Source organism: Xanthomonas sp., assembly GCF_017163755.1.
Lineage (GTDB): Bacteria > Pseudomonadota > Gammaproteobacteria > Xanthomonadales > Xanthomonadaceae > Xanthomonas_A.
Map to the genome: position 1 here is coordinate 1 of NZ_JAFIWC010000005.1, position 56365 is coordinate 56365.

The 56365-nt window shown below is 71.4% G+C and carries 49 protein-coding genes (1 of these 49 cut by a window edge); 29 read left to right on the plus strand and 20 right to left on the minus strand.

Going from position 1 to position 56365, the window contains the following annotated elements; genetic code table 11:
• The first annotated feature begins 20 nt into the window (after positions 1 to 20).
• A complete protein-coding gene (locus JR065_RS04625) occupies positions 21 to 3866 on the plus strand; it encodes a YhdP family protein (RefSeq protein ID WP_206232551.1) in 3846 nt (1281 codons plus the stop codon).
• 73 nt (positions 3867 to 3939) lie between these two features.
• Positions 3940 to 5382, plus strand: coding sequence for a metalloprotease TldD (tldD, locus tag JR065_RS04630; protein WP_206232553.1), 1443 nt, complete (start codon positions 3940 to 3942; stop codon positions 5380 to 5382).
• Between the two features lie 168 nt (positions 5383 to 5550).
• On the opposite strand, the gene yjgA is transcribed toward tldD, so the two are convergent.
• Positions 5551 to 6138: a ribosome biogenesis factor YjgA gene (yjgA, locus tag JR065_RS04635; RefSeq protein ID WP_206232555.1), complete on the minus strand. Its 588-nt coding sequence runs from the start codon at positions 6136 to 6138 to the stop codon at positions 5551 to 5553.
• A 195-nt stretch (positions 6139 to 6333) separates the two neighbouring features.
• Between yjgA and pmbA the strand changes: the two genes are divergently transcribed.
• Positions 6334 to 7698, plus strand: a complete 1365-nt coding sequence (gene pmbA / locus JR065_RS04640) for a metalloprotease PmbA (RefSeq protein WP_206232556.1) — start codon at positions 6334 to 6336, stop codon at positions 7696 to 7698.
• 326 nt (positions 7699 to 8024) lie between these two features.
• Complete coding sequence (locus JR065_RS04645; RefSeq protein WP_206232557.1) at positions 8025 to 8402, plus strand: DUF4870 domain-containing protein; 378 nt, start codon at positions 8025 to 8027, stop codon at positions 8400 to 8402.
• A gap of 245 nt (positions 8403 to 8647) precedes the next feature.
• On the opposite strand, the gene JR065_RS04650 is transcribed toward JR065_RS04645, so the two are convergent.
• Positions 8648 to 9739, minus strand: a complete 1092-nt coding sequence (locus JR065_RS04650; protein WP_206232559.1) for a M35 family metallo-endopeptidase — start codon at positions 9737 to 9739, stop codon at positions 8648 to 8650.
• Positions 9740 to 9993: 254 nt separating this feature from the next.
• Between JR065_RS04650 and JR065_RS04655 the strand changes: the two genes are divergently transcribed.
• Positions 9994 to 11547: a GH39 family glycosyl hydrolase gene (locus JR065_RS04655; RefSeq protein ID WP_206232560.1), complete on the plus strand. Its 1554-nt coding sequence runs from the start codon at positions 9994 to 9996 to the stop codon at positions 11545 to 11547.
• A gap of 330 nt (positions 11548 to 11877) precedes the next feature.
• Here JR065_RS04655 and JR065_RS04660 read toward each other — a convergent pair whose 3' ends face one another.
• From JR065_RS04660 to JR065_RS04680, 5 genes are all read right to left on the minus strand, one after another.
• Positions 11878 to 12756: a polyprenyl synthetase family protein gene (locus JR065_RS04660; RefSeq protein ID WP_206232563.1), complete on the minus strand. Its 879-nt coding sequence runs from the start codon at positions 12754 to 12756 to the stop codon at positions 11878 to 11880.
• Positions 12746 to 13006 (minus strand): exodeoxyribonuclease VII small subunit, encoded by a 261-nt coding sequence (locus tag JR065_RS04665; RefSeq protein ID WP_206232565.1) that lies wholly within the window; start codon positions 13004 to 13006, stop codon positions 12746 to 12748. Before JR065_RS04665 ends, JR065_RS04660 begins: the two co-directional genes overlap by 11 nt.
• A gap of 31 nt (positions 13007 to 13037) precedes the next feature.
• Positions 13038 to 14369 carry a tRNA lysidine(34) synthetase TilS gene (tilS, locus tag JR065_RS04670; protein WP_429001839.1) on the minus strand — a complete coding sequence of 444 codons (1332 nt, stop codon included), beginning with the start codon at positions 14367 to 14369 and terminating at the stop codon, positions 13038 to 13040.
• A gap of 344 nt (positions 14370 to 14713) precedes the next feature.
• A complete protein-coding gene (locus tag JR065_RS04675) occupies positions 14714 to 15274 on the minus strand; it encodes a WG repeat-containing protein (protein ID WP_241093387.1) in 561 nt (186 codons plus the stop codon).
• A complete protein-coding gene (locus JR065_RS04680; RefSeq protein ID WP_206232567.1) occupies positions 15271 to 16974 on the minus strand; it encodes an alkaline phosphatase in 1704 nt (567 codons plus the stop codon). The genes JR065_RS04675 and JR065_RS04680 overlap by 4 nt, the downstream gene beginning before the upstream one ends.
• Positions 16975 to 17126: 152 nt before the next feature.
• Here JR065_RS04680 and JR065_RS04685 point away from each other — a divergent pair, with 152 nt between their 5' ends.
• The 8 genes from JR065_RS04685 (at position 17127) to JR065_RS04720 (ending at position 24865) form a co-directional block, all read left to right on the plus strand.
• On the plus strand, positions 17127 to 18467 hold the full coding sequence (locus JR065_RS04685) for a dicarboxylate/amino acid:cation symporter (protein ID WP_206232568.1): 1341 nt from the start codon (positions 17127 to 17129) through the stop codon (positions 18465 to 18467).
• Positions 18464 to 18910, plus strand: coding sequence for a GNAT family N-acetyltransferase (locus JR065_RS04690; protein WP_206232570.1), 447 nt, complete (start codon positions 18464 to 18466; stop codon positions 18908 to 18910). The genes JR065_RS04685 and JR065_RS04690 overlap by 4 nt, the downstream gene beginning before the upstream one ends.
• 573 nt (positions 18911 to 19483) lie before the next feature.
• Positions 19484 to 20011, plus strand: a complete 528-nt coding sequence (locus tag JR065_RS04695; protein ID WP_206232571.1) for a hypothetical protein — start codon at positions 19484 to 19486, stop codon at positions 20009 to 20011.
• A gap of 1 nt (position 20012) precedes the next feature.
• Complete coding sequence (locus tag JR065_RS04700; RefSeq protein WP_206232573.1) at positions 20013 to 20645, plus strand: hypothetical protein; 633 nt, start codon at positions 20013 to 20015, stop codon at positions 20643 to 20645.
• A 78-nt stretch (positions 20646 to 20723) separates the two neighbouring features.
• Positions 20724 to 21917, plus strand: a complete 1194-nt coding sequence (locus JR065_RS04705; protein WP_429001841.1) for an adhesin — start codon at positions 20724 to 20726, stop codon at positions 21915 to 21917.
• Positions 21918 to 22048: 131 nt separating this feature from the next.
• Complete coding sequence (locus tag JR065_RS04710) at positions 22049 to 22741, plus strand: C39 family peptidase (protein ID WP_206232576.1); 693 nt, start codon at positions 22049 to 22051, stop codon at positions 22739 to 22741.
• A 13-nt stretch (positions 22742 to 22754) separates the two neighbouring features.
• On the plus strand, positions 22755 to 23546 hold the full coding sequence (locus tag JR065_RS04715) for a hypothetical protein (protein ID WP_206232577.1): 792 nt from the start codon (positions 22755 to 22757) through the stop codon (positions 23544 to 23546).
• A gap of 89 nt (positions 23547 to 23635) precedes the next feature.
• Positions 23636 to 24865 (plus strand): transporter, encoded by a 1230-nt coding sequence (locus tag JR065_RS04720; protein WP_206232794.1) that lies wholly within the window; start codon positions 23636 to 23638, stop codon positions 24863 to 24865.
• An 84-nt stretch (positions 24866 to 24949) separates the two neighbouring features.
• Here the strand turns inward: JR065_RS04720 and JR065_RS04725 are convergent, their stop codons facing one another.
• Positions 24950 to 26284 (minus strand): sigma-54 interaction domain-containing protein, encoded by a 1335-nt coding sequence (locus tag JR065_RS04725; protein WP_206232579.1) that lies wholly within the window; start codon positions 26282 to 26284, stop codon positions 24950 to 24952.
• Positions 26285 to 26537: 253 nt separating this feature from the next.
• Here JR065_RS04725 and JR065_RS04730 point away from each other — a divergent pair, with 253 nt between their 5' ends.
• On the plus strand, positions 26538 to 27017 hold the full coding sequence (locus JR065_RS04730) for an acyl-CoA thioesterase (RefSeq protein WP_206232581.1): 480 nt from the start codon (positions 26538 to 26540) through the stop codon (positions 27015 to 27017).
• A gap of 67 nt (positions 27018 to 27084) precedes the next feature.
• Here the strand turns inward: JR065_RS04730 and JR065_RS04735 are convergent, their stop codons facing one another.
• Complete coding sequence (locus JR065_RS04735; protein WP_206232583.1) at positions 27085 to 27894, minus strand: NlpC/P60 family protein; 810 nt, start codon at positions 27892 to 27894, stop codon at positions 27085 to 27087.
• A 107-nt stretch (positions 27895 to 28001) separates the two neighbouring features.
• On the minus strand, positions 28002 to 28538 hold the full coding sequence (locus JR065_RS04740) for a C40 family peptidase (RefSeq protein ID WP_206232585.1): 537 nt from the start codon (positions 28536 to 28538) through the stop codon (positions 28002 to 28004).
• Between the two features lie 109 nt (positions 28539 to 28647).
• Between JR065_RS04740 and JR065_RS04745 the strand changes: the two genes are divergently transcribed.
• From JR065_RS04745 to JR065_RS04770, 7 genes are all read left to right on the plus strand, one after another.
• Positions 28648 to 29127: an FKBP-type peptidyl-prolyl cis-trans isomerase gene (locus JR065_RS04745; RefSeq protein ID WP_206232587.1), complete on the plus strand. Its 480-nt coding sequence runs from the start codon at positions 28648 to 28650 to the stop codon at positions 29125 to 29127.
• Between the two features lie 403 nt (positions 29128 to 29530).
• Positions 29531 to 30778, plus strand: coding sequence for a DUF418 domain-containing protein (locus JR065_RS04750; protein WP_206232588.1), 1248 nt, complete (start codon positions 29531 to 29533; stop codon positions 30776 to 30778).
• Between the two features lie 9 nt (positions 30779 to 30787).
• The gene (locus JR065_RS21430) at positions 30788 to 32041 is read left to right on the plus strand and encodes an NAD(P)/FAD-dependent oxidoreductase (RefSeq protein ID WP_343237245.1); all 1254 of its coding nucleotides are present in this window, start codon (positions 30788 to 30790) and stop codon (positions 32039 to 32041) included.
• A complete protein-coding gene (gorA, locus tag JR065_RS04755) occupies positions 32038 to 33402 on the plus strand; it encodes a glutathione-disulfide reductase (protein ID WP_343237246.1) in 1365 nt (454 codons plus the stop codon). The genes JR065_RS21430 and gorA overlap by 4 nt, the downstream gene beginning before the upstream one ends.
• A gap of 238 nt (positions 33403 to 33640) precedes the next feature.
• Positions 33641 to 34585, plus strand: a complete 945-nt coding sequence (locus JR065_RS04760) for a DMT family transporter (RefSeq protein ID WP_206232592.1) — start codon at positions 33641 to 33643, stop codon at positions 34583 to 34585.
• Complete coding sequence (locus tag JR065_RS04765) at positions 34582 to 34947, plus strand: MGMT family protein (RefSeq protein WP_206232594.1); 366 nt, start codon at positions 34582 to 34584, stop codon at positions 34945 to 34947. Before JR065_RS04760 ends, JR065_RS04765 begins: the two co-directional genes overlap by 4 nt.
• 39 nt (positions 34948 to 34986) lie before the next feature.
• Positions 34987 to 35649, plus strand: coding sequence for a rhomboid family intramembrane serine protease (locus tag JR065_RS04770; RefSeq protein WP_206232596.1), 663 nt, complete (start codon positions 34987 to 34989; stop codon positions 35647 to 35649).
• 239 nt (positions 35650 to 35888) lie between these two features.
• Here the strand turns inward: JR065_RS04770 and JR065_RS04775 are convergent, their stop codons facing one another.
• Positions 35889 to 37901, minus strand: a complete 2013-nt coding sequence (locus JR065_RS04775; RefSeq protein WP_206232597.1) for a M13 family metallopeptidase — start codon at positions 37899 to 37901, stop codon at positions 35889 to 35891.
• Between the two features lie 325 nt (positions 37902 to 38226).
• On the minus strand, positions 38227 to 40320 hold the full coding sequence (locus tag JR065_RS04780; RefSeq protein WP_206232796.1) for a M13 family metallopeptidase: 2094 nt from the start codon (positions 40318 to 40320) through the stop codon (positions 38227 to 38229).
• 205 nt (positions 40321 to 40525) lie between these two features.
• On the opposite strand from JR065_RS04780, the gene JR065_RS04785 reads away from it, so the two are divergent.
• The 4 genes from JR065_RS04785 to JR065_RS04800 all read left to right on the plus strand — a co-directional run bounded on the left by JR065_RS04785 (position 40526) and on the right by JR065_RS04800 (position 44602).
• Complete coding sequence (locus JR065_RS04785; protein ID WP_206232598.1) at positions 40526 to 42118, plus strand: phytoene desaturase family protein; 1593 nt, start codon at positions 40526 to 40528, stop codon at positions 42116 to 42118.
• Between the two features lie 377 nt (positions 42119 to 42495).
• On the plus strand, positions 42496 to 43347 hold the full coding sequence (gene apbC, locus JR065_RS04790) for an iron-sulfur cluster carrier protein ApbC (protein WP_206232599.1): 852 nt from the start codon (positions 42496 to 42498) through the stop codon (positions 43345 to 43347).
• Positions 43348 to 43474: 127 nt separating this feature from the next.
• Positions 43475 to 44041 carry a dCTP deaminase gene (dcd, locus tag JR065_RS04795; RefSeq protein WP_206232601.1) on the plus strand — a complete coding sequence of 189 codons (567 nt, stop codon included), beginning with the start codon at positions 43475 to 43477 and terminating at the stop codon, positions 44039 to 44041.
• Positions 44042 to 44074: 33 nt separating this feature from the next.
• Positions 44075 to 44602 (plus strand): RDD family protein, encoded by a 528-nt coding sequence (locus JR065_RS04800; RefSeq protein ID WP_206232603.1) that lies wholly within the window; start codon positions 44075 to 44077, stop codon positions 44600 to 44602.
• A 36-nt stretch (positions 44603 to 44638) separates the two neighbouring features.
• On the opposite strand, the gene JR065_RS04805 is transcribed toward JR065_RS04800, so the two are convergent.
• The 4 genes from JR065_RS04805 to greB form a co-directional block, all read right to left on the minus strand.
• Positions 44639 to 44806, minus strand: a complete 168-nt coding sequence (locus JR065_RS04805) for a LiaI-LiaF-like domain-containing protein (protein ID WP_206232605.1) — start codon at positions 44804 to 44806, stop codon at positions 44639 to 44641.
• Between the two features lie 26 nt (positions 44807 to 44832).
• A complete protein-coding gene (locus JR065_RS04810; RefSeq protein ID WP_206232798.1) occupies positions 44833 to 45228 on the minus strand; it encodes an HIT family protein in 396 nt (131 codons plus the stop codon).
• A gap of 22 nt (positions 45229 to 45250) precedes the next feature.
• Complete coding sequence (locus tag JR065_RS04815) at positions 45251 to 45910, minus strand: dienelactone hydrolase family protein (protein WP_206232607.1); 660 nt, start codon at positions 45908 to 45910, stop codon at positions 45251 to 45253.
• A gap of 140 nt (positions 45911 to 46050) precedes the next feature.
• A complete protein-coding gene (gene greB, locus JR065_RS04820; RefSeq protein ID WP_206232609.1) occupies positions 46051 to 46557 on the minus strand; it encodes a transcription elongation factor GreB in 507 nt (168 codons plus the stop codon).
• A 148-nt stretch (positions 46558 to 46705) separates the two neighbouring features.
• Here greB and JR065_RS04825 point away from each other — a divergent pair, with 148 nt between their 5' ends.
• Complete coding sequence (locus tag JR065_RS04825; protein ID WP_206232611.1) at positions 46706 to 48163, plus strand: rhomboid family intramembrane serine protease; 1458 nt, start codon at positions 46706 to 46708, stop codon at positions 48161 to 48163.
• A 103-nt stretch (positions 48164 to 48266) separates the two neighbouring features.
• On the opposite strand, the gene JR065_RS04830 is transcribed toward JR065_RS04825, so the two are convergent.
• On the minus strand, positions 48267 to 49553 hold the full coding sequence (locus tag JR065_RS04830; RefSeq protein ID WP_206232613.1) for a tetratricopeptide repeat protein: 1287 nt from the start codon (positions 49551 to 49553) through the stop codon (positions 48267 to 48269).
• Between the two features lie 115 nt (positions 49554 to 49668).
• Entirely contained in the window at positions 49669 to 51174 is a 1506-nt protein-coding gene (locus tag JR065_RS04835; protein WP_206232614.1) for a helicase HerA-like domain-containing protein, read from the minus strand.
• A 207-nt stretch (positions 51175 to 51381) separates the two neighbouring features.
• Here JR065_RS04835 and JR065_RS04840 point away from each other — a divergent pair, with 207 nt between their 5' ends.
• On the plus strand, positions 51382 to 52971 hold the full coding sequence (locus JR065_RS04840; RefSeq protein ID WP_206232616.1) for a transglycosylase SLT domain-containing protein: 1590 nt from the start codon (positions 51382 to 51384) through the stop codon (positions 52969 to 52971).
• A 462-nt stretch (positions 52972 to 53433) separates the two neighbouring features.
• Here the strand turns inward: JR065_RS04840 and asd are convergent, their stop codons facing one another.
• Both asd and JR065_RS04850 read right to left on the minus strand, forming a co-directional pair.
• Positions 53434 to 54282 carry an archaetidylserine decarboxylase gene (asd, locus tag JR065_RS04845; RefSeq protein WP_206232618.1) on the minus strand — a complete coding sequence of 283 codons (849 nt, stop codon included), beginning with the start codon at positions 54280 to 54282 and terminating at the stop codon, positions 53434 to 53436.
• A complete protein-coding gene (locus JR065_RS04850) occupies positions 54279 to 54932 on the minus strand; it encodes an SCO family protein (RefSeq protein WP_206232619.1) in 654 nt (217 codons plus the stop codon). Before JR065_RS04850 ends, asd begins: the two co-directional genes overlap by 4 nt.
• 248 nt (positions 54933 to 55180) lie before the next feature.
• Here JR065_RS04850 and prmB point away from each other — a divergent pair, with 248 nt between their 5' ends.
• Positions 55181 to 56107, plus strand: coding sequence for a 50S ribosomal protein L3 N(5)-glutamine methyltransferase (gene prmB / locus JR065_RS04855; protein WP_206232621.1), 927 nt, complete (start codon positions 55181 to 55183; stop codon positions 56105 to 56107).
• Positions 56104 to 56365, plus strand: partial view of a chorismate synthase gene (gene aroC / locus JR065_RS04860; protein WP_206232623.1) — the 5' end (the start) only. Its footprint extends 842 nt past the window's final position; the window shows 262 of its 1104 coding nt (coding positions 1-262); its start codon is at positions 56104 to 56106; the stop codon falls past the right edge of the window. Before prmB ends, aroC begins: the two co-directional genes overlap by 4 nt.

Sequence of the window (56365 nt, forward strand, 5' to 3'; positions counted from 1 at the left end):
CGGTCCCCGGTCCCGACTGAATGCCCACCCCCCTGCGCCGCCGCCTGCGACTGGCCCGTCGTGCCGCGTTCTACGTGGTGGCGATCGGGCTGGTGTGCGTGGCGCTGCTGGTCGGTGCGCTGAGCCAGGCGTTGCCGCTGGTCGAGCGGCATCCGGACCGGGTCCAGGCCTGGCTCAGCGAACGCGCCGGGCGGCCGATCCATTTCGACCGGGTGCAGACCGCGTGGACCCGGCGCGGGCCGTTGCTGCGCCTGGACGGGCTGCGCGTCGGCGCCGGCGACGGCGTGCGCGTCGGCCAGGCCGAGGTGCTGGTGTCGATGTATGCCGGACTGTTGCCGGGGCGCTCGTTCACCGAGCTGCGCCTGCGCGGGCTGGCGCTGACCCTGCTGCGCAGCGCCGACGGCGTGTGGTCGGTGCGCGGACTGCCGGCGGCCGGGCACGGCGACCCGCTGGACGCGCTGCAGGGCCTGGGCGAGCTGCAGGTGATCGACGGCCGCCTGGCGATCCATGCGCCGGAGCTGGGCCTGGACGCGCGGTTGCCGAAGATCGACCTGCGCCTGCGCGTGGACGGCGAGCGCCTGCGGGTCGGCGCGCAGGGCTGGATCGATCCGCGGCAGCCGCCGCTGACCGCGGTGCTGGACATGGACCGCAAGCGTGGCGACGGCCAGGCCTACCTCGCCGCGCGCCCGGCCGAGCTGGCCGGATGGGGCGGGCTGCTGCAGGCCGCCGGGGTGCGCGTCGAGTCGGGCAAGGGCGAGGTGGAGGCCTGGGTGCGCCTGCACGCGCACCGGGTCGACAGCGTCACCGCCGAACTCGCGCTGCGCGAGCTGCGCCTGGCCGGGGCCGCGCTGGCCGACAGTCCGGCGCCGCCGCAGGTCCGCTTCACCACGCTGCAGGCCAAGGCGCGCTGGCGCGCGATCGACGGCGGCTGGCGGCTGGACGCGCCGCAGCTGCGGATCGGCCAGCCGGGCCTGGCGCCGCAGCGGCTGGACGGCCTGACCGTCGCCGGCGGCCGCCGCTACGCGCTGTTCGGCGAACACCTGGATGCCGCGCCGCTGATCGCAGTGGCCGCGCTCAGCGACCGGCTGTCGCCGCGCTTGCGCGCCTGGCTGTACCGCGCGCGCCCGCAGCTGCAGCTGACCGGGGTGGCGCTGACCGGCACCGCCGGCGGGCCGGTGTACGGCCGCGGCCGGCTGAGCGAGCTGGCGTTCGCGCCGGTCGGCCGCTCGCCGGGGGTCAGCGGCCTGCGCGGGCGCTTCGAAGGCGACGCGCAGGGCGGCGAATTGGTGCTGGATGCGGCCAGCGCGCTGCGCTTCGACTGGCCCACCGGCTTCGGCGTGGTCCACGAGGTGCACCTGGCCGGGCGCGTGGTCGGCTTCCGCGATGGCGACGACTGGCGCATCGCGACCCCGGCGCTGCGCGTGCAGGGCAGCGACTATGGCCTGGACGTGCGCGGCGGGCTGCGCTTCCAGGGCGACGGCTCGCGCCCGTGGATCGACCTGGCCGCGGACCTGCAGGACGCGCCGGTGGTGGCGGCGAAGAAGTTCTGGGTGCATTCGAAGATGAGCAAGGTGGCCACCGACTGGCTGGACGCGGCGCTGCAGGGCGGCCGGGTGCGCGGCGGCCGCGCGCTGGTGTCCGGCGACCTGGACCAGTGGCCGTTCGTCGACCGCAACGGCCGCTTCGAGGCCACCGCGCGGCTGGACCAGGCCAAGGTGCGCTTCCAGCGCGAATGGCCGATGGTGGAACGGGTGGACGCGGACGTGGCGTTCATCGGCAACGGCGTCGAGATCCGCGGCCGCGGCGAACTGGGCGGGGTGCCGGTCGAGCGGCTGTCGGCGACGCTGCCGGATTTCAAGCAGGGGCAGCTGAGCGTGCTGGCCGGCAGCCGCGCCGACACCGGCAAGCTGCTGGCGATGCTGCGGCAGAGCCCGCTGCGCAGCCGCTACGGCGACACCCTGGACGCGCTCAGCGCGTCCGGCCCGGCCGACGTCAGCTTCGATCTGCTGCAGCCGCTGCGCCGCGGCGTGGGCGTGCGCCACCTGCGCGGCAAGGTGGAGCTGCTCGGCGCGCACATCGCCGACAAGCGCTGGGACGTGGCCTTCGACGACATGCGCGGCAGCGCCGACTACCGCGATACCGGCTTCGACGCGCCGATGCTGTCGGTGCTGCACCTGGGCCAGCCCGGGGTGCTGGCGTTGCGCGTGGGCGACGGCGTCGGCGATCCGCGGCAGGCCTTCGAGGGCCAGCTGACCGCGTCGCTGGACGCCGACGCGCTGCTCGACCGCGCGCCGGAAATGACCTGGCTCAAACCCTACGTGCAGGGCCGCTCGCGCTGGACCATCGGCGTCGGCGTGCCCAAGACCGCCACCGGCGGCATCCAGCCGCCGACCCGGCTGCAGCTGCGTTCGGACCTGGTCGGCACCGCGCTGCAGCTGCCGGCGCCGTTGGACAAGGCGCCGGCGGTGCCGCTGGCGACCTCGGTCAACGCCGCGCTGCCGGTGGGCAGCGGCCGCATCGACGTGGCCTTCGGCAAGCTGCTGGCGCTGGTCGCGCGCAGCCAGAACGGCAAGACCGGGGTCAAGGTGGTGATGGGCACCGACCGGGTCGCCGAGGAGCCGCCGCCGCTCGGGCTGGAGGTGAGCGGGCGCGCCGCCTCGCTGGATGCGATCGACTGGATCGGCCTGGCCAAGGGCGCCACCGCCGACGATCCCGGCGATGCCGGCGGCGCCGATCTGCCCTTGAACCGGATCGACCTGATGGTGGACCGCCTGCTGCTGCTCGGCGGCGTCTTCGACCACACCCGGCTGCGCCTGCAGCCGCAGGCCGGCGCGGTGGCGGTGCACCTGGACGGCCCGGCGCTGTCCGGCGAGCTCAGCGTGCCGAGCAAGGACGGCGGCGTGCTCGGCGGCAAGCTGGCGCGGGTGCACTGGCGCTCGGCGGCGCCGAAGCCGGCCGAGCCGGTGGTGGCCGCGCCGGAGCCGGCGCGGCAGGCCACCGACGAGCTCGACCCGGCGGCGATTCCGGCGCTGGCGCTGGACATCGACGACCTGCGCTTCGGCGAGATGAACCTGGGCGCGGCGTCGCTGCGGACCCGCCCGCTGGGCGACGGCCTGCGCGTGGACCAGCTGCACCTGCGCTCGGACAGGCAGAAGATCGACATCAGCGGCGACTGGCGCGGCAAGGGCGCCACCGCGCGGACCCAGCTCGCGGCGAACGTGGACAGCCAGGACCTGGGCGCGCTGATGCACAACCTGGCCTTCGGCGGCCAGCTACGCGGCGGCCAGGGCGAGCTGCAGCTGAGCGCCGGCTGGCCCGGCAGCCCGGCGGCGTTCCAGCTGGCGACGCTGCAAGGCGAACTCACCGTGGCCGCGCGCAACGGCCAGCTGCTGGAGCTGGAGCCGGGCGCCGGCCGCGTGCTCGGGCTGCTCAGCGTGGCGCAGCTGCCGCGCCGGCTGATGTTCGACTTCCGCGACTTCTTCTCCAAGGGCTTCGCCTTCAACCGCATCGACGGCCAGGTGCAGTTCGGCGGCGGCGTGGCGCGCGCCGAGGCGATGGTGATCGACGGGCCGGCGGCGGAGATCAAGGTGCGCGGCCGCGCCGACCTGCGCGCGCAGGAGTTCGACCAGACCATCGACGTCAATCCCAAGGCCGGCAACCTGCTGACCGTGGTCGGCGCGGTCGCCGGCGGCCCGGTCGGCGCGGCGGTCGGCGCGGCGGCCAATGCGGTGCTCGGCAAGCCGCTGGGCAGCATCGGCGCGCGCACCTACCGCGTCACCGGGCCGTGGAAGGAGCCCAAGGTGGAGGTGATCGAGCGCGACGCCGCGCGTGCGCCCAGCCCGCCGGCGGCGTCCGGAAGTCATTGATCGCATTGCCTTCGTTCGCATGGCCGCCGCCGCCGCGCTTGCGATCCGCGTCCCCATCCCCCATGTTGGCCCCATGACCGAAAACGCCCTCAGCCTCGCCGAAACCCGCCTGTTGCTTCCCGCCGGCCTCGACGCCACCAGCCTGGAGCGCGCCTTCGGCACGCTGCTCGGTCCCGGCATCGACTTCGGCGACCTGTATTTCCAGCATTCGCGCCGCGAGAGCTGGAGCGTGGAGGACGGCATCGTCAAGGACGGCGCGCACTCCATCGAGCAGGGCGTGGGCGTGCGCGCGATCTCCGGCGAGAAGACCGGCTTCGCCTATTCCGACGACATCCACCGCGATGCGCTGCTGGCCGCGGCGCAGTCGGCGCGGGCGATTTCGCGCGACGGCGGCGAGCAGCCGGCGCAGTCGCTGCTGCGCGGCGGCGGCCGCGCGCTGTATCCGGCGCTGGACCCGGTCGACGGCATGGGCAACGACCTGAAGGTCGAACTGCTGCGGCGCCTGGACCAGTACCTGCGCGCCGCCGATCCGCGCGTGCAGCAGGTGATGGTCGGCCTGTCCGGCGGCGTGGACACGGTGCTGGTGGCGCGCAGCGACGGCGTGCTCGCCGCCGACGTGCGCCCGCTGGTGCGGCTGAACGTGCAGGTGATCGTGGAGCAGAACGGGCGCCGCGAATCCGGCTATGCCGGCGGCGGCGGCCGCTACGGCTACGAAGTGCTGTTCGCCGACGGCAGGCCCGAGGGCTTCGCCAAGGAGGCGCTGCGGCAGGCGCTGGTGAACCTGGAGGCGGTACCGGCGCCGGCCGGGGTGATGCCGGTGGTGCTGGGCGCGGGCTGGCCCGGCGTGCTGCTGCACGAGGCGGTCGGCCACGGCCTGGAAGGCGACTTCGCGCGCAAGGGCACCAGCGTCTACGCCGGCCGCGTCGGCCAGCGCGTGGCCTCGCCGGGGGTGACCATCGTCGACGACGGCACCCTGGCGGGGCGCCGCGGCTCGCTCAACGTCGACGACGAAGGCACGCCGAGCAACTGCACCACCTTGATCGAGGACGGCGTGCTGGTCGGCTACATGCAGGACTCGCTGAACGCGCGGCTGATGGGCGTGGCGCCCACCGGCAACGGCCGCCGCGAATCGTTCGCGCACCTGCCGATGCCGCGCATGACCAACACCTACATGCTGGCCGGCCAGCACGATCCGCAGGAGATGATCCGCTCGGTGAAGAAGGGCCTGTACGCGGTCAATTTCGGCGGCGGCCAGGTCGACATCACCAGCGGCAAGTACGTGTTCTCGGCCACCGAGGCCTACCTGATCGAGGACGGCCGGGTCACCGCGCCGGTCAAGGGCGCCACGCTGATCGGCAACGGCCCGGAGACCATGCAGAAGGTGCGCATGATCGGCCACGACCTGGCGCTGGACGAAGGCGTGGGCGTATGCGGCAAGGACGGGCAGAGCGTGCCGGTCGGCGTCGGCCAGCCGTCGCTGCTGATCGACGGGCTGACCGTGGGCGGGACGGCCTAGGAGCCGGGAGTGGGGAATCGGGATTCGGGATTCGGCAACGCCAGGCGCGCGCCATGCGCGCGCAGTGGCGATAGCGGCCTGGCGGGCAGGGTCCTGCGGCGGCGCACCCGACACCGAGGCGGCACCGCGTTAGTGGCGGCCAGGCGCAGCAGCGGCCGGCGGCGCGGTTCAGTCGCGCTCGTCGGCCTCGTCGCCGTCCGCGTCTTCGAGTCCCGAGTCCCGAGCCCCGGGTCCCGCTCCCTCCAGCACCAGCTCGCGCAACTCCCGGAACAATTCCCGATAGGCGTGCGGCGGCTTGTTCTTCAGCCGCTCCTCCTTGGCGTTGCGGATCAGCTGGCGCAGCCGCTGGCGGTCGACGTCGGGGTATTCGGCCAGCAGTTCGGACAGCGCCGCGTCGCCGTCGGCGAGCAGCCGTTCGCGCCAGCCCTCGACCCGGTGCATCGCTGCCACCTCGCGGCGCGCGCCGTCGCTGTTGACGTCCATCGCCTCGCGGATCGCGTCCAGGGTCTCGTCGTCCTCGCGCCGCATCTGCTTGGCCAGGAACGCCAGCTGCCGCTTGTGCGCGATGTGCGAGGTGATGCGCTTGGCTTCGGCGATATGCGGCACCAGCGACTCGGGCACCGGCAGCTTGGCCAGCTGCGCCGGCGTCAGCGCCACCAGCTTCTCGCCCAGGGTCAGGATCTCCAGCGCCTCGCGGCGCTGCTGGCTGCGGCTGTCGCCGCGGAATTCACCGGTGTCTTCGTCGCGTCCGCGCATGGTCGTACTACTCGATCAGTCTGAAACATCAAATTAGAAAGTCCGGCCATGGATGGCCGGGCTCCTGCGAAGGAATCGCACCATTCCAAGTCCGGCCATGGATGGCCGGGCTCTTGCGAAGGAATCGCACCATTCCAAGTCCGGCCATGGAGGGCCGGACTCCTGCGAAGGGACCCGCATAACAAGGATAAAGCATTGAACGCGATCACCTCCGACTTGCGCCGCGACGACAGCCTGGATCGCCTGGACCGGCTGTCCGAGATCTCCCAACGGCTGCTGGCGCGCGCGCGCGAGCTCGGCGCCAGCCAGGCCGAGGTCAGCTGCAGCGAAGAGCGCGGGCTGGACATCAACGTGCGCCTGGGCGCGGTGGAGACGGTCGAGTCGACCCGCGACCGCGGTATCGGCGTGACCGTCTATTTCGGCCAGCGCAAGGGCAGCGCCAGCACCGCCGACCTGCACGAATCCAGCCTGGAAGCGACCGTGGCCCAGGCCTGCGCGATCGCGCGCTACACCGAGGACGACGTGGCCTCCGGCCTGGCCGACGCGGCGCTGATGGCGCGGCAGATGCCGGAGCTGGACCGCTGGCATCCGTGGGCGCTGGACGCGGACGAGGCGATCGACCTGGCGCTGGCATGCGAGGCCGCCGGCCGCGACGCCGATCCGCGCGTGGCCAATTCCGACGGCGCGTCGGTGGGCAGCAGCGAGAGCCTGTCGGTCTACGCCAATTCGCACGGGTTCATCGGCCGCGAGCGCAGTACCCACCATTCGATTGGTTGCGCGCTGATCGCCGGCCACGGCGACGGCATGCAGCGCGACAGCTGGTACAGCAGCGCCCTGGCGCGCGAGGACCTGGAAGCGCCGGCGGCGATCGGCCGCCACGCCGCCGAGCGCACCGTGGCCCGGCTGCAGCCGCGGTCGCTGGCCACCGGCGAACTGCCGGTGCTGTTCGCGCCGGAAATGGCGCGCTCGCTGATCGGCCACCTGCTCGGCGCGGTATCCGGCGGCGCGCTGTACCGCCGCGCCAGCTTCCTGCTCGACAGCGTCGGCACCCAGCTGTTCCCGGACTGGTTCGCCATCGACGAGAAGCCGCACCTGCGCCGCGGCCTGCGCTCGGCCACCTTCGACGGCGAGGGCGTGGCCACCCGCGAGGCGCCGCTGGTCAGCGCCGGCGTGCTGCAGCGCTATGTGCTCGGCAGCTACTCGGCACGCAAGCTGGGCCTGCAGACCACCGCCAACGCCGGCGGCGTGCACAACCTACAGGTGGCCGCCAACGCCGACGACCTGGCGTCGATCGCCGCCGGCATCCGCCGCGGGCTGCTGGTCACCGAGTTGATGGGGCAGGGCGTCAACAACGTCACCGGCGACTATTCGCGCGGCGCGGCCGGGTTCTGGATCGAGAACGGCGCCATCGCCTATCCGGTGGACGAGGTCACCATCGCCGGCAACCTGCGCGACATGTACCAGCGCATCGAGGCGGTCGGCCGCGACATCGACGTGCGCTCGCACGTGCACATCGGCTCGGTGCTGATCGGCAAGATGACCGTGGCCGGCAACGACTGAGCGGACTGCGCTGCTGGCGCGGATAGCGATCCGTGCGAGCTGGAGCCTCGGCCTGCCGGCCGAGGCCATACGTCGGAAACACGGCGAGGCTGCCGGCGCCCTGGCCGGTGCAAACCGCCGCGTCGGCCCCGCCTGGCAAGGGCGCGCTCGGCATCTGCATGGGCAAGCGCGGGCGCCAGCGCGGCGGGCCGCCTGCGCCGCCCGGCCGCGAGCGAGCCCGGTAGCGGCGCGACCGGCGCATGCCTTCTCTTGACAGCGCGTCGCCTGGCGCCGAGAGTGGCGCGCCAGCGTCTTAACCATCTCACAACGAAGCAAGGGGAATACCGATGAGCGAATTCGACAACGTGTCCGCGCCACCGCCGCCGCCGGCCGCCGCCGGCCCGCAGGAAGACCGCACGGTCGCCCTGATCACCCACCTGTCGGGCATCATCGCCGGCTTCATCGTGCCGCTGATCATCTGGCTGGTGAACAAGGACAACCCGGCCAAGTCGTTCCTCAACGACCAGGCCAAGGAAGCGCTGAACTTCCAGATCACCGTCGCCATCGCCTACGTGATCTGCATCGTGCTCAGCGTCGTCATCATCGGCGGCTTCCTGATGCCGGTCGTGTGGGTGGTGAACCTGGTGTTCTGCATCCTGGCCGGGATCAAGGCCAACGAAGGCGTCGCCTACCGCTACCCGTTCGCGCTGCGCCTGATCAAGTAAGCGCGCAACGCCGGCAGGGGTTGGACGAGAAGGCCCGGCGTTCGCCGGGCCTTCTTTTTTGGAACGCCGTGGCCGACGCCGCCGGCACGTGTCCGAAGCCAGCCGTTTGGGGCGCGGCGGCGTCGAAATCCGGATCACGCCGGCCGTTTGCGGTCCGGCAGCCCACGATTCCACCGACTTCGCCGGTTCCCCCCGGCACCGCTTCGCGACCTGCGGCGGACGCCGAAAGGACGCGCGCCGGCCGCTCAGTTCTGCGCGGGGGTGTTCTCGGCGAAGTACTCGTGGCTGTCGGCGTTCTTCACCGCGCGCGCCGGGTTGCTGCTGGCCAGGTTCTTCGCCGCGCTCTGGCCGTAGGCGTAGTCCGACGTGCCGGCGACCACGGTGAAGTGGCTCATCTCGTGGATCAGGGTGCCGGCCTTGGAGTCGGTGCCGGTCAACGGCGCGCTCCAGAACGCGTTGCACACGTAGATCTGGTACGGCTGGTTGGCGTAGACGTAGGCATAGGCGCTGTCGCTGCAGCCGCAATTGATGGTGACCTGCCCGTTGTTCTGGTCGATCGCCGCGTCGATGCTGACGAAGTTGGAGGTGGCGGTGCTGTAGCGGCTGGCGTTGTAGGCGCCGAACCAGGTGGTGTAGCGCGCGCCGGTGCTGCCGCCGTTGAGATAGGTCTTGGCGTTTTGCGAGTAGGTGCGCGCCGAGTTGACCGCGTTGCCGATGGTGCTGATCTGGCTGCTGCTGCACGAGGCGTAGTTGATGCCGTTGACCACCGCCTGCGGCCCGGCCATCAGATCGTTGCGCGTCGCGCGGCCGCGGCCGTCCAACCACAGCGTCAACGGGGCGCTGGTGACCGTCTGCGGCTGGCCGTCGGCGCGCAGCATCCTGTTGCCGTCGGAGAACGAGGCGTACTGCAGCGATGCGTTGAGGTTGATCGTGTAGTTGCCGCTGCGCGACAGGTCGTAGGCGCTGCCCAGGTCGATCTGCGCATGCCGCGCTTCGCCCGGCTGCAGGATCACGAAGTCTTCCGCGCGCGGCGCGGCGCGCTTGACCAGGCGTCCGACGTAGTCGACCACGCTGCCGTCGCGCTGGATCTCGAACAGGCTGGCGTCCAGCTCGCCCAGCGGCAGTTCCCACCTGGGCACGCGCGCGATGCGCTCGCCGGTGTTGCGCACGGTGACCGCTACCAGGCCGCGGTGCTGGCCATCGGCGTCGGCGATCGCGGTCAGTTCGACCTGCAGCGGGGTGGCCGGGCGCGTCAGTTGCGATTGCGCGGTGGCCGCCGAGATGCTGCCGACCAGGCTGAAGCCGATTGCCGCCGAGATCAGGGATGCGTGTTTCATGCAGGCTCTCTCCATTCGAAAAGTGAGTGCCCATGCGAGGGCGTATGCAAACTAGCCCGGCGATCCGCGGGCATCCGGCGTTCGCGCGTTTGTCTGCGATTCCGTCCAGCGAAACGGGCGTTCGATCCCACAAACGGCAGCGCCGATTCGCCGCGGCGGACGCGCGAATGGCGCGTTCGCAGGTGAGCTCCCGGTTTGCTGGTGCGCATGCCGGTGTTAGAGTCGAACGTTCGCGCCTTGGGAGAGGGGATGTCATGGGAGTGCTACGCCTGTTGCTGGTCGCTGTACTGGGTTCGCTGGCGGCGGTTGCCGCGGCGCAGCCCGCGGCGCGCGAGATCGCGCTCGACGTGCAGGGGCCGACCTCGCCGCGCGACCGCTTCTACGACCTGTCGGTGGGCGCGGACTATCCGGGCACGCTGAGCCGCGAAGACAGCCTGGCGCAGTTGCGCACGGCCCGCGACGAGCTGGGCTTCCGCTACCTGCGCTTCCACGCGATCTTCCACGACGTGCTCGGCACCTATCGCGAGGTCGACGGGCGCCCGGTCTACGACTGGAGCGGGATCGACCGGCTGTACGACCGCATGCTCGGCATGGGCATCCGCCCGTTCGTCGAACTCGGCTTCACCCCGGAGGCGATGAAGACCTCCGACCAGCGACTCTTCTACTGGAAGGGCAACACCTCGCATCCGCAGCTGGACAAGTGGACCGCGCTGGTGGACGCGTTCGTGCGCCACGTGCGCCAGCGCTATGGCGAGGAGGAGGTGCGCCGCTGGTACTTCGAGGTGTGGAACGAACCGAACCTGGCCGGTTTCTGGGAAGGCGCCGACCAGCCGGCGTATTTCGCGTTGTACGCCGCCACGGCGAAGGCGATCAAGCGCATCGACCCGCAGCTGCGGGTCGGCGGCCCGGCGACCGCGGGCGCGGCGTGGGTGCCGGAGTTCATCGCCCATGCGCATGCCAACGGGACGCCGCTGGATTTCATCACCACCCACACCTATGGCGTGGACGGCGGCTTCCTGGACGAGAAGGGCGAGAGCGACACCAAGCTGTCGCCGGCGCCCGATGCGATCAGCGGCGACGTGCGCCGCGTGCGCCAGCAGATCCAGGCTTCGCCGATGCCGGGGCTGCCGCTGTACTTCACCGAGTGGAGCAGCAGCTACACGCCGCGCGATCCGGTGCACGACGCCTACCTGAGCGCGGCCTACATCCTGAGCAAGCTCAAGGCGGTCGAAGGGCTGGTGCAGGGCATGAGCTACTGGACCTACAGCGACCTGTTCGAGGAACCGGGTCCGCCGACCGCGCCGTTCCAGGGCGGTTTCGGCCTGCTCAATCCGCAGGGCGTCCGCAAGCCGGCGTACTTCGCCTACAAGTACCTCAACGCGCTGGGCCAGCGCCAGCTACGCAACGCCGATCCGCAGAGCTACGCCACCTACGACGGCGGCGTGCTGAAACTGCTGGCCTGGGAATTCGTCGCGCCGAACCAGGACAAGAGCAACCGCCCGTACTTCACCCAGGTGCTGCCGGCGGCGCCGGCCGCGCCGCTGCGCCTGCGCCTGCGCGGACTGGCGCCGGGCGCCTACACGCTGGCGATCCGCCGCACCGGTTTCGACGCCAACGACGCGTACAGCGCCTACCTGCGCATGGGCGCGCCGCCGGCGCTGACCGCCGAACAGCTGCGCCAGTTGCAGCACAGGACCGCCGATGCGCCGGAACTGCGTCAAGTGCGCGTCGGCAAGGACGGCAGCGCGCAGCTGGAGGTTGCGATGCGTGCCAACGACGTGGTGCTGGTCGAGCTGAGCCCGCGCTAGCGGGCGTTACGCCCGCCTGTTTGCGGGCGATCGCACCCGTGGAAAGGACCCTGGTTGTCCGCGCCGTCAGCCGCGACCGGCCTGGATCGCATGGTCACGGCTGATGCCGTGGCCGGCAATGCGGCGCCCGCTTCGATGTCCGTATTCAAGAAGCGCTAGTGGCTCGCTGCCGCGTCTGCGCCGCACGCCGGTCCGGCATCGACTGAACGTGCGCGAGGCGATCGCATGGCCTGTGCCGCACGGTCAGCGCATTCGGCAAGCCACGCCGTGGACGATGTCCCGCGTGCGCAAGCCGACGTTGCGCGATTGCCTTCAGCAAGACGCCGAGGCTCAGTGCGAGCGATCGACCGCCATGCGCGCCAGCGCGGCCAGCGCATCGGCGCGGGTGCCGTAGGCGTCCAGGCTGTCGCGCATCTGCACCGCCAGCTCGGACAGCTTGGCCTTGGCGCCGTCCATGCCGAGCAGCGCCGGATAGGTGGACTTGGCCTGCGCCGCGTCCTTGCCGGCGGTCTTGCCGAGCTGCTCGGAACTGGCCTCGATGTCGAGGATGTCGTCGCGCACCTGGAACGCCAGGCCCAGCGCGGTGGCGAAGCGGTCCAGTTGCGCCAGCGCGCTGGGTTCCGCGCCGCCGCCGAGCGCGCCCAGGCGCACGCTGGCGCGGATCAGCGCGCCGGTCTTCAGCGCATGCATGTGCTGCAGCTCGGCCAGCGCCTGCACCGTGCCGGTGGCATCGATGTCCAGCGCCTGGCCGCCGCACATGCCGGTGGCGCCCGACGCCTGGGCCAGCGTCTGCAGCCAGCGCACGCGCAGCGCGGCGTCGGCGTCGGCGTTGGCCAGCAGTTCGAAGGCCAGCGTCTGCAGCGCGTCGCCGGCGAGGATCGCGGTGGCTTCGTCGAAGGCGATGTGCACCGTCGGTTGGCCGCGGCGCAGCGCGTCGTCGTCCATCGCCGGCAGGTCGTCGTGGACCAGCGAATAGGCGTGGATCAGTTCCACCGCCAGCGCCGGCGCATCCAGCAGCGACTCCTCGGCGGCGAACAGCGCGCCGCTGGCGTAGACCAGCAGCGGGCGCATGCGCTTGCCGCCGCCGAGCGCGGCGTGGCGCATCGCGCCGTGCAGGCGCTGCGGCGCGAGCGCCGGATCGGGCAGTGCGTGCTGCAGGCCGGCTTCCACGCGCGCCTGCCAGCGCGCCAACGCCGCCTCAGCCACCATGGAGCGGCGGATCGAAGGGCTCGGCGCTGTCGGGCTGTTCCGGGTCGGTGAGCAGGCGCACGCGCAGTTCGGCCTGTTCCAGCGCCTGCTGGCATTGCCGGTACAGGCCGATGCCGCGCTCGTAGGCGGTCAGCGACTGTTCCAGGCTCAGCTCGCCGGTTTCCATCTTCTCCACCAGCACTTCCAGCTCCTCGAGCGATTGCTCGAAGACGGCCACCGGGGAAACGTCGTTCGTGGGCTTCTTGGGCATCGCGGAAGTGTGCGCGGCGCGGACGGCAGGGTCAATGCGAGGCAGGTGAAGGCGCGCAGCGCAGCTGCGCGGCATGGCGCTGCAGCCAGGCATGCAGCGGCGCGGACAGCAGGCGGTCGCCGGCGGCGAGCAGTTCGTCGCCGCGCGACAGCAACGGCAGGCGGTCGCGCTGCCAAGGCGGCACCGCGGCCTGCTGCAGCGCGTGCTTGAGCAGGTGCGAGTGCTGGCGCCCGGGCAGCACGATGCGCTCGCCGCCACGGCGCAGGTGCACGCGCAGCGGCGCGTCGAAGGCCAGCGGCGCGGCGGCGAGCAGTTGCAGTTGCCGGCCGTCGGGCAGGCGCAGCGGCGCGCGCCCGTCCCAGGTGGCTTCCCATGCCGCGGGCAGCGGCGCGGGATCGACGTGCGCGTACAGCGCCTCGCGCCAGCGGCGGATGCTGGCGCCATGCCAGGCGAAGCCGGCCTGTGCGTCGTGGCGCGCGGTCAGCAGTTCGCGCTCGACCGCGGCGACGCCGGCGGCGGGCAGCGGCGGCAGCGCCAGCTGCTCGATCCACAGCCGCAGCACCCGCGCGCGGCGCGCCGCCGGCAATGCGCACAGCGCCGCAACCGAAAGCTGCGCCGCATCGCCGCGCTGCGCCGACGCCAGCGCGCGGCGGTCCTCCTCGCCGAGCAGCTCGGCGCCGTCGGCGCACAGCTGCGCGCTGCGCGCGAGCGCGGCATCGGCGTGCGGCCAGCGCTGGCGCAGCAGCGGCAATACCTGCAGGCGCAGGAAATTGCGGTCGAAGCCGGGATCGGCGTTGCTCGGGTCTTCGATCCAGCGCAGCGCATGCCGCTGCGCATACGCGTGCAGGTCGCTGCGCGGCAGCGCCAGCAGCGGCCGCCACAGCATGCCGTGGGCGAAACCGCGCAGGCCGTGCATCGCCGCCAGACCGTCCGGGCCGGAGGCGCGCAGCGCGCGCAGCAGGAAGGTCTCGGCCTGGTCGTCGCGGTGTTGCGCCAGCGCCAGCCACTCGCCGGCGGCCAGCGCCTGGGCGAAGGCCGCGCGCCGGGCCTGTCGCGCCGCCGCCTCCAGGCCGTGGCCGCTGTCGCGCGGCACCTGCACGCGCAGCACCTGCAGCGGGACCGCCAGTGCCGCACAGACCGCGGCGCACTGCGCGGCCCAGGCGTCGGCGTCGGCGTGCAGGCCGTGGTGCACGTGCACCGCGCGCAGCCCGGCGCGGCGGTAGTGCGGCTGCTGCGCCAGGGCATGCAGCAACACGCTGGAATCCAGCCCGCCGCTGAAACCGACCAGCATCGCGGCCGGTGCCGGGTCGGGCAGGGCGGCGCTCACGGGGCAGGGCGGTGCGCTGGGGGAACGGGCGGTCATCGCGTCACTTTAGAGGCTGGCGCCGGCTGGCGCGATTGGGGAATGCACCCTTGCCGCACCGCGGCCGGTGCGGGCACGCACGCGGCATGCAGGCCGATCGCGAGCGGGCGCGAGCGCTGCGCGTGGTGCGCGCGCGGCGTGTCGCATGCCGGGCGTGACCTGTCCCGGCGGTGGGACGGCGCACCACGCCGCGGCACGGTACCTGCGCCATGTCGCGGATGTGGGAGGAGCGCGGCGGCGTCCCGCGCCGAAGATCCATTGCCACCGCGACGTCGCGCAGGCGGCGGCGCGTGCCTGGTGTGCGTGCGCGACAGCCCTGCGCCTGTCGCGTTCCCGCGCGCCGGTCAGTGCGCCGGTTCGGGCACTTCGCGGTTGGCGCGGTCGATGAAGTACCAGCGCCCGCCCAGCATCGGGGTGTGTCCGTCGAGACCGGGCGTGCCGCGGCGGCAGCCGTCGCAGACCTGTGCCACGCCGTTCTCGAACGGCCAGGCGAAGTCGTGGACCGGCGCGATCACTTCGCGCAGTTGCTGGTCGTAGAAGCCGATGCGGCCATGGAAGATGCCGCGGGTCAGGCCTTCGACGAAATAGTCAGGACCGTTGTCCCAGAGGATCACCGGCAGACTGCTGCCGTCGGCACGCACGTAGTAGAACTGGTTCTCCACGGTCAGCACGGACAGGCCATCGGCGTCGAACTGCAGGCGCCGCACCGCCTGCGGCGACAGCGCCAGGCGCCCGTCGGCGCCGACGCTGCAGCCGGGCACGACGTCCCGGTCGGTGTTCGGATCGGCCAGCCGGCAGGCCTGGTCGGCCTGCGCCCAGGCGTACGGCGTCGCGGTCAGCGCCGCCAGCGCGAGCAGCCAGGGTGCGCCGCGCGCGACCGTGCGCCGATGCCGCGTGGTCCTCATTTCGCCGTGGCGGCGTCGGCCATGAACGCGGCCGGCTTGGGCAGTTCCACCGGCACGCCGTCGCCGTTGCAGGTGCCCGCGCGGCACAGGCGCTCGCGCAGCGCCGGGGTCGCCTGCACGATCACGTGGTAGATCACGTTCTCTTCCAGGCTGCCGCGGAACGCGTCGCTGCCGGGACCGCGCGCCCAGATGCCGACGTCGTCGCCGCCATGGGTCTCGGACTTGGTCGGCACCAGCGCCTCCTGCATGAAGTCCGGGTGCTCGGTGTCCACATGGGTCAGGTCCGGGCGGCCCTTGGCCGGCTCGAAGGCGCTGGGCGCGTGCGGATGGGTCTTGGCGCCGGCCGGCTGCTGGTTGCTGGCGCCGGTATGGCCCGGGCCGTTGGCGTAGCTCAGCGTGGTGTAGGGCTGGCCATTGCCGTCAAGCGCCAGTTCGCCGGTGTTGGCGTCCTCGCCGCTGGTGCCGCGCACCTTGCCCAGGATCGGGTTGCCGCGTTGCGGATAGCCGACGAAGTTCAGCGTGTGCGAATGGTCGGCGGTGACCACGATCAGCGTGTCCTCGGCCGAGGTGGCGTCCATCGCCGCCTTGACCGCCTCGGACAGGGCGATGGTCTCGTCCAGCGCGCGGAACGCGTTGCCGGCATGGTGGGCGTGGTCGATGCGGCCGCCCTCGACCATCAGCACGTAGCCGTCGCCGCTGCGCGACAGGCTGCGGATCGCGGTGCGGGTCATCTCGGCCAGGCTCGGATCGCCGTTGGCGCCCGGCTCGCGGTCGTGGTCGTACTGCATGTGGTCCGGTTCGAACAGGCCGAACAGCGCCGGCGCCTCCTGCGCCGCCTCCAGCTGGCCGCGATTCCACACGTAGGCGCCCTGCGGATGGCGCTGGCGCCATTCGCCGACCAGGTCGCGGCCGTCCAGGCGCAGGCCGACCTTGTCGTCGTATTCCGGGTCGCGCTGCTCGACGGTGGTGAACTGCGCGCGGCCGCCGGCCAGCATCACCTGCGGGCCGCGGCCGAAGCGCGCGCTCACCAGCTGCTGGGCGATGTCGCGGCAGCCTTCGGCCACCGCCTTTTCCGGCAGGTCGGTGTCGCTTTCCCAGTTGCGGTCGGGCGAATGCGAATAGGTGGCCGCCGGCGTGGCGTGGGTCAGCCGGGTGGTGGTGACGATGCCGGTGGCCAGGCCGGCGCTGTCGGCCAGCTCCAGCCAGGTCAGCAGCTGCTTGCCGCGGCTGTCGGCGCAGGCGTCGCGCTTGCCGGCGCTGACCCCGATCGCGCCCATGTGGGTCTTCACCCCGGTGGTGATCGCGGTCATGGTGCCGGCCGAATCCGGGGTCTGCGAATCGGTGTTGTAGGTCTTGCTCAGCGCGGTCGCCGGGAACGCCTCCCACGACAGCTGGTTCTCCTCGCCAGGGGTGCCCTTGCGCTGGCCGTCGAGGATGCGCGCGGCGGCGACCGTGGTCAGGCTCATGCCGTCGCCGAGGAACAGGATCACGTTCTTGGCCTTGCCGCGCATCGCGCCGTTGCCGGCCGCCTTGGCCGCGCCGCTGCGGTACCACCAGTCAGGGGTCTCGCCCTGCGGATGGGTCACGGCGGGAACGTCGATGGCCACCGCCGCGGCGGCCGCCGGCTGGCGCGGCGCGCTGGCGCAGGCGGCCAGCAGCAGGGTGGAGGCGGCGGCGAAGGCAGGAACGAGATGGCGCATGCAGTTGGACGGCTCTTGAACGAAAAGACGCGAACATTATGCCGGCTGCGAAAAGGCACACCGATGACATCCCGCCTTTCCAGCCATGGCGTCGCCGCCGGCACCGCCCTGGGTTATGGTGACGGGCTTCGAGGTTTTTGCGGATAGCGTCCATGAAACTGGTGTCGGCCTGGTTACGCATTCCGTTCTGGCAGCGCGTGGTGGCCGGCTTCGTGCTCGGTGCGCTGGCCGGCTGGGCGATGGGGCCGGCGGCGGAGACCTGGTTCGGTCCGCTGGGCGACCTGTACGTCACCCTGATCAAGATGATCGCGGTGCCGCTGGTGTTCTTCGCGGTGATCAACGCGATCTCCTCGCTGCACGGGCAGAAGTCAGTGGCGGCGCTGGGCGGGCGCACCTTCCTGTGGTTCATCGTCACCGCGACGCTGGCGGTGGCGATCGGCCTGGGCGTGGGCACGTTGCTGCAGCCGGGCGCCGGGCATTTCGGCCTGAGCGTGGATGCGGCGTGGAAGCCGCGCGACGTGCCCAGCCCGATCAAGGTGCTGCTGGACGTGGTGCCGTCCAACCCGTTCTACGCGCTGACCGGCATCGGCACCCGCACCAACGCCGCCGGCGAGACCGTGCTGGCGGCCGGGCGCGGCTCGATCCTGCCGGTGATCTTCTTCGCCGCGCTGCTGGGCTTTGCGATGGTCAAGCTCGGCGACCGCGTCGCCGAGGCGCGCAAGCTCACCGGGCAGATGAGCGAGATCATGATCCAGGTCACCCGCTTCGTGCTGGAAGTGACCCCGATCGGCACCTTCGGCCTGATCGCCGCGCTGGTCGGCGCCTACGGCTTCGAGAAGCTGCTGCCGCTGGGCAATTTCGTCTTCGCGCTGTACCTGGCCTGCGCGCTGCACATCGTGCTGGTCTACGGCAGCCTGCTGCTGGCGCACGGGCTCAATCCGCTGAAGTTCTTCCGCGGCGCCGCGCCGGGCATGCAGGTGGCGTTCGTCAGCTCGTCCAGCTTCGCGGCGATGCCGGTGGCGATGCGCTCGATCACCCACAACCTGGGCGTCAACAAGGACTACGCCGCGTTCGCGGTGCCGCTGGGCGCCAGCATCAAGATGGACGGGTGCGGCGCGATCTACCCGGCGCTGTGCGCGGTGTTCATCGCCCAGTACACCGGCGTGCCGCTGACCGCCGACCAGTATTTCGTGGTGCTGATCGCCTCGGTGCTGGGCAGCTTCGGCACCGCCGGCGTGCCGGGCACCGCGGTGGTGATGGCCACGGTGGTGCTGAGCGCGGCCAACCTGCCGCTGGAGGTGATCGGCTACCTGTACGCGATCGACCGCGTGCTGGACATGATGCGCACGATGACCAACGTCACCGGGCAGATGCTGGTGCCGGTGCTGGTGGCGAAGGAGACCGGGCTGCTCGACCAGGCGGTCTACGACGCAGCCCCGACCAACGTCGGCATCGAGGACCCGGCCGGCGACGGCGCGGACCGCCGCGCATGAGCGCCCAGGCCGGCCAAGAGCGCTATGCCGTGCAGGCCGAGGTGCCCCCGGTGGACGACTACCGGCGGCTGCGGGTCGCCGCCGGCCTGTCGCCCAAGTCGCAGGACGCGGCCGCGCGCGGCCTGCCGAACAGCTGTTTCGCGGTCACCGTGCGCCACCAGGGACGCGTCGTCGGCATGGGCCGCATCGTCGGCGACGGCGGCTGCTTCTTCCAGATCGTCGATATCGCCGTCGAACCGGCGCACCAGCGGCGCGGCCTGGGCCGGCGGATCATGGCCGCGCTGCGCGACTGGCTGGATACGCACGCGGCCGATGGCGCCTATGTATCGCTGCTCGCCGATGGCGAGGCGCGCCATCTGTACGCGCAGTTCGGCTTCGTCGAGACCGCGCCGGCGTCGGTCGGCATGGCCTGGGTGGCGCGGCGGGGAACGGCGGATGGCTGAGGCCGCTGGCGGCCAGTCCGGTCACGGCTCGCATGCGTCGCGTTGGTGATGCGCGCTGAAGCATTTCGGCCGACGTCCGCGTCGAAAAGGTGGGAGCGGCTTCATTCGCGACCGACGATGTACCGCCAGGGCCGGTCGCGGTTGACGGCCACAGGCCACCGATAGCCGCTCCCCCAGAATCGGTTGGATGAGGAAGGCCGCCTCGCTCCGGGGGGTGTAAACCTGTAAGCGGGCACGTGTTGCAGCGCTGCAACAGGGGCCTTTCTGCCCGGGCGCTCGTCCGCATGCGTGCGCGGACGCCCTTGCTGCCGGTATCGCCAAGACCCTGATCTCGAGCCGGATCAACGACTTGGCGGAAGCGCCGCGCCAATGCCAGGCTCGGCGCACGGCGCGCGGCGGCGCCCACTAAGCCGGTTTCGCCGCCGCCAGCGCCCGGCCCGGCGGCCCGATGCCGTTACACAACCGCCACTGCCGAGCCTGCGCGAGAATCTCAAACGATTGATTTTTAAGTAGATATTGGCTTGGCACGGTAACTGCTCCCAGCTCCGCACACACTTCAGCGGGGCAGGGAACATGGACACTGCAGCCAGGCATCGGGTTCTACGCGGCATCGGCGCCGCGGCGTGGCTGGCGCTGTTTCCGGCGCTGGCGCTGGCCTCCGGCGCGCGCCAGGGCGTCAAGGCGCAGCCCGGCGAGATCGTCGTGCTGCGCGATGTCTCTGCGCGTCCGGCCTATCGTCCCGCGCCGCCCGGCATGGCGCTGATCGCCGACCCCTCCCCCGAGCGCGAACTGCAGCAGACCCTGGGCGGCGGCCTGGACGAGCTGTCCGATGGCGACTACGCGGCGATGGATGCCACCGCCGCCGCGCCCGGCCATGCCGGCGGCGCGAGCCGCGTCGAGCGCATCGCCGGCGGCGCGATCGAGGGCACGCTGGGCCGCGCCAGCGGCGCGGGCGGCAGCCTGTCCGGCGCCGCGCTGAGCCAGGGCATCGGCGTGCCGATGGGCGCGGTCGGCAGCGCCACGCGCGGCATCGGCGATCAGGTGCGCGGCGCGCTGGCGCAGTTCCCGCTGGCGCAGCCGGCCGCCGGCGCGGGCCGCTGAGATGCGTCCCGCCTTCGCCGCCTGCAGCGCGTGGCTGCTTGCGCTGGCCAGCGCCGCGGCGCCGGCGCAGCAGCGCGACGACTACCGCGCGATGCTCGGCTACCTGGCCGACAGCCGCATCGACGGACGCAGCTTCGCCGGTGCGCAGGGCGCCATCGCCGCGAACCTGGCTGCCGGCGACCTCAACCTGCAGGCCAACCTGCGCAGCTTCGCCAGCGGCACGCAAGCGCTGGCCACGGTGCAGGCCGCGCAGGTCCATGGCGACGACCGCCACGACGGCCCGCTGCATGCCAGCGCGCGGCTGGGCGGCGACGCGCTGCGCGGCGCCAGCGGACTGGCGTCGATCAATCAGGCCAGCGGCAGCGGCAACGCGGAACTCAATTCCGTCGCCGCGTCGCTGGCGCAACAGGGCATACGCGAAGCGAGCGACGAGGCCCTGGCCTCGAGCGCCGTGGTCGCGTCGGCAGGGGAGCGGAACGCCGGCGACGCCGTCGGCGGAACCGGAACCCGCAGCGTGGCGGTGGAAGCCACCGCGCTGCGCGGTTTCCAAGGCGTGCTGCAACTCAATCAGATCGCGGGCTCGGGCAATGCGGCGGACAACCAATTCAGTCTTTCCGTGCAGGCCGGTCCGTGAGCAATCAAACCACCCGATAAGCACCACACACTAGGAGAGGGCGACATGAAAACCAACGGAAAGTGGACGTTGCTGGCGATGGCGGTTTCCGCGCTGGCGGCCAGCACGGCCGCACAGGCCGGTGAACGCGATCACCAGCAGGGCGACCGTTCGCGGCACAACGTGGAGGTCAACCTGGAGAAGGACCTGCGGCTGAGTTCGGACATCGAATTCTCCGGCGATCCCAGCATCAGCGGCGACATCGATCTGGACTCGGCGGCGATCGCGATCATCGACAACCGCCAGTCGATCACCGCCAACGGCGCGCTCAACGACAAGCTGAGCAACGAGGCCTCGATCGCCGACGACGTGGGCAGCAACGCCGCCGGCAACCTCGGCTTCAACGCCGCCGCCGGCGACAACAACGCGCAGGACAACGCCGCGGCGCTGTCGGCGGCCGACGCCAGCTTCAGCTTCGGCATGGCCGACGCCGAGGTGTTCGTCAACCAGTACGGCGCCAACAACCAGACCATGAACCTCGGCGTCACCAACGCCGCCAGCCTGGGCGGCAACGCCTTCAGCGGGGCCTCGGGCAACATCGGCGTCAACGTCGCCTCGGGCAACAACAACGGGCAGAAGAACGCGCTGGCCGCCTCGGTGGCCACCACCGCGTACGCGCAGTCCAGCATCAGCTCCAACCAGGTGTCCACCGGCAACATGGTCAACAACGCGGGCATCGTGCAGGAGTACACCGAGACCACCGACGTGTCGCTGAGCGGCCCGGTCAGCGGCTGGACCGCGGCGCTGGGCTACGGCGTCTACGAGGGCTCCAGCTCGGGCAGCTACAGCGGCACCGGCAACGCGTACCAGAAGACCAATTTCTATCCGGACAACTGGACCGGCGACAGCCATCCGGCCGGCAATGCCACCGGGCACAGCGATTGGGACAACGAGACGCAGGGCGCGGTGATGAACCCGTACGCCGAAGGCGTCGGCGGCATCGCCTTCGACACCGACGAGGAAGGCAGCTACAGCGGCAGCGAGTCCGGGCAACTGGGCTTCCTCGAACTGGGCGTGGCCGACCTGTACGCGGAGCTGAGCGGCAGCGTCGCCACCACGCGCTACATCGTGGTCGATGCGACCAACACCGCCTCGCTGAGCGGCAGCGCCTTCGCCAACGCCTCCGGCAACATCGGCGTCAACGTCGCCGCCGGCACCGGCAACCTGCAGGCCAACAGCCTGGCCCTGGCCGTGGCGCAGCCGTCCACCGGCGGCGGTGGCGGCAGCGAGTAACGCGGCAACGGTTGCGCAGGCAACCGGCGTCAGTGCGACACCCGGTGCCCCTCCAAGCGCCGGCGTTCCCTGGACTCCTCGCCGCGCCCACCCGCGCGGCGAGGGCTCCTTTCCCGAATTCGAGGTGACCGATGCGCATCGCGTTGTTCCTGCTGTCGTGCTCGCTGGCCGCCGCGGCGCCGTCGCGCGCCGGCGAAGTCCGCTTCGGCGGCGTGCTGCCCGACGGCAGCACGTACGTACGCGAAGTGGAGAGCATGCAGGAAGGCCGCTTCCGCCACATCGTGCGCCAGCGCACCGACTACAGCTGCGGCGCCGCCGCGCTGGCCACGGTGCTGCGCTACGCCTACCGCCTGGACACCGACGAGAGCACGGTGATCGAAGGCATGATGGGGGTCTCCGACCCGGAACTGGTGCGCCAGCGCGGATTCTCGCTGCTGGACATCAAACGCTACGTGGAATCGCTCGGGCTGCGCGGACGCGGCTACCGCGTGGACGAAACCCGCCTGCAGTCGCTGCGCGTGCCCGGCCTGGTGCTGATGGACGTGCGCGGCTTCCGCCACTTCGTGGTGCTCAAGCAGGTGCAGGGCGACAGCGTCGAACTGGCCGATCCGATCCTGGGCAACCGCAGCATCGGCGTGGACGAGTTCCTGGCGTCGTGGCCCTCGCGCGCGGTGTTCGTGGTGATCGGCAGCGACTTCGATCGCAACACCGTGCTGCTGCAGCCGGGCAGCAAGCCCAGCGCACGCGCGCTGTACGCGCGCCAGGGGCCGATCACCGACGCGGAGCTGGTCGATTTCGGCTTCACCCATGCCGATCTTTTCTGAAAGGAGTCTTGCCATGTCGCCCCTCTCTTGCACGCGCACGCCCCATCCGTGGCTGCTGCTGGCGCTGCTGTGCCCGTCGCTGGCCAGCGCCGCCGATGCGCCGGCCGCGCCCGGAACCGGGCTGAAGGAGATCCCCGACCCCGAGCTGAACCTGATGCGCGGGCGCTACACCGTCGGCGGCGACGCGGTGGCGTGGTTCGGGGTGTCGATGGTGTCGCAATGGCAGACCGGCAGCGGCCAGGTCCTGCACAGCGCGCTGACCCTGGGCATGGACTTCTCCCGCGGCGGCGCCACGCCCCGGCTCAGTTTCAGCCCCAGCGTCAGCATCACCGCCGCCGACGCGCCGTTGCCGGGCGGCGCAGCGGGCGCGACGCGCAGCGTCGATGCCGCCGGGCTGCAGAACGTGTCCGGGCTGGTGCAGGGCGTGCAGATCGCCGGCGACGGCAACCGCGCCAGCAACCACGCCCAGTTGCGCGTGCGCGACGGCGCGGCGCCGTCGGCGGATACGGGCGGCGCGGCCGCCAGCGTCGGCCAGCAACTCGGCGGCGCGCAGGCGCTGGCCAGCTACGACGGCGACGCGGCGCGCGTGCTGCTGCAGGTCGAGGGCCAGGGCGCGGTGCAGCAGTGGATCCGCAACGGCAGCGTCGGCCAGAGCGTGCAGCTCAGCGGCGACGGCCAGCAGGTCAGCAACCGCCTGCAGATCGACCTGGTCCGGCAGTCGCTGGGCGACACCGCACCGCTCACCCAGCACGTGGCGCAGGCGATCTCTTTCGCGCGCGGGCTGGGTACCGGAGTGGGGCGGTGAGGCAGCGGCACGGCGGGCTCCGCGCGCCTGCGCCGCCTTCGCAGCGGCCGCTGGCGCTGGCGCTGGCGTTGACGCTGTCCGCCGCCGCGATGCCGGCGCTGGCGCAGGAACAGGCCGCCGACGCCGCCGAGGTCCAGGCGCTGCTGGCCAGGCTGGAAACGCTCAAGGCCAGTTATGCGCAGGAAGTGCGGCGCCTGCGCGAACTGGACATGCAGGTGCAGGCGATGCAGGCACGCCTGAACGGCAAGGCCGGGGCGCTCGCGGCGCCGGCCGCGCCGGTCGCCGCCGCGCCACCGCCGCCGTCGGCAGACAGCTACGCCAGCAGCGCCGCCGAGGCGCAGGACGCGAAGGACGCCTCGCGGCGCAGCGTCGACGACGTCAAGCAGCAGCAGGCGGTGCTGTTCAACCAGAAGCTCACCCTCGAAAACAGCCTCACCTACGCGCGCTACGATCGCAAGCAGCTGAGCCTGAACGGCTTCCTGGCGCTGGATGCGATCTTTCTCGGCAACATCGCGATCGAGAACGTGGAATCCGATTCGCTGACCTACGACCTGGCCGCGCGCTGGGGCATCAGTCCGCGCCTGACGATGAGCCTGGACGTGCCCTACGTGGCGCGCAAGACCGTGTACCAGAAGGGCGGCGCGGGCGGGTCGGCGGCGGCCATCGCGCAGGAGCAGACCGACGGCAACGGCATCGGTGACGCGACGCTCGGCGCCAACTACCGCCTGTTCCAGGAGCGCGGCTGGCGCCCGGAGACGGTGGCCACGCTCGGCGTGACCGCGCCGACCGGGCGCGCGCCCTACGGCGTGGACTGGCGCGTGCTCGAGCGCGACGACGACCAGTTCATCCGCTTCGCGGTGCCCAGCCGCCAGCCCACCGGCAACGGCGTGTGGCAGGCCAACGTGGGCCTGTCGGCGGTGAAGACCGCCGATCCGGCGATCCTGTTCGCCAACGTCGGCTACATCCACTCCTTCGCGCGCAGCTTCGACGACCTGGACAGCAACCCGGACACGGTCAATCCCGGCGAAGTGCGCCTGGGCGGCGCGTTCTACTTCGGCGCCGGCGTCGCCTTCGCGTTCAACGAGCGCACCAGCCTGAGCCTGTCCTTCAGCGACAAACTCAACGCGCGCGCGTCCACCCGCTACCAGGGCGGGCAGTGGGTCAAGGTGATCGGCAGCGACGGCAATGCCGCCACGCTGAACCTCGGCGTCACCTACGCGCTGAACCAGCACGCCACGCTGGTGAGCATGCTCGGCATCGGCCTGACCCCGGATTCGCCGGACTTCAGCCTGGCGTTCAAGTTGCCCTACATGTTGTAGGTCGGGGATTGGGGATTTCGGGATTGGGGATTCGGTGTGGCATTGCCGGCGCTCTCTGCAAGCCCGGATCGGCGCGTCGTTTCCTTATTCCCTCATCTTCTCGAGGGCCACTCCATGACGGCGGCACATCCGGTACACGGTGACCCGCGACAGCTGCATGCGCCGCGCGCAGGCGCTGACGTTGAAGGCGCTTTCGTGCAGGCAGCGCAGCAGCGCGTCGCGTTCGGCCTGCGCGCGCGCCGTGTCCAGCGGGGCGTGGCCGTCGCCGCTGGGCGCCGACAGTTCCAGTTCCACCGGGCTGATCAGTTCGTCTTCGGCCACCACCGCGGCGCGCTGCACCCGGTTGAGCAGTTCGCGCACGTTGCCGGGCCAGGCGAACGTGGCCATCGCCGCGCGCGCGGCATGGCTGAAGCCGCGCGCGCGGGTGGCGTGGCGGCTGCGGAAGGCCTGCAGGAAATGCTGCGCGAGCAGTTCGATGTCGCCACCGCGCTCGTGCAGCGGCGGCATGTGCAGGCGCAGCACGTTGAGCCGGTAGTACAGGTCGCTGCGGAAACGGCCATGCTCCACCGCCCGCTCCAGATCCACGTGGGTGGCGGCGATGATGCGCACGTCCACCTGCACCGGCTGGTGGCTGCCGACGCGTTCGATGGTGCCTTCCTGCAGCACGCGCAGCAGGTTGGTCTGCACGTCCAGCGGCAGGTCGCCGATCTCGTCGAGGAACACGCTGCCGCCGGCGGCGGACTCGAACAGGCCCAGGCGCCGCGCGCTGGCGCCGGTGAAGGCGCCGCGTTCGTGGCCGAACAGTTCCGACTGCACCAGGTTGGGCGGCAGCGCGCCGCAGTTGATCGCGGCGAACGGGCGCTGCCGGCGCGGCGACAGGTCGTGCAGCGCGTGCGCGGCGACCTCCTTGCCGGTTCCGGTCTGGCCGGTGATCAGCACCGGCAGGTCCACCGGCGCCAGCTTGCGCACGCTGGCACGGGTCGCGCACAGCGCCGGGCTCTGCCCGATCAGCGCGTCGATGCCGCCGTGCGCGCGGCATGCCTCGCCGCCCAGGCCGTCGAGCGTGCGCAGCACCCGCGGCAGGTCCAGCGGCATCGCGAAGGTGTCCACGCAGCTGCGCAGCAGGCGCTGCACCCGCGGCTCCCGGGTCGGCGTGCGCGCCGAGGTCATCGCCACCAGCGGCAGGTAACGGTGGTCGCCGAGCAGTTGTTCGACCTGGGCCAGGCCGTCGGTGGCGCCGTCGCGCAGGTCGACCATGCCCACGACCGTGTCGTCGCCGCGCAGGCCGATGCCGGCCGCGTCGCCCGGGGCCACCGCGCGCAGGCGCCAGCCCGCCGCGGCGAGCGCGTCGCGTTCGCTGCCGCCGGGGTGGCCGAACCAGATGATGCAGCGCTTGCAGAAATCGGGCATTGCCGCCATGCGTAGTCCGCCATCGAGCGTCGGCGCCGGCGGGTGCGCAGGGAAATCGCAGCAAACGCCGGCCGTGCCGCCCCACGTCCGGACCGGAACCTCCGCAGGAGGCGGGCGGGGGCGCGGTCGCGGCCGGTGGCCGCGATCGGTGCGTCGCCTGCGGAGTGGTACTGGCAAGTAGAACGCCGGCCGCGCGCGGAAGCGGCCATCGGGCAGGGCGCCGTGGCAGACTCGCGCTTCCTTCCCGTGCCATGGAGCACCGATGAGCGGCGTGCAACGCGAACTGACCTTCCGATTCCTGGCCGAACCCAGCGACGTGAACTACGGCGGCAAGGTGCACGGCGGGGTGGTGATGAAATGGATCGACCAGGTCGGCTATGCCGCGGCGGTGGGCTGGAGCGGCCGCTACAGCGTGACGGTGGCCGTCGGCGGCATCCGTTTCGTCTCGCCGATCCGGATCAGCGACATGGTCACGGTGAGCGCCAAGCTGGTCTATACCGGCAGCACCAGCATGCATTTCGCCATCGACGTGCGCGCGCGCGACCCGATGGGCGGCGATTCGCGGCTGTGCACGCATTGCATCATCGTGTTCGTGGCGCTGGACGGGGTCGAGGGCAAGCCGTCGCCGGTCCCGACCTGGCAGCCGGGCACGCCGGAAGACCGCCGCCTGGCCGAGTACGCGCTGAAGGTGATGGAGCTGAGCAAGGGGATCGAGGACACCATCTCCCACTACCAAGCCTGACTGACCCGGGCGCACAAAAAAGGCCGCTGTTCCCAGCGGCCTTTCCGGTGCGGCTGTGTCGCGTCGCTTACATCGCGACCCGGCGCGCCTGCAGGAACTTCGCGCTCCAGTAGCCGCTGGTCAGCGTGTCCACGCGCACGTCCTTGCCGCGGCTCGGCGCGTGCAGGAAGCGGCCTTCGCCGACGTACAGGCCGACGTGGTCGACGCGGCCCTTGCGGCCGAAGAACACCAGGTCGCCCGGCGCCAGCGCGTTGCGGTCCTTGATCAGTTCGGCATTGGCTTCGTGGGCCATCTCGCGCGACACGCGCGGCAGCTCGATGCCCAGCGCGGTGCGGAACACATAGCCGATCAGGCCGCTGCAGTCGAAACCGCCGTCCGGCGTGTCGCCGCCCCAGCGGTACGGGGTGCCCAGCAGGGTCATCGCGCGCTTGAGCACCGACTGCACCTTGTCGCCGCCCGGCACCACGCCTTCGCGCAGCGGCGGCTGGGACACGTCGTAGTTGGCGAGCAGGCGGCTGATGTCGCCGGCGAACATCGCCGAGCGGTCCATCAGCGGGATGGTGTCGTTGGCGGCCAGGTGCGGCAGCAGCGCGGCCAGGGTGGCGGTGGCCGCGGCGTCGGCCTTGCTGCGCGCCGCGTTCTGCGCCTGGGCGGCCGGCGCCGGCTTGGCGGCGGCCGTGGTGGCGGGCACGCCGGTCACCGGGGCGGCGACGGCGCCGATCTGTTCGGGGACCACCGCGGCGGCGGTGTCGGTGGGAGCGGACTGGGCCAGGGCCGGAAGGGCCGAGAAACAGAGCGAGGCGCTGCAGAAGAGGCGGAAGGCGGCCCGGCGGCGAGCGGCGGTCTTGCCTGGAGAGGTCTTGGCTTCAGTCGTCACGCTTCGATCACAAAATCAAACGATGCGCGATGATGCCCTGTGCAGGGCAAGTGAAAGTTCAAATGGCGTTAATATTTCGTAATTATGAATGTGACGCGCACCACAGATCACCGCAAAACCCGCTTCGCGCCTGAATAGTGGTCGCGCCAATACGGGCCATCCAGGTAGTCCAGGCGCACCGTTCCACCGCTGTTGGGCGCATGCACGAAGCGGCCTTCGCCCACATAGATGCCGACGTGGCTGACGCTGCCGCCGCTGCCGAAGAACACCAGGTCGCCGGCGGCCAGGCGCTGCGGCTCGATCCGCGGGCCCTGCACCGCGGCCAGGTCGTGCGAGGTGCGCGGCAGCTTCAGGTCGAGCATGTCGCGGTAGACGTAGGCGACCAGCCCGCTGCAGTCGAAGCCGGACTCGGGGGTGTTGCCGCCGTAGCGATAGGGCGTGCCGACCAGCCCGAGCGCGCGCATCAGCACCGCGTTGGCCGCGGCCGGGTCGGCCGGCGGCACCTGCGGCCAGCTGCGCATCGCCGGCGGCGGGCGCGAGGGGCGCACGTCCTGGCGGCCGCAGCCGGCCAGCGCGAGCGCGCACAGCAGCCCGGCGAGCGACGCCCGGCGCCATGCGTGCGGTGAAACTGGCTTGTTATGCATGGAGCCGGGATAATGCGCGACCTTAGATGGCCGCCATCATGGCGGCGCTCCCGTCGGCCGACAAGCCGTCCCTCCGTCTGCCCCCGGCAGCCATAGCGCAGAGTTGCACATGAAGATCGAAAAAGACCGCGTCGTCCGTTTCCACTACACCGTCTCGGAAGCCGGCCAGGCGCCGATCGAGACCTCCAAGGACCGCGATCCGCTGGCGATCCTGGTCGGCCACGGCAACATCATCCCGGGCCTGGAGCAGGCGATGATGGACAAGGAAGGCGGCGAGAGCTTCGGCGTGGACGTGGCGGCCAGCGACGCCTACGGCGAATACCGCGAAGGCCTGACCCAGCGCGTGCCGAAGAAGCACTTCGGCGCGACCCGGCTGCAGCCGGGCATGCAGGTGGTGCTGCAGACCAACTTCGGCCCGCGCGCAGTGACCGTGCAGAAGGTCGGCATGAGCGTGGTGGACGTCGACCTGAACCACCCGATGGCCGGCAAGGACCTGCATTTCGACGTGGAGATCCTCGAGGTCCGCGAAGCCTCGGCCGAAGAGCTGGAGCACGGCCACGTGCACGGCGACGGCGGGCACCACCACTGAGCGAGGCCGCGGCCGGCCACCTCGCAGACCGCGCTCGACGGGCGGCGATAGGGGCTTGCGGCCAGCCCGTATCGGCCAATCGGCGACGCGCGCACTGACGGCGGCTGCCGCGCCTCGGTCGCTGCCACCCAGCCATGCTGAGACCTCTCCCACATCTGAGCCCCTCTCCCATCGGGAGAGGGGTTGGGGTGAGGGTACGTACGGCCACGGCGCAACCCAGGCCGTGCGCGTCCTGCACCACGCCGCGCCGCTGATCGGCACCGCTCGTTCGACACACCGGCCCCGCCGCCGCCGGCCGGCTTCGCGTCCGGCGCCTCGGGGCTCGACCTCGCCGCGCGCGCAGGCAGCGCCAGCGGTCTGCGGCAGTGGATAATCGCCGGCTCCGTTAATCGGTAGCAGCGACTTGGCGTCTTCCGTTCCCCTCCTGCAGCCCGTCGCGCCCGCCGAGCGCATCGCCACGCTGGACGTGCTGCGCGGCGCCTGCCTGCTCGGCATCGTGCTGATGAACATCGAGGCGCTGGCCGGCCCGCTCAACGCGGCGCTGACCGGGCTCGATCCCGCCTTGCGCGGCGCCGACCGCATCGCCGACGCGGCGGTCTACCTGCTGGTGCAGGGCAAGTTCTACACCTTGTTCTCGCTGCTGTTCGGGATGGGCTTTGCGGTGATGGCGCAGCGCGCCGAAGCGGCGCGGCGTCCGTTCACCGGCTTCTACCTGCGGCGCAGCGCGGGGCTGCTGCTGATCGGGCTGGCGCATGCGCTGCTGCTGTGGTCCGGCGACATCCTGTTGACCTACGCGCTGCTGGCGCTGGCGCTGCTCGCGTTCCGCGAGGCGCCCACGCGCTGGCTGCCGTGGCTGGGCATCGCCGCCTACCTGTGCGGCCCATTGCTGATGCTGCTGTTCGGCGCGGTCGGCTCGCTGGCGCAGCTGGACCCGCACGGCGCGGTGGCATGGCGGCAGGGCATGGCCGAGCAGGCGCAGCACGCCGCGCAGGAGATCGAACGGCAGCGCCAGGCGTTCGGGCACGGCAGCTACGCCGAGGCGACCGCGCAGCGCCTGCGCGATCTGGGGGCCACGCTGCAGGGGCTGGTGTTCAACGCGCCGACGATCTTCGGCATGTTCCTGCTCGGCACCTGGTGCGTGCGCAGCGGCCTGGCCGCCGCGCCGGCGCGGCATCGGCGGCTGCTGGCGGCGCTGCGCTGGGCGGTGTTGCCGCTGGGCGCGGCGCTGATGCTGCTGAGCTTCGCCCTGGAGCCCTGGATGGATCCGGCGCGGCTGGACCTGCGCCTGAGCGCGGCGTTCGCGCTGGGCGCGGTCGGCAGCGGCATGATGGCGTTGGGCTATGCGGCGTGGATCGTGCGTGCCGAGCACGCGCTGCGCTGGCTGGCGCCGGCCGGGCGCATGGCGTTGACCCACTACCTGTTGCAGTCGCTGCTGTGCACCACGCTGTTCTACGGCTACGGACTGGGCTATTTCGAACGCCTGCCGCGGGCCTGGCAGATCCCGTTCGGGTTCGCGCTGTTCGCCGTGCAGGTGGCGCTGTCGCCGCTGTGGCTGCGCCATTTCCGCTTCGGCCCGGTGGAGTGGCTGTGGCGGTCGGCGACCTATCTGCGCTGGCAACCGCTGCGCCGGCGCGCTGCGCAATCGCCCTAGACTGGCGCGGTGAACACCTCTCCCCAAGACGATGCGCTGATCATCGGCGGCGGCGCGATCGGGCTGGCCACCGCCTTGTCCCTGCTCGATGCCGGCCGCCAGGTGCGGGTGCTGGAAGCGGCGACGGTCGGCGGCGCCACCTCGCACGGCAACTGCGGCACCATCACCCCCAGCCACGCGCCGCCGCTGGCCGCGCCCGGCGTGCCCTGGCGCGCGCTGCGCTGGATGTTGCGGCCGGACGCGCCGCTGTACATCCGGCCGCGCCTGGACCCGGCGCTGTGGCGCTGGCTGCTGCGCTTCGGCGCGCGCTGCAACCGGCGCGACTGGGCCGCCAGCGCGCAGGCGCGCGCGGCCCTGCTCAACGATTCGCGCACGCGGCTGGTCGACTGGATCGGGCGTTACCGGCTGCAGTGCGAGTTCGGCGAGGACGGCCTGGACTACGTGTTCGGCGACCCGCGCAACTTCGAGCGTTACGCGGACGAGTGCGCCGCGCTGGAACGGCTCGGCATCCGTACCCGGGTGATCGACGGGCGCGAGTATCTGCGCCAGCAGCCGGCGTTCCGCGACGGCGTGGTCGGCGCGGTGCATTTCCCGGGCGACGCGCACCTGCGCCCGGACCGCTATGCCGCCGAACTGGCGCGCGCGGTGCGCGAGCGCGGCGGGACGATCGAGGAGCGGTGCCGGGTGCTGGCGCTGGACCCGGGCGCCGACGGCGTGCGCGTGGACACCGAGCGCGGCCCGCGGCGCGGCCGCGAGGCGGTGCTGGCGATGGGGCCGTGGTCGCCGGCGCTCGCGCGCACGCTGGGATTGCGCCTGCCGATCCAGCCCGGCAAGGGCTATTCGATCACCTATACGCGGCCAACGCTGGCGCCGACGCGGCCGGTGGTGCTGAAGGATCCGCAGGTGTGCGTCACCACCTGGGGCAGCGGGTTCCGGCTCGGCAGCACGATGGAGTTCTCCGGCCACGACACGCGCTTGAACCAGACCCGGCTGGCCGCGCTGGAACGCGCCGCGCGGCGCTACCTGCGCGAGCCGGCCGGCCCGCAGCTGCGCGAACGCTGGTACGGATGGCGGCCGATGACCTGGGACGATCTGCCCGCGCTGGGCCGTTCGCCGCGGCATCCTCACGTATGGCTTGCGGCCGGCCATGGCATGCTCGGGATCAGCATGAGCTGTGCGACAGGACAACTGATGGCCGACCTGATCACCGGGCGAGCGCCCGCGATCGATCCAACCCCGTACCGCGTGGAGCGTTTCCAGTGAGCGCGGCGGCGTACGACTACGACCTGCTGGTGCTCGGCGGCGGTTCGGGCGGACTGGCGGCCGCGTTCCGCGCCGCCCACCACGGCGCGCGCGTGGCGATCCTCGAGCCGGGCGAACTCGGCGGCACCTGCGTCAACGTCGGCTGCGTGCCGAAGAAGGCGATGTGGCTGGCGGCGGACCTGGCCGGGCGCGTCAACCTGGCGCGCGATATCGGCTTCGACCTGCCCGAGCCACGGCTGGCGTGGGCCGAACTGGTCACCCACCGGCAGGGCTACATCGCCAACATCCACGCCAGCTACCGCAAGCGCCTGGACAGCGACGGCATCGTGCTGATCCCGCGGCGCGGCCGGCTGCACGATACACATACGGTCGAATGCGACGACGGCGTGCGGGTCAGCGCCGCGCACATCGTCATCGCCACCGGCGCGCATCCGCTGCGGCCGCAGTTCGAAGGCGCCGAGCTGGGCCTGGTGTCGGACGATTTCTTCAACCTGTGTCAGGCGCCGCCGCGGGTGGCGATCGTCGGCGGCGGCTACATCGCGGTGGAGCTGGCCGGCGTGCTGCAGGCGCTTGGCAGCCGCGTGGAGGTGTTCGTGCAGGGCACGCGGCTGCTGGAGCGGTTCGATGCCGAACTGGCCACGCAGCTGGGCGAGAACCTGCGCCACCAGGGCGTGCGCATGCACTTCGGCTATCGCGTGCGCGCGCTGCGCCGCGCCGGGGGCGACGGCGAGCTGCAGCTGCACGATCGCGACGACAACCCCAGCGCCGGCTTCGACCAGGTGTTCTTCGCCGTCGGGCGCCGCCCGAACACCCGCGGCATCGGCCTGGAGGCGCTGGGCGTGGCGCTGGGCGAGAAGGGCGAGGTGCGGGTGGACGACTACCAGAACACCAGCGTGCCCGGCATCTACGCGATCGGCGACGTCGGCGGCAAGGTCGGGCTGACCCCGGTGGCGATCGCCGCCGGGCGGCGCCTGATGGACCGCCTGTTCGGCGGCCAGCCGCATGCGCGGCTGGACTACGACAACGTGCCCAGCGTGGTGTTCTCGCATCCGCCGCTGGGCCAGGTGGGGCTCAGCGAAGAGCAGGCGCGCGAACGCCACGGCGACGCGGTGCGCACCTACTGCAGCAACTTCCGCCCGATGCTGCACGCGCTGGCGGCATCGCCGCAGCGCAGCCTGTTCAAGGTGATCTGCGTGGGCGAGGAGCAGCGCGTGGTCGGCTTCCACCTGCTCGGCGACGGCGCCGACGAGATCCTGCAGGGCTTCGCGGTGGCGCTGAAGCTGGGCGTGACCAAGCGGCAGCTGGAGGACACGGTGGCGATCCATCCGACGTCGGCGGAAGAGGTGGTGTTGATCCGTTGAAGGACTCGGGACTCGGGACTCGGGACTCGGATAAAAAAAAGCCGCGCGATGCGCGGCTTTTTTTATCCGGTAGCGCTGGGCCGCGCAATGGCGAATTCCTGGCGCAGGCTTTTGCCTCTCCGAGTCCCCGGTCCCGAGTCCCGGCCACTTCCTCCCGATGCGGTTGCGTGCCGCCTTAGAATGGCGGCATGGCTTGCTTCCCGTCTCCGTTTCGCCGCATCGCGCGGTTCGTGCCGCGATGAGCGCACCCGATCGCTCGGCGGTATCCGCCGCGCTCGCGCCGGGCGCCTTGCGCCTGGACCTGGCCGGCGTGCTGCTCGCCGCCAGCGGCGCGATCGCGTTCTCCGGCAAGGCGATCATCGTCAAGCTCGGCTATCGCTACGGCGTCGACGCGGTGACGCTGCTGGCGCTGCGCATGCTGGTGGCGCTGCCGTGCTTCCTGGCGATGGGCGTATGGGCCGCGCGGCGCGCGGCGCCGCTGCAGCGCGGCGAGCGCTGGCGGATCTTCGTGCTCGGCGTGCTGGGTTATTACCTGGCCAGCTATCTCGACTTCCTCGGCCTGGCCTACATCACCGCGACGCTGGAGCGGCTGATCCTGTACCTGACCCCGACCCTGGTGCTGCTGATCGGCATGGTCGCGTTCGGCCGCCGCCCACCGCGGCAGCAGTTGTGGGCGCTGGCGCTGAGCTACGTCGGCGTGCTGCTGGCGTTCGGCCACGACCTGCAGGTCGGCGGCGCGCGCACCGCCTGGGGCGGCCTGCTGGTGTTCGGCAGCGCGCTGGCCTACGCGCTGTACCTGGTCGGCAGCGGCCAGCTGGTGGCGCGGGTCGGCGCGGTGCGCCTGACCGCGTACGCGAGCAGCGTGGCCAGCGTGCTGTGCATCGGCCAGTTCCTGCTGCTGCGGCCGCTGCATGCGCTGGCATTGCCGCATGAGGTGTACTGGCTGTCGCTGCTCAACGGCACGCTGTGCACCGCGGTGCCGGTGCTGGCGGTGATGATGGCGGTGCAGCGGATCGGCTCCGGACTGGCCGCGCAGATCGGCATGCTCGGCCCGGTGTCGACCATCGTGCTCAGCGTGTGCCTGCTCGGCGAAGCGATGGGGCCGTGGCAGATCGCCGGTACCGTGCTGGTGCTGATCGGGGTACTGGCGGTGTCGCGGCCGCGCCGGACCGCTACGGCATGAGCGCGCCACGGCCGCCGGCGACCGAAGAAGAGGCCGCTGCCGCCGCGCGGCGCCGCATCCTGGACGCGATCCGCGCGATCCCGCACGGGCAGGTGCGCGGCTACGGCGAGGTCGCCGCGCTGGCCGGCCTGCCCGGGCGCGCGCGGCTGGTGGCGCGCCTGCTCAGCGGCAACGACGACGCGTCGCTGCCCTGGCACCGGGTGCTGCGCAGCGACGGCCGCGTCGCCTTCCCGGAGGGCTCGCGCGGCTACCGCGAACAATGCCAGCGGCTGCGCGCCGAAGGCGTGGCGGTGCAGGGCGGCCGGGTGAAGCGCGGCAAACCGGCGCGCGACCTCGACGCCGCGTTATGGGGACCCGAATAGCGAGCGGCTATGATGGGCGCAGTTGCCACGGATCCGACCATGTTTCCCAGACTCCCGCCCGTCACCAAAGCGCTGCTGATCGCCAACGTCATGTTGTTCCTGCTGCAGCAGCCGTTCCTGCTCGGCAACGAGACGTTCGCGCCGTTCATGCTGTGGCCGATCAGCGATTTCGACGCGTTCTCGCCGGGGCAGAACTTCCAGGTCTGGCAGCTGCTGAGCTACGGCTTCCTGCACGGCGGCTTCTCGCACCTGCTGTTCAACATGCTGGCGCTGTACATGTTCGGCGGCCCGCTGGAACAGACCTGGGGCAACAAGCGCTTCCTGACCTACTACCTGGTCTGCGTGGCCGGCGCCGGCCTGTGCCAGCTGCTGGTGGGCTGGTGGACGGTGTCCAACGGCGGCGAGCCGTACCCGACCCTGGGCGCATCCGGCGGCGTGTTCGGCCTGCTGCTGGCGTTCGGCATGCTGTTCCCGAACCAGCGGGTGATGCTGCTGTTCCCGCCGATCCCGATGAAGGCGCGCACCTTCGTGATCGTGTTCGGCGCGATCGAACTGGTGATGGGATTCACCGGCTGGCAGCCGGGGGTGGCGCATTTCGCGCACCTGGGCGGCATGCTGTTCGGCTGGCTGCTGATCCGCTACTGGCGCGGCCAGCCGCCGTTCGGCAAGCCCAAGCCGCCGCGTCCGCGGATCGTGCGCTGAGGCGAATCCGGCGGCTCGCGCCGCCTGCGGATATCGCGGCGCCTGCAGGCGGCTCCCGCACCTTGCACGACACGTCGCTTGCCGCAATGCGTGAACTGCGAAATGGCTTCAGGCGCGGGATGACCCGGGCCCGGTTCCGGCCGTAGCGCGCAGCACGGTCGCTACGCTATGCCGCACAGCAGGACGGCGCGGTTGCCCGCGCCGTCCTGTCTACCCGTTGCTTGGCCATCGCGCAGCGGTTACGGCCACAGATGGATCTGTTCGGCCTGGCTGCGCACCATCGGCTGTCCGGCCTTGCAGGTGAAGGTGGCGGCGAAGCCGGGCAGGTTGGCCAGCGGCCCGTTGGCGCGCCAGCGGCCGGGCGCACGCACGTCGGCGGTCAGGCGCTGCACCGCTTCGTTCGGCGACAGCTGCTGCGCCCACAGTCCGGCCCAGGCCTTGTAGAAGGCCTGCTTGCCGGCGTCGGTCGCCGCCGGCTGGGCGGCGGCATAGGCCTGCCACGCCAGCTCGACGCTGCCGATGTCGGCCAGGTTCTCGTCCTGGGTCAGCTGGCCGTTGACCTTGGCCGCCTTCACCCCGGGGAAGTCGTAGGCGCCGTACTGCGCGGCCGCGCGCGTGCCGAGCACGGTCCAGGCGCTCTTGTCGGCCGGAGTCCACCAGCTGCGCAGCTGGCCCTGGGCGTCGACCAGGCTGCCCTTGCCGTCGATCGCGCCGGTCAGCTCGTGCGCGACCAGCGCGCCGTACGCGCCGTAGCGCACGGCGTCGTCGCCGCCGGCGGCGAACACCGGCGGCTGCAGCACCGCGGCGGTGACGATCAGGCGGTTCTGCGCGATGTCGTAGGTCAGCGCCGGCTGCTGCGGCAGCACGTCCCAGCGGCGGTCGGCGTTGCCCTTGCCGATGCGCTTCATCTCCTCGCGATGGCGCCAGGTGGAGGCGATCAGCATGTTGCCGCCGAAGCTGCCGCGGCCCATCGGCTGCACGCTGTAGTCCAGGTCGCGGCGCGGCGCGCCGATCTCGATCTTCAGCGCGTTGAGCTTGGCTTGCGCCTCGTTGCGCGCCGGCTCGCTCAGCCACGGGCTGCGCTTGATCGCCGCGACCTGCGCCTCGCGCACCTGGTCGGCGATCACCCCGGCCTGGCGGCGCGTGTCGGCGCTGAGGTAGCGGCCGACGTACTCGCGGCCGAGCATCGGGCCGGCGGCGACGTTGATCGCCTCGAGCACCTGCGCCCAGCGCGGCGCCGGCAGCGTGCGGCCTTCCAGCACGCGGCCGCGGAACTCGAAGCTGGCGTCGCGGAAGCTCTTGGACAGGTACGGCGCCATCGCATCGCCCACGCGCCAGCGCAGGTAGGCCTTCCACTGGTCCGGCTTGATGCTGGAGATCATGCCGTCGAGCTGCTTGAACATCTCCGGGTCGGCCATCGACACCAGGTCGTCGTTGACGCCCTGCGCTTTCAGGAACGCGTCCAGCTGCAGGTTGCGGTACTGCTTGGTCAGGTCCTTGGTGGAGATCGGCGCGTAGTTGTTGAACGGGTTGTTGATGCCGGCCAGCGACTTGGAGCTGCGCGCCAGCGCGGTCTCGATCTGCAGCACCGACTGCGCGTCGGCCTCGAGCTTGGCCGCCGGGGTGCCGGTCAGGGTCAGGATCTGCTTGACGTAGGCGCGGTAGCGGCCCATCAGCGCCACGGTATCGGCGTCGGTGCGGGTGTAGAAGGCCGGGTCGGGCATGCCCATGCCGCCCTGCATGAAGTAGCCGATGTGGCGGTCCAGCGCCTTGAGGTCGACGTCGGCGCCGAAGTTGAACGCCACCGGGATGCCGACCTGGTGCAGCGCGGCGATCGACGCCGGCACGTCCTTGGCCTTCTTGATCGCGTCGATGCGGCTGAGCAGCGGGGCGATCGGGTTGGACCCGTCCTTCTCCACCGCCGCCTCGTCCAGGCCGCTGGCCCAGAAATCGCCCAGCGCCTTCTGCACGTCGTTCTGCGGCGTCTTCATCGACGCGTCGAGCAGGTCGCGCTGCTGTTGCTGCGCGCGCTCGGACAGCTGGCCCAGCGCGGTGACCGCGCCGCTCTGCGGCACCGGATTGCTCTTCAGCCAGTCGGCGTTGGCGTAATCGTAGAAGTCGGAGCAGGCGGTGCTGACCGCGGGCGCCTTGGCGGCGGCGCGCTTCTTCTTGGGCGCGGCATCGACGGATGCGGACAGCAGGGCGATCAGGCTGAAGCCGATGGCGAGGGCTAGCGGACGGGCGTTGGGCATCGGGAGCGAATCCGGAGAGGATTAAAGTCGGCGGAGTTTAACAAGCTGCGGGCCGCCGCTGTGCGGCCGCCACGGCGATTTGCCGGACGTGTCGCCGGTTAAAGGGTTCAGCTGGCCGCGGCGGCGGCCGCAGGGCAGTGCGGACAGGCTGCGATGTCCGCGGCGGCAAGACGCCAAGGAGCCGCGGCGGGTTCGACGGCATGCCGAGGCGCCGCAGCGGCGGTCGCCACCGCTGCGTCTGCCGCGCAATGGCCGGACGCGCGTGCCCAGCAAAGAAAAAGGCCCGGACGAGCCGGGCCTTTTCGCTAGCCGGTGACGATGCCGGTCACCAGATCACCACCTGCTTGTCGCCGGCGCGCACCATCGGCGAACCGGCCTTGCACTGGAACGCCGCGGCGAAGGTCGGCAGGTTGGACGGCGCGCCCATCGCGCGGAACTGCGCCGGGGCGTGCGGATCGGTGGTCAGGCGCACCATCGCGTTCTGCGGGGTGTACTTGGTGCGCCACACGGTGGCCCAGTTGACGAAGAAGTTCTGGTCGCGGGTTAGCCCGCCCACCTTCGGGTCTTCCTTGCCTTCGGTGGCCTTCTTCATCGCGTCGTAGGCGGTGGACAACCCGCCCAGGTCGGCGATGTTCTCGCCCAGGGTCAGCTTGCCGTTGACCGGCTTGCCGTCCACCTTGTACTCGTTGAACTGGTTGATCAGCTTGCCGGTCAGGCCGGTGAAGTTCTTGGCGTCGGCCGGGGTCCACCAGTTCTCGAAGTTGCCGCTGGGCCCGAAGCGCGCGCCCTGGTCGTCGTAGCCATGGGTCATCTCGTGGCCGATCACCGCGCCGATGCCGCCGTAGTTGAACGCGTCGTCGGCGTTGGGATCGAAGAACGGCGGCTGCAGGATCGCGGCCGGGAACACGATCTCGTTCTGCAGCGGGTTGTAGTAGGCGTTGACCGTCTGCGGGGTCATGCCCCACTCGGTCTTGTCCACCGGCTTGCCGATCTTGCTCATGTTGAACTTGTAGTTGAACGCGGTGGCGGCGCGCACGTTGTCCAGGTAGCTGTCGCGCTGCGTGGTCAGGCCGCTGTAGTCGCGCCACTTGTCCGGGTAGCCGATCTTCGGGGTGAAGGTCTCCCACTTGGCGATCGCCTTGGCCTTGGTCTCGTCGCTCATCCAGGTCAGGTTCTGGATGCGCGCCTTGAGCGCCTGGCGCAGGTTGTCCACCAGCTGCTCCATCTTGGCCTTGGCGTCGGGCGAGAACGCCACCTTGACGTACATCTGGCCCATCGCCTCGCCGGCGCCGTCCTCGATGCTGCCGAGCACGCGCTTCCAGCGCGGCTTCATCTCGGCCTGGCCGTTGAGCTCCTTGCCGTAGAACGCGAAGTTCTCCTGCGCGAACGCATCGCTCAGGTACGGCGAGGCGCTGTCGACGGTGTGGAAGCGCAGGTAGGCGCGCCACACCGACGCGTCGGTGTCGCCCAGCGCCTTGCTCACTTCCTGGTGGAACGCCGGGATCGCCAGCGAGAACTTCTCCGGCACCGCCACGCCCTGCGATTCGAAGAACTTGGTCCAGGGGAAGTTCGGGGTCAGCTTGTCGGCCTCGGCCGGGGTGACCGGGTTGTAGAACAGCGACGCGTCGCGCGACATCTCCTCGCTGGACTTGGACACCTTGGCCAGGCGCGTCTCCAGCGCGATCACGTCCTGCGCCTGCTTGGCCGCATCGGCGGCCGGCACGCCGGCCAGCTCCAGCACCTTGGCCACGTGCGCCTGGTAGGCCTGCAGCTTGTCCTTCTTGTCCGCGTCGAAGTAGTAGCCGCGGTCCGGCAGGCCCAGGCCGGCCTGCATCGCGTAGGCCATGTTCATCGTCGAATTCTTGAAATCGGCCTCGGCGCCGAAGCCGAACAGGCTGTTCTCGCCCTTGGCCGCGCTCTGGCGCAGGTACTCGGCGACCGCCGCGGCGTCGTTCAGGCCGTCGATCGCGGCCAGGTCGGCCTTCAGCGGCTCGATGCCCTGCGCGTTGACCTTGGCTTCGTCCATGCCCGAGGCCCAGAAGTCGCCGACGATCTTGTCCACGCCCTGCGCGTTGCCCGCCGCGGCGGCCTGCTCGGCCAGCTGGTGCTGCACGGCGACCGAGCGCTCGTCCAGGATCGAGAACGCGCCCCAGCTGCTGCGGTCCTTCGGGATCTCGTTGGCGGCCAGCCACTTGCCGTTGACGTAGCCGGCGAAGTCGCTGCACGCGTCCTTGCTCGGGTCCAGGTCGTTCGGGCTGAACGCGTTGTAGGCCGGCAGCTTGCTTTCGTCGATCTTCAGCGTGGCGGGCGCCGCGGCCGGGGCGGCGGCCTCGGTCTTGGCGGGGGCCGCCGGTTCGGCGGCGTCAGGCTTGTTGCAGCCGCTCAGCACGGCGGTCACGGCCAGGGTCAACAGCAGCATCTGGGGATTACGGAAGGTCACGATGGATGGGCTCCAAGCCTGCGTAGAAAAGCGGAATGGCCCGGGCGGGCCGTGGCGAGACTCTACGCCGCTGCCGGCGGTTTCAGGGGTGTCGAAGGTAATGGCAGGCGCACGTGGCGGCCGTCGGCGCGGTCGCGGGGGCGGGGATTGCGGCCCGCGCCGGCGGAAATGCTATATACGCCGCATGAAGCGAGCCCACTCCTGCGACGCGCTGATCGTCGGCGGCGGCCACAACGGCCTGGTCTGCGCCGCGTACCTGGCGCGCGCGGGCTGGGCGGTGACCGTGCTGGAGCGCCGCGGCGTGGTCGGCGGCGCCGCGGTGACCGAGGAATTCCACCCGGGCTTCCGCAACTCGGTGGCCTCGTATACGGTGTCGCTGCTGCAACCCAAGGTCATCGCCGACCTGGATCTGGCCGGTCATGGGCTGCGCGTCGTGCCGCGCCGCTGCAACAACTTCGTGCCGCTGCCGGACGACCGCTACCTGCTGGCCGGCGCCGGCATCACCGCCGAGCAGGTGGCCAAGTTCTCGCGACGCGACGCCGCGCGCCTGCCGGCCTACGAGGCGCAGCTGGAGCGCATCGCCGACGTGCTGCGCGCGCTGGCCTTGCGGCCGCCGCCCAACGTCACCGACGGCGGCTGGCGCCAGGCGTTGCCGGAGCTGCTGCGCGCCGGCCGCCTCGGTCGCCGCCTGCACGCGCTCGGTCCCGCGCTGCGCCAGGAACTGCTGGACCTGTTCACGATCTCCGCCGCCGAATACCTGGAGCGCTGGTTCGAGAGCGAGCCGGTCAAGGCCCTGTTCGGTTTCGACGGCATCGTCGGCAACTACGCCAGCCCGTATACGCCGGGCTCGGCCTATGTGCTGTTGCACCATGTGTTCGGCGAGAGCAACGGGGTCAAGGGCGCGTGGGGGCACGCGCTCGGCGGCATGGGCGCGATCACCCAGGCGATGGCCAAGGCGGCGCGCGCGGCCGGCGCGCAGATCCGCACCGATGCGGGCGTGCGCGAGATCCTGGTCGAGGGCGGCCGCGCGGTCGGCGTGGTCACCGAGCACGGCGAACGGCTGTACGCGCGCCGCATCGTCGCCAACGTCAATCCGAAGCTGCTGTACGAACGCCTGCTCGACCCGGCGCACGTGCCCGAGGCCACGCGCCAGCGCATGGCGCACTGGCGCTGCGGATCGGGCACGTTCCGGATGAACGTGGCGCTGTCGCGGCTGCCGGATTTCCGCGCGCTGCCGGGGCAGGGCGACCATCTGACCGCCGGCATCATCCTGGCGCCCAGCCTGGACTACATGGACCGCGCGTATCGCGATGCGCGCGAATCGGGCTGGTCGCGCGAACCGATCGTCGAACTGCTGATCCCCAGCACGCTGGACGATTCGCTGGCGCCGCCCGGCCAGCACGTGGCCAGCCTGTTCTGCCAGCACGTGGCGCCGCAACTGCCGGACGGGCGCAACTGGGACGACCACCGCGACACCGTCGCCGACCTCATGATCGCCACCGTCGAGCGCTACGCGCCGGGCTTCGCCGCCTCGGTGCTCGGGCGGCAGGCGCTGACCCCGCTGGACCTGGAGCGTACCTTCGGCCTGATCGGCGGGGACATCTTCCACGGCGCGCTGAGCCTCAACCAGCTGTTCAGCGCCCGTCCGATGCTCGGCCAGGCCGCGTACCGCGGCGCCATTCCCGGCCTGTACCTGTGCGGCTCGGGCACCCACCCCGGCGGCGGGGTGACCGGCGCGCCGGGGCATAATGCGGCGATGGCGTTGCTGGCGAGCTGACGCGCGATAGGGGCCTCGGCGTGTCTGGGCCTAGAAACGGCGTTCGACCGCGAGCGTCCTGCCGGCCGTCTGTCGCACGCGACCAAAGGCCCGTACGACACTGCGGAGGCACGCAATGTCCGGGTGTAGTGCGTTCGTTTGACTGGCGGCGAAATCATGTGTCCGCGCACGAACTGCCACGCTCGCCCTGCAACAGCGGCCGCAGCAAGTAAAATGGCGGCCATCCAGGCTGCGCCCGGCTGCCCCCCTTTCATCGGGTGCGCAGGGCGCCGGCGGATTCCTCAACTCCATCGAGCGACAGATGACCAAGTATTCGGCGTTCAATTCGCCATCGCGCAGGGCTTCGGCAACGCGATGCGTGGCCCAGCGGCAAGCCCATGAGTGACGTGCAGCGGGTCGCAGCGCGCGCGGTACAGGGCAGCCTCAGCCCGCATCCGCGCATCCGCAACGTCATCGCCGTCGGCTCCGGCAAGGGCGGGGTGGGCAAGTCGACCACCGCGGTCAATCTGGCCCTGGCGCTGCAGCGCCAGGGCGCGCGGGTCGGGGTGCTGGACGCGGACGTCTACGGTCCCAGCATCCCGGCGATGCTGGGGCTGAGCGGGCGTCCGGACAGCCCGGACAACAAGTCGATCGAGCCGATGCGCGCGTTCGGCATCGAGGCGATGTCGATCGGGCTGCTGGTGGACCAGGACACGCCGATGATCTGGCGCGGGCCGATGGCGACCTCGGCGCTGACCCAGCTGTTCACCGACACGCTGTGGGACGACCTGGACTACCTGCTGATCGACCTGCCGCCGGGTACCGGCGACATCCAGCTGACCCTGGCGCAGAAGATCCCGGTGGCCGGCGCGGTGATCGTCACCACGCCGCAGGACATCGCCACGCTGGACGCGAAGAAGGCGCTGAAGATGTTCGAGAAGGTCGAAGTGCCGGTGCTGGGCATCGTCGAGAACATGGCGCTGCATACCTGTTCGAACTGCGGTCAGGTCGAGCACCTGTTCGGCGAGGGCGGCGGGCAGCGCATGGCCCAGCAGTACGGCGTGCCGCTGCTCGGTTCGCTGCCGCTGCATATCGCCATCCGCGAGCAGGGCGATGCCGGTACCCCGATCGTGGCCGCCGCGCCGGACTCGGCCGCCGCGCACGCCTACCTGGCCACGGCGCTGCGCCTGGCCGAGGCGCTGGGCAAGCGGCCGCGCGCGGCGATCCCGATTTCCGCCTCGCTGCTGTGAGCCGCGCCGCGGCCGCCGCAGGCCGCCGCGACCGGCTAGAATCGCCGTCCTTGGCGGCCGCGTCCTGCGCGCCGGCCGCCTCCCGGGCGGTCCGTCGTGGCCGCCGCCACAGGCATCAGGAATACGCATGAGCATCAAGAGCGACCGCTGGATCCGCCGCATGTCCGAGCAGCACAGCATGATCGAGCCCTACGAACCGGGCCAGGTGAAGCAGGTCAACGGCGAGCGCATCGTCAGCTACGGCACTTCCAGCTACGGCTACGACGTGCGCTGTTCGCGCGAGTTCAAGGTGTTCACCAACATCAACTCGACCATCGTCGACCCCAAGCACTTCGACAACGGCAGCTTCGTCGACATCGAGTCTGACGTGTGCATCATCCCGCCCAACAGCTTCGCCCTGGCGCGCACCGTGGAGTACTTCCGCATCCCGCGCAGCACCCTGGTGGTGTGCCTGGGCAAGAGCACCTACGCGCGCTGCGGCATCATCGTCAACGTGACCCCGCTGGAGCCGGAGTGGGAGGGCCACGTGACCCTGGAATTCAGCAACACCACGCCGTTGCCGGCGCGCATTTACGCCAACGAGGGCGTGGCGCAGATGCTGTTCTTCGAGTCCGACGAGATCTGCGAGACCAGCTACAAGGACCGCGGCGGCAAGTACCAGGGCCAGACCGGCGTCACCCTGCCCAAGACCTGATCCCACCACCACCATCCCTCAAGGAGTGAGTCCATGAACGAGCAGAATCCCTACCAAGTCCCGGAAGCGCCGCTGCAGCCGTTGCCGGCCGCCGGGCCGGCCGATGCGCAGTTGGCCGGGCGCGGCGAACGTTTCGCCGCCTCGCTGATCGACGGCGTGATCTCGTTGCTGATCTTCCTGCCGCTGGCGTTCGCCACCGGCTACTTCAGCCGGATCATGGAGACCGCCCGAAGCGGCGAGGCGATGCCGTTCCTGGTCACCGCCGGCTACGGCGGGCTGGCGTTCGTGGTGTTCATGGCGGTGCAGGCCTACCCGCTGGCCAAGACCGGGCAGACCTGGGGCAAGAAGCTGCTGTCGATCCGCATCGTCGACCTGGACGGCGCGCAGCCGCCGCTGTGGCGCCTGATCGCGCTGCGCTACCTGCCGACCCAGGCGCTGGCGCTGGTGCCGATCGTCGGCAACTTCTATGCGATCGTCGATGCATTGTTCATCTTCCGCCAGGACAAGCGCTGCCTGCACGATCTGATCGCCGGCACCCAGGTGGTCAACGTACGCCGCTGAGCCGGGCCGCCGCCGACGCGGCGGCGCGCGGCGGTACTACTTGCCGCGCCCGAACAGCATGCCGATGCCGACCGCGACCAGGATCGCAGGCCACCAGGTGGCGATCAGGCGGCCCAGGCTGAGGTTGGTCCAGCCAAGGTTGTTGGCCAGGAACACCAGGCCGATCACGATCAGCACGATGGCGGCGATCAGGTTGGATTTCATCGAAGGCGCGTTCCGGAAAGGGACGCCTATCGTAGCCGTTGCCGCCACGCTTCGACACGGGCCGCCAGTGCGTCGGCCTCGTGCCGCTGCGCGGCGCCGCTGCCCCATACCGGCCCCGGCCATGCCGCGTCGCCCTCGTGGCGCCCGACCAGGTGCACGTGCAGCTGGCGCACGATGTTGCCCAGTGCGCCGATATTGAGTTTCTGCACTCCTGGCTCGGCCCGCAACAGCTGCGAGACCTGGTTGATCTCGGCCAGCAGCAGGCGTTGCTGGCCGCCGTCCAGGTCGATCCACTCGCCGGCCGCCGCCACCCGCGGTACCAGCAGCAGCCATGGGAAGCGCGTGTCGTCCATCAGCCGCACCTGCGACAGCGGGCCGTCGGCGACGAACGCGCTGTCGGCCTGCAGCCGCGCATCGAGCATGAACTCGCTCACCGGCCGCCGCTCACCGCAGGTGCTCGGCCAGGAACGCCAGGCTGCGCTCGCGCGCGCTGTTGGCGCTGTCCTCGTCGTAGGACGGGCCGCCGTCGCGGTTGAAGGCGTGGTCGGCCGGATAGACGAAGGTCTGCATCTGCGGCAGCTTTTCCCGGTGCTGCTGCACCGCCTCCGGCGGGATGCTCTTGTCCTGCGCGCCGAAGTGGAACATCACCGGCGCCTGCGGGGTCTCGTCGAGGAACTGGGTGTTGCGCGCGCCGTAGTAGCTGACCGACGGCAGGCCCAGCCGCAGCGCCGCCAGCAGCGCCACGCTGCCGCCCCAGCAATAGCCGACCGTGCCGACCTTGCCGGCCGGCGCCAGCATCGTGGCCGCGGCGCGCACGATGTCCACGGCCTTGTCGAAGCCGAGCTGGCCGACCAGGTCGCGGCCTTTCTGGAACCCTTCCGGGCCGTAGTCCAGCTGCACGTCCTTCTCCACCGGGTCGAAGAACGCAGGCGCCAGCACTTCGTAGCCTTCGGCGGCGTAGCGCTCGGCCACGTCGCGGATATGCGGATTGACGCCGAAGATCTCCTGGATGACCACCAGCCCGCCGCGCGGCGCGCCGTTCGGTGTGGCGTGCCAGGCCGAGACCTGGCCATGTTCGGTGTCCAGCGTAGTCCAGTGGGCCATCGTCTGCTCCTGTTGGCGGATTGGGCCGACATTATCGGCGCGGTGCGGGAAATGCGCGGTGAGCGCGGGGGACGCGGCCCGCCGCCGCTGGCCGGCCTCGGCCGGCGCAGCCCGATACCGGCCGGACGGGCCGCGGCGGATCAGGCCTGCGGGTAGGCTACCGCGACCAGCGCGAAGGACTTGCGCCCGCCCGGCAGCTCGACCTCCAGTTCGTCGTCCAGGCGCTTCTTCAGCAGCGCGCGCGCCAGCGGCGAATCGATGCTGATCCAGCCGCGCACCGCGTCGGTCTCGTCCGGGCCGACGATGCGGTAGCGCACGATCTCGCCGCTGTCGGCGTCCTCCAGCTCGACCTGGGCGCCGAAGAACACCGCCTGCGGGTCCGACGGCGGCGCGTCGACCACGCGCAGCGCTTCCAGCCGCTTGCTCAGGTAGCGCACGCGGCGGTCGATCTCGCCCAACTGCTTCTTGCGGTAGGTGTACTCGGCGTTCTCCGAGCGGTCGCCCTCGGCCGCGGCCGCCGCCAACGCCTTGACCACCTCCGGGCGCCGCTGCCGCCACAGCTCGTCCAGCTCGCGCTTGAGCCGGGCGTGGCCTTCGGGCGTGATCAGGGCGGTGCTTTTCTCTGCGGGGGGACGCCAGCGGCTCATCGGGACGGCATGCGGTCGGTTGCGGGAGCGGCCGATTCTAGCGTTCGCCGCGACCGCCGCCGTGCAGGCCGCCGCCGCCGCGCGCATCGCTTGCGCGGCCGTGGCCGATCGCCGAAGCTGCCGCGTTCCGACGACAAGGACGTTGCGCATGCTGATCCTGCCCCTGCACCGGCCGCTGAGCCGCGAGAACTTCCCGTGGATCACCATGCTGCTGGTCGCCAGCAACGTGCTGGTGTTCTTCCTGTTCCAGTCCGGCGACGAACGCGCGCTGGCGCAGGCGCAGCGGTACTACCAGCGCGAGGAACTGGGCCGGTTCGAAGTGCCGGCGTACGCGCGCTATCTCGACCAGTCCGGCACGGCGACGCTGCGCAAGCAGTGGGCCGAACTGCCCGCGCGGCAGCGCGGCGAGTACGTGGCGATGCGTACGCTGAGCGATGTCGGCTTCGTCGCGGCGATGCGCGAAGGCCGCCTGTTCGACGATGCGGATCAGGCCCAGGGCTGGGCGCAGCGGCGGCCTGGCTACGACCGGCTGTTGCAGCGGGTGTTCACCCTGCGCCACGTCCTGCGCAGTTCCGAAGTCGACCCGTGGCGGATGCTGTCGGCGGCGTTCCTGCACGGCGGCGTGACGCACCTGCTCGGCAACATGCTGTTCCTGGTCGCGCTGGGGGTGTTGCTCGAGGGCGCGATCGGCGCATGGCGCTACCTGGGCGTGTACCTGCTCGGCGCGGTCGGCGCCAGCGCGGCCAGCCTGGCCTGGCGCTGGGGCGAGCCGGGCGGCGGGCTGGGCGCCTCCGGCGCGATCGCCGCGTTGATGGGCGCGTTCTGCGTGGTGTGGGGGCGCCAGCCGGTGCGCTTCTTCTACTGGTTCTGGGTGGTGTTCGACTACGTGAAAGCGCCGGCGATCGCGCTGTTGCCGCTGTGGCTGGGCTGGGAGGTGTTCAACCTGCTGGCCAACGACGAGCAGGGCATCGGCTTCGACGCGCACGCCGGCGGACTGCTCAGCGGCGCGCTGCTCGGCGCGGTATTGGTGATGCTGCGCCAGGTGCGCGGCGATTTCATCGCCGACGCCGCCGTGGCGCCGCCCGGCGACGACCGCTGGCAGCGCGCGCAGACCCACCTTGGGCGGATGGAGAGCGCCCAGGCCGAGGCCTTGCTCGGCGAACTGGCGCATGAGCAGCCGCAGCGTTTCGACGTGGCGATGGCGCGCTACCGGCTCGCGCGCAACGCCGGGCAGGCGGCGACCGCGCTGCAGCGCGCGCTCGACGTGCTGCGTCTGGCGCCGGCCGATCCGGCCGAGGTGCGGGGGCAGGCCGCGCTCGCCGCCGAGCTGGTGCAGGCCGGCGCCACGGTGCCGGCGGATCTGCGCGCGTCGTTGATCGAGCGCTGGCCGTCGTTCGGGCTGGTGCGCGAAGCCGAAGCCCTGCTGCAGCGCAGCGAGGCGGTACTGGCCGAAGCCGAACAGGCGCGGCTGTGGTTCCGGCTGGCGCTGGCGCATGGCGAACAGCATGCCGGCGCGCAGCAGCGGCGCCTGCTGGAACTGGTGTCGGCGCGGTTTCCGCGGCAGCCGCAGGCCGACAAGGCGCGGTTCCTGCTCGAACAGGGTTGAGCCGCGCCGGACGGACGTCCATCGGCGCGGAAGAACCTGGACGGCGAAGCGGGACCGGCGGCGATCAGGGTACGCGTGCGCAGGCGCAGGCCGCGCGCCGGGCTCACGCCGGCGCCGTGCCCAGCGCCGCGCGTGCGGCCAGCAGGCGCCGGCGCTGCTCGTCGTCGTCGCAGCGCTGCAGCGCCTGGTCGAGCAGGGCGCGGGCGTCGTCGTCGCGGCCGAAGCGCTCGGCCAGCAGCAGCGCGGCCTCCAGCGCCCACTGCGTGGCGGCGGCGGCCTTCGGCCAGGCGCGCAGCATCGCCTGCAGCGCGTCGGCGGCCAGCTGATACTGGCTGGCCAGCCGCGCGCGTTGCACCAGCTGCTCGGCGTGCTCGGGCTGCAGCGGCACGAAGTCCGGATCCAGGTCCAGCGCCTCGCGCAGCAGCGCCGAGGCGCGCCGCTCCTGCCTTTCCTGCAGCAGCCGCGCGATGTAGTGCTGGGTATGCTCGCGCAGCGCCTCGCGCCGCGGCGTGCCGCGCAGCAGCCGCTGGTACAGCTCGTGCACCGCCAGCGACACCGCGCGCGAGCGGATCTCCGCGCGCAGCTGGTCCAGGGCGGTTTCGACATGGCCTTCGCGCACGTGGTGCTCGGCCTCGTCGAGCAGGCGCTGGTCCGGATCCACCCGGGTCAGGCGCGGATCGTTCAAGGCGTCCGGGGCGTAGCCCAGCGCCTCGTGGTACTGGTAGACCAGGTAGCCCATCAGGTGGAACGCGGCGAACAGGCCCCACAGGGTGAAGGCCATGACCGCCAGTTCGGACGCCACCGGCGGCAGGAACCCGCCGACCCAGCGCGCGGCGGTGAGCGCACTGGTCTGGATCACGAACAGCAGGCCGAACGCGGCCAGGTACGGCCAGCCGATGCGCAGCGCCAAGCTGAGGGCGGTGGCGGGGTTGGCGGCATGAAGCAGGCTGCCGTCGATCGCCAGCGAGATCACGCAGCCGGGCTGCAGGAACACCAGCACCAGCATCACCAGCAGCGCCGGCACCGGGCCGGCCAGCAACGCGGTGGCGATCACTGCGGCGGCGAACACGATCATCAGCGCCAGCAGCCGCAGCACGGTGCCGTCGCCGACGTCGAAGCTGTGCTCGGGCGCGGTCATGTGGCCGTCGGCGGTATGCCGCAGGATCTGGAACGCGTATCGGTAGACGCCGATCCAGATCACGCCGCTGACGATCAGCCCGACCAGCCCGGGCAGCAGCATCGCCACCAGGCTGCACAGGGTCAGCGCCGCCAGCGAGTAGCCGGCCGGGCCGTGCAGCGGGTAGGCGACGATGGTGCGCAGCCGCTGCCAGAACGGCACCGGCGCGGCGGCGGCAGGCGCCGGACGGCGCGCGCGATTGCGGTCTTCCATGACGAGCCACTCCCCTTAGCGGCTTGAACTGGCGCCATTGTGCGGGCCGGCCGGGCCGCGCGCAAACCCGGCGGCGGCGCGTCCGGGACCGGACGCGCCGAGCCGAGCCGCGGGGTCAGCGCTTGCCGCCGAAGATGCTGCCGAAGATGCCGCGCACGATCTGCTGGCCGATCTTGTTGCCCACCGTGCGCGAGGTCTGCTTGGCCATGGTCTCGAGCATGCCCTGGCGGCGCCGGGTGCCGAACACCGCATCCTTGACCGCCTGGCCGAAACCGCCCGGCTGCGCGTCGTCCTGCTCGCGGCTGCGTGCCGGCGGCGCGGCGGCCTGCTCGCTGGCCTGTTCCACCCGCCGCGCCAGCATCTCCGCCGCCGAATCGCGGTCGACCGCGTTGTCGTAGCGGGTGCCGACCGCGCTGCCGGCGCGGACCTGCGCCCGCTCGGCGTCGATGATCGCGCCCATCCGGCAGCGCGGCGGCGCGATCAGGGTCTGCTGCACCGGCATCGGCACGCCCTTGTCCTGCAGCGTCGAGACCAGCGCCTCGCCGGTGCCGAGCTGGGAGATGACCTTGGCCACGTCCAGCTTCGGATTGGCCACGAAGGTCTCCGCGGCGGTGCGCACCGCCTTCTGGTCGCGCGGGGTGTAGGCGCGCAGCGCGTGCTGCACGCGGTTGCCGAGCTGGCCGAGGATGTTGTCCGGCACGTCGTCGGGGAACTGCGAGCAGAAGTACACGCCCACGCCCTTGGAGCGGATCAGCCGCACCACCTGTTCGATGCGCTGCACCAGCGCCGGCGGCGCGTCGTCGAACAGCAGGTGCGCCTCGTCGAACACGAACACCAGCTTGGGCTTGTCCAGGTCGCCCACTTCGGGCAGCGTCTCGAACAGTTCCGACAGCAGCCACAGCAGGAAGGTCGAATACAGCCGCGGCTTGAGCACCAACTGGTTGGCGGCCAGGATGCCGATCACGCCGCGGCCGTCGTGGCCGACCCGCATGAGGTCGGCCAGTTCCAGCGCCGGTTCGCCGAAGAACGCCTCGCCGCCGTCCTGCGCCAGGCGCAGCAGCGAACGCTGGATCGCCGCCACGCTCTGCGCGCTGACCAGCCCGTATTCGGTGGAAATGTCCTTGCGCTCCTCGGCCACCAGGCCCAGCAGCGCGCGCAGGTCGTCCAGGTCCAGCAGCAGCAGGCCGCGGTCGTCGGCCAGCTTGAACACGATGTCGAGCACCCCGGCCTGAGTGTCGTTGAGCTCCAGGATCCGCGCCAGCAGGGTCGGGCCCATCTCGCTGACGGTGGTGCGCACCGGATGGCCGAGCTGGCCGTACAGGTCCCAGAACACCACCGGGTTGGCGGCCGGGGCGTAATCGGCCACCCCGATCTCGGCGGCGCGCTGGCGCAGCCGGTCGCTGCCGTCGCCGGGCACCGCCAGCCCGGCGACGTCGCCCTTCACGTCGGCCAGGAACACCGGCACGCCGATCCGCGAGAAGCCCTCGGCCAGGGTCATCAGCGTCACCGTCTTGCCGGTGCCGGTGGCGCCGGCGATCAGCCCGTGGCGGTTGCCAAGGCGCGGCTGCAGCACTACCGCGACGTCGTCGGTGAGGCCTTTGCCTAGCAGGATCGGGTCCATGGGCGGTTCCACAGGGAAGGTCGGCGGATTCTAGGCGCTCGCGCGCCGCGCCGCTCGGCCGCGCCGCGCGAGGCGGCATTGGACCGGGCGCCGAGGGCGCCGCGGCCATGAACGGAAGCCTGCCGGCGCGGTGTCCGCGTTTGTCCGACCTTGCCGCGGTATGACAGCGGCGGCTACCCTGCGGCCTTTCCGCCGTCGTCCTCGATCATGCCCCTTTCGTTCCGTTTGACCTGCGTGTGGCCCGCCGCGGCCGCCGTGGCGCTGTTGTCCTTCGTGCCCGATGCCCACGCCGCACGCGTCTCCGCCCGCGACCGGGCCGCGATCGAGGTGCTCGACCAGCGCATGGCCGCGGCCGAGAAGCGCTACAACGACGCCCTGGTGTTGGTGAACAACAGCGATCCGAAGGGCACGCAGGAGAGCGACGCGGCGCTGGAGGACATGGAGGACATCATCGATGCCTGCATCAAGCAGCGCGGCTGCGAAGTCGGCACCCAGCTGGCCGCGTACAAGCGCCTGCTCAAGGCCAGGGCCGACGCCCAGGGCGAGGCCGACGACGCCGGCGAGGACGAGGGCGAGCCGCTGCAAGCCGACCCCGACCACATCACCCCGCTCGCCGCCGACGTGCCGGAGGCCGCGCGCGCGGCGACGCTGCTCAACGACCAGCGCCACGCCTTCGACAAGATGGTCGAATACAACCCGGCGGTGCAGGCCGGCATCCGCCGCTGGCTCACCGACATGCGCCCGTCGCTGATGAACAGCTACGAGAACTACCAGAACCTGCGCGCGGTGATGTGGCCGGAATGGGAGAAGCGCGGGCTGCCCGAGGCGCTGCTGTTCGGCATCATGGCCAAGGAGTCCAACGGCCGCGTGCACGCCAATTCGCGCGCCGGCGCCGCCGGGCTGATGCAGTTCATGCCGGCCACCGGGCGCCGCTTCGGCCTGGGCCCGGACGGCACCGGCTTCGACACCCGCTACGACGCGCGCAGCGCCGCCGAGGCCAGCGCCGCCTACATGAACGAGCGCATGGCCCAGCTCAACCGCAACATCGAGCTGTCGCTGGCCGGCTACAACGGCGGCGAGGGCCGCGCCGCGCGCGTGTTCAACCAGATGCCCGGGCGCAGCTTCTGGGATGCGTCGGTGTACAACCAGTTCCCGGCCGAGACCAAGGACTACGTGCCGATGGTGATCGCCGCGGCGTGGATCTTCCTGCACCCGCAGCAGTACGGCGTGGCGTTCCCGAAGATCCACGCGCAGCCGGCGACGCTGCGACTGGCCAAGTCCACCACGATCTACGAACTGACCATCTGCCTGGGCAGCGACGGCACCCGCGACGGCTACATGCGTTCGCTGCGCAACCTCAACCCGCGCTACGAGCCCGACGGCTGGATCCCGGCCGGCGCGATGCTCAACGCCACCACCAAGATCGTCGGCCTGTACAGCCGCTATTGCGTCAACGGCCCGCGCGCCGACCTGGCGCGTGCGCTGATCACCGCCGACCTCAACGCGGCGATCCGCAGCCCCGAGCCCAGCTCCGCGCTCAGCGGCAGCGTCGCGGTGGGCGACCTGACCCCGGTGGCCGGCGTACCGACCACGGTGGCCACCGGCCGGCCGGAACCGGCCAAGCCCAAGCAGAAGCAGGTGCGCAGCTACCGGGTGAGCAAGGGCGACACCCTGGGCAGGATCGCGCAGCGCTACCAGTGCGAAATCAAGCAGCTGGCCAAGGCCAACGGCCTGCGCGCGCCCGGTTACGCGTTGAAGCCGGGCCAGTCGCTGAAGATGGTCGGCTGCGACAAATAGGCCGTCCCTTCTCCCGCCGGGAGAAGGTGGCGCGCAGCGCCGGATGAGGGTGGGTCCACAAGCAGCAGCTGCGTAGAAGGGGCTTTCTGCCCTGCTATCAGGAGCGTCGCCCGCCTGGCTACCGCGCCGTACCCTCATCCGGCCTTCGGGCACCTTCTCCCGATGGGAGGGGGGACGTGTGGCGCACGCAACGCGCAGCGATGGTCCGGCCGCGCCGCGCATCAAAAACGAAGCCATGATTCCCCCTCTCCGTCGGGAGAGGGGCAGGGGTGAGGGTACGGCAGCACCGGAAGTGCAAGGCCGCCGGAGCGTGCGGTCTGTCGCCGCCAACCGGGCCGGACCAGCGTTTCCGCCGCCAGCGCCGGATCGAGCGTCGCCACGCCTGGCTGCAGCACGATCACCGTGAAGCGGCCGTGCCGCAGGATAAGGACGGCGCCTGTGCGTCTGTCACGCCGCCGCGCGTCAGCCCTGCAGTCGCCTGGCGAGCGCCTGGCCAAGCCGGACTGGCGTTTCCGCGGAGAGGCTGGCGTCGAGCTGCGCCACGCCCGGCGGCAGCAGCACGATGACGGTCGAGCCGTAGTTGAAGCGCGCCATCTCCGCGAACCGCTCCAGCACGATGCCCTTGCCGCGCCAGTCCCTGCGGCTGATGCGGTCGCCGTAGCGCGGGATCTCCACGCCGCCCCACACCGTTTCCACGCCGGACACCAGCAGCGCGCCGACCATCACCGAGGCCATCGGCCCGAATTCGGTGTCGAAGTGGCACACCAGCCGCTCGTTGCGCGCGAACAGACGCGGCACATGGCGCACCGCGTCCGGGCCGACGCTGAACAGCCGGCCGGGCACGTGCACGGTCTCGCGCAGGGTGCCGCTCCACGGCATGTGCACGCGGTGGTAGTCGCGCGGCGACAGGTACACGGTGGCGTACAGCCCGTCGGCGAACGGCGCGGCGGCCGCGGCGTCGCCGAGCAGCTCGGCGGCGGTGAACGACTGGCCCTTGGCCTGGAAGATGCGCCCGTCCTCGATGCGGCCGAGCTGGCTGATGCGGCCGTCGGCCGGCATCAGCAGCGCCTGCGGATCGGGATCGGGCCGCCGCGCACCCGGCTTCAACGCGCGGGTGAAGAACGCGTTGAAGGTGGGATAGGCGCGCGGGTCCGGCTCGGCGGCCTCGTCCAGGTCCACGCCGAAGCGGCGCACCACGGTATCGATCAGCCACTGCTTCAGTCCCGGTCGCGACGAATACGCCAGCCGCCGCGCCAGCGACGACAGCAGCCGGTGCGGCAGCACGTAGGTCAGGCGCGTCACCAGGCTCATGGCGCGCTCGCCTTGGTCAATGCCTGCAGGTCGGCGGCGATCGCCGCCGGCTCGAACGGCGGGCGGATCAGCCCGGTCTGGCGGCCCTGCGGGTCGAGCACGGCGATCGCGGCCGAATGGTCCATGCTGTAGTCGTTGGGGTTCTGCTCGAAATGCTTGCCGGGCACCTTCTGGAACACGAAGCCCAGCGCGGTGGCGAAGCGCTCCAGCTCCGGCACGTCGGCGGTGGCGGCGATCGTGTCCTTGTGGAAGGCGTGGGCGTATTCGCCCAGCCGCGCCGGCGTGTCGCGCTGCGGATCGACCGACACGAACAGCACCCGTGGGCGCAGCGTGTCCGGGATCGACGCCCATTGCTTCTGCGCCCGGGCCAGGTCGGCCAGGGTGGTCGGGCACACGTCCGGGCAGGCGGTGAAGCCCAGGAACACCAGCGTCCAGTGGCCCTTCAGCTCGCCGGGGATCAGCGGCGTGCCGTCGGACTGGCGCAGCTGGAAGCCGGGCAGGGTGCGCGGCTGCGGGTACATGCGCACCGCGCGCGTGTCCGGCCACGGCGACGCGCCGGCGCCGGGGCCGAAGTACTTCTGCGCCAGCAGCAGGCCCAGGCCGGCGGCCAGCGCGACGATCAGGACGATGCCGAAATTGCGGTTGAACATGGAGCCTGTCACCTCGTGCAAAGCGGGTTGCGCCGCCACGCCGGAGCGGGCGCGGATGGCGCGCAGTGTATGTCGATACGCCGCCCGGCGAAGACGCGGCGCCGCGTGGCGCCGGGCTCCGGGGCCGCCACGCCGCGCGCTGCCCCTCAGCCGGGACGCCGCCCGTCGCTGCAGTTTCCCCTGCAACGAACGCTCATGATAGCGGCCGGCCCTCTATAATCGTGGGCCGAATCGCCTTGCCTGTTGCCATGACTGCCGCCGCGGCCGCCGAACTCCACACGATCATCGACCTGATCCGCTACGGCACCAGCCGTTTCAATGCCGCCGGCCTGAGCTTCGGCCACAGCTACGACAACGCCCTGGACGAGGCCACCCAGCTGGTGCTGCACGCGCTGCACCTGCCGCACGACCTGGGCCCGGCCTACGGCGCGGCGCGCGTGACCACGCCGGAGAAGGCGCAGGTGCTGGCGCTGTTCGAGCGCCGCATCGCCGAGCGCATCCCCGCCGCCTACCTGACCGGCGAGGCCTGGTTCGCCGGGCTGAGCTTCAAGAGCGACGCGCGCGCGCTGGTGCCGCGCTCGCCGATCGCCGAGCTGATCGAGGCCGGCTTCGAGCCCTGGCTGGCCGGCTGCGAAGTGAACCGCGCGCTGGACCTGTGCACCGGCTCGGGCTGCATCGCCATCGCGATGGGCCACTACAACCCGAACTGGCAGGTGGACGCGGTCGACATCAGCGACGACGCGCTGGCCCTGGCCGCCGAGAACAAGGCGCGGCTGCTCGCCGACAACGTCGAGCTGGTCAAGTCCGACCTGTTCGCCGGGCTGGCCGGCCGTAGCTACGAACTGATCGTGACCAACCCGCCGTACGTCACCCACGCCGAGACCGACGCGCTGCCGCCCGAGTACGCGCACGAACCGGAACTGGGCCTGCGCGCCGGCTTTGATGGCCTGGACCTGGCGCTGAAGATCCTGCGCGACGCGCCGGACCACCTGAGCGAGGACGGCCTGCTGATCTGCGAGGTCGGCGAATCCGAGCGCGCGCTGGTGCAACTGCTGCCGGAAGTGGACTTCGCCTGGGTCGAGTTCAAGGTCGGGCAGATGGGCATCTTCGCCGTGGAGCGCAGCGAGCTGCTCGCGCACCGCGCGCGCATCGCCGAGCTGGCCGCGCAGCGATGAGCTCCAACAGCTTCGGCAAGCTGCTGTCGGTGACCACGTTCGGCGAGTCGCACGGCCCGGCGATCGGCTGCGTGATCGACGGCTGCCCGCCGGGGCTGGAGATCGACGCGAGTGAATTCGCCCACGACCTGCAGCGCCGCGCCACCGGCAAGAGCCGCCACACCTCGGCGCGGCGCGAGGCCGACGAGGTCGAGATCCTGTCCGGCGTGTACGAAGGCCGCACCACCGGCACCCCGATCGCGTTGCTGATCCGCAACA

Bases quoted from the DNA above. Each gene is read 5' to 3' on its own strand.
- JR065_RS04625 (WP_206232551.1), top strand. From the start codon at position 21: ATGCCCACCCCCCTGCGCCGCCGCCTGCGACTGGCCCGTCGTGCCGCG.
- tldD (WP_206232553.1), top strand. From the start codon at position 3,940: ATGACCGAAAACGCCCTCAGCCTCGCCGAAACCCGCCTGTTGCTTCCC.
- yjgA (WP_206232555.1), bottom strand. From the start codon at position 6,138: ATGCGCGGACGCGACGAAGACACCGGTGAATTCCGCGGCGACAGCCGC.
- JR065_RS04645 (WP_206232557.1), top strand. From the start codon at position 8,025: ATGAGCGAATTCGACAACGTGTCCGCGCCACCGCCGCCGCCGGCCGCC.
- JR065_RS04650 (WP_206232559.1), bottom strand. From the start codon at position 9,739: ATGAAACACGCATCCCTGATCTCGGCGGCAATCGGCTTCAGCCTGGTC.
- JR065_RS04655 (WP_206232560.1), top strand. From the start codon at position 9,994: ATGGGAGTGCTACGCCTGTTGCTGGTCGCTGTACTGGGTTCGCTGGCG.
- JR065_RS04660 (WP_206232563.1), bottom strand. From the start codon at position 12,756: ATGGTGGCTGAGGCGGCGTTGGCGCGCTGGCAGGCGCGCGTGGAAGCC.
- JR065_RS04665 (WP_206232565.1), bottom strand. From the start codon at position 13,006: ATGCCCAAGAAGCCCACGAACGACGTTTCCCCGGTGGCCGTCTTCGAG.
- tilS (WP_429001839.1), bottom strand. From the start codon at position 14,369: ATGACCGCCCGTTCCCCCAGCGCACCGCCCTGCCCCGTGAGCGCCGCC.
- JR065_RS04675 (WP_241093387.1), bottom strand. From the start codon at position 15,274: ATGAGGACCACGCGGCATCGGCGCACGGTCGCGCGCGGCGCACCCTGG.
- JR065_RS04680 (WP_206232567.1), bottom strand. From the start codon at position 16,974: ATGCGCCATCTCGTTCCTGCCTTCGCCGCCGCCTCCACCCTGCTGCTG.
- JR065_RS04685 (WP_206232568.1), top strand. From the start codon at position 17,127: ATGAAACTGGTGTCGGCCTGGTTACGCATTCCGTTCTGGCAGCGCGTG.
- JR065_RS04690 (WP_206232570.1), top strand. From the start codon at position 18,464: ATGAGCGCCCAGGCCGGCCAAGAGCGCTATGCCGTGCAGGCCGAGGTG.
- JR065_RS04695 (WP_206232571.1), top strand. From the start codon at position 19,484: ATGGACACTGCAGCCAGGCATCGGGTTCTACGCGGCATCGGCGCCGCG.
- JR065_RS04700 (WP_206232573.1), top strand. From the start codon at position 20,013: ATGCGTCCCGCCTTCGCCGCCTGCAGCGCGTGGCTGCTTGCGCTGGCC.
- JR065_RS04705 (WP_429001841.1), top strand. From the start codon at position 20,724: ATGGCGGTTTCCGCGCTGGCGGCCAGCACGGCCGCACAGGCCGGTGAA.
- JR065_RS04710 (WP_206232576.1), top strand. From the start codon at position 22,049: ATGCGCATCGCGTTGTTCCTGCTGTCGTGCTCGCTGGCCGCCGCGGCG.
- JR065_RS04715 (WP_206232577.1), top strand. From the start codon at position 22,755: ATGTCGCCCCTCTCTTGCACGCGCACGCCCCATCCGTGGCTGCTGCTG.
- JR065_RS04720 (WP_206232794.1), top strand. From the start codon at position 23,636: ATGCCGGCGCTGGCGCAGGAACAGGCCGCCGACGCCGCCGAGGTCCAG.
- JR065_RS04725 (WP_206232579.1), bottom strand. From the start codon at position 26,284: ATGGCGGCAATGCCCGATTTCTGCAAGCGCTGCATCATCTGGTTCGGC.
- JR065_RS04730 (WP_206232581.1), top strand. From the start codon at position 26,538: ATGAGCGGCGTGCAACGCGAACTGACCTTCCGATTCCTGGCCGAACCC.
- JR065_RS04740 (WP_206232585.1), bottom strand. From the start codon at position 28,538: ATGCATAACAAGCCAGTTTCACCGCACGCATGGCGCCGGGCGTCGCTC.
- JR065_RS04745 (WP_206232587.1), top strand. From the start codon at position 28,648: ATGAAGATCGAAAAAGACCGCGTCGTCCGTTTCCACTACACCGTCTCG.
- JR065_RS04760 (WP_206232592.1), top strand. From the start codon at position 33,641: ATGAGCGCACCCGATCGCTCGGCGGTATCCGCCGCGCTCGCGCCGGGC.
- JR065_RS04765 (WP_206232594.1), top strand. From the start codon at position 34,582: ATGAGCGCGCCACGGCCGCCGGCGACCGAAGAAGAGGCCGCTGCCGCC.
- JR065_RS04770 (WP_206232596.1), top strand. From the start codon at position 34,987: ATGTTTCCCAGACTCCCGCCCGTCACCAAAGCGCTGCTGATCGCCAAC.
- JR065_RS04775 (WP_206232597.1), bottom strand. From the start codon at position 37,901: ATGCCCAACGCCCGTCCGCTAGCCCTCGCCATCGGCTTCAGCCTGATC.
- JR065_RS04780 (WP_206232796.1), bottom strand. From the start codon at position 40,320: ATGCTGCTGTTGACCCTGGCCGTGACCGCCGTGCTGAGCGGCTGCAAC.
- JR065_RS04785 (WP_206232598.1), top strand. From the start codon at position 40,526: ATGAAGCGAGCCCACTCCTGCGACGCGCTGATCGTCGGCGGCGGCCAC.
- apbC (WP_206232599.1), top strand. From the start codon at position 42,496: ATGAGTGACGTGCAGCGGGTCGCAGCGCGCGCGGTACAGGGCAGCCTC.
- dcd (WP_206232601.1), top strand. From the start codon at position 43,475: ATGAGCATCAAGAGCGACCGCTGGATCCGCCGCATGTCCGAGCAGCAC.
- JR065_RS04800 (WP_206232603.1), top strand. From the start codon at position 44,075: ATGAACGAGCAGAATCCCTACCAAGTCCCGGAAGCGCCGCTGCAGCCG.
- JR065_RS04805 (WP_206232605.1), bottom strand. From the start codon at position 44,806: ATGAAATCCAACCTGATCGCCGCCATCGTGCTGATCGTGATCGGCCTG.
- JR065_RS04810 (WP_206232798.1), bottom strand. From the start codon at position 45,228: ATGCTCGATGCGCGGCTGCAGGCCGACAGCGCGTTCGTCGCCGACGGC.
- JR065_RS04815 (WP_206232607.1), bottom strand. From the start codon at position 45,910: ATGGCCCACTGGACTACGCTGGACACCGAACATGGCCAGGTCTCGGCC.
- greB (WP_206232609.1), bottom strand. From the start codon at position 46,557: ATGAGCCGCTGGCGTCCCCCCGCAGAGAAAAGCACCGCCCTGATCACG.
- JR065_RS04825 (WP_206232611.1), top strand. From the start codon at position 46,706: ATGCTGATCCTGCCCCTGCACCGGCCGCTGAGCCGCGAGAACTTCCCG.
- JR065_RS04830 (WP_206232613.1), bottom strand. From the start codon at position 49,553: ATGGAAGACCGCAATCGCGCGCGCCGTCCGGCGCCTGCCGCCGCCGCG.
- JR065_RS04835 (WP_206232614.1), bottom strand. From the start codon at position 51,174: ATGGACCCGATCCTGCTAGGCAAAGGCCTCACCGACGACGTCGCGGTA.
- JR065_RS04840 (WP_206232616.1), top strand. From the start codon at position 51,382: ATGCCCCTTTCGTTCCGTTTGACCTGCGTGTGGCCCGCCGCGGCCGCC.
- asd (WP_206232618.1), bottom strand. From the start codon at position 54,282: ATGAGCCTGGTGACGCGCCTGACCTACGTGCTGCCGCACCGGCTGCTG.
- JR065_RS04850 (WP_206232619.1), bottom strand. From the start codon at position 54,932: ATGTTCAACCGCAATTTCGGCATCGTCCTGATCGTCGCGCTGGCCGCC.
- prmB (WP_206232621.1), top strand. From the start codon at position 55,181: ATGACTGCCGCCGCGGCCGCCGAACTCCACACGATCATCGACCTGATC.